The 55,353-nt window shown below is 68.7% G+C and carries 56 protein-coding genes (1 of these 56 only partly in view); 32 read left to right on the forward strand and 24 right to left on the reverse strand.

The window, feature by feature from the left end; all coding sequences use genetic code 11:
• Positions 1-1,515 (forward strand): acyltransferase family protein (locus tag KUG39_RS05905; protein ID WP_216913551.1); only part of this gene is annotated, 1,515 nt, incomplete at its 5' end.
• On the forward strand, positions 1,512-2,375 hold the full coding sequence (locus tag KUG39_RS05910) for an aldose epimerase family protein (RefSeq protein WP_216913553.1): 864 nt from the start codon (positions 1,512-1,514) through the stop codon (positions 2,373-2,375). The genes KUG39_RS05905 and KUG39_RS05910, both read left to right, overlap by 4 nt.
• On the opposite strand, the gene KUG39_RS05915 is transcribed toward KUG39_RS05910, so the two are convergent.
• Positions 2,354-3,574: an FAD-binding oxidoreductase gene (locus KUG39_RS05915; RefSeq protein WP_216913555.1), complete on the reverse strand. Its 1,221-nt coding sequence runs from the start codon at positions 3,572-3,574 to the stop codon at positions 2,354-2,356. The genes KUG39_RS05910 and KUG39_RS05915 overlap by 22 nt on opposite strands.
• A 17-nt stretch (positions 3,575-3,591) precedes the next feature.
• Between KUG39_RS05915 and KUG39_RS05920 the strand changes: the two genes are divergently transcribed.
• Positions 3,592-5,010, forward strand: coding sequence for a four-carbon acid sugar kinase family protein (locus KUG39_RS05920; protein ID WP_094584345.1), 1,419 nt, complete (start codon positions 3,592-3,594; stop codon positions 5,008-5,010).
• On the opposite strand, the gene KUG39_RS05925 is transcribed toward KUG39_RS05920, so the two are convergent.
• Positions 4,992-6,365: a (Fe-S)-binding protein gene (locus KUG39_RS05925; protein ID WP_216913557.1), complete on the reverse strand. Its 1,374-nt coding sequence runs from the start codon at positions 6,363-6,365 to the stop codon at positions 4,992-4,994. The two genes, KUG39_RS05920 and KUG39_RS05925, sit on opposite strands and share 19 nt — an antisense overlap.
• Positions 6,366-6,409: 44 nt before the next feature.
• Positions 6,410-7,840 carry an NADP-dependent isocitrate dehydrogenase gene (locus tag KUG39_RS05930; protein ID WP_216913559.1) on the reverse strand — a complete coding sequence of 477 codons (1,431 nt, stop codon included), beginning with the start codon at positions 7,838-7,840 and terminating at the stop codon, positions 6,410-6,412.
• Between the two features lie 70 nt (positions 7,841-7,910).
• On the opposite strand from KUG39_RS05930, the gene KUG39_RS05935 reads away from it, so the two are divergent.
• From KUG39_RS05935 to KUG39_RS05960, 6 genes are all read left to right on the forward strand, one after another.
• Positions 7,911-8,363, forward strand: a complete 453-nt coding sequence (locus KUG39_RS05935) for a Tery_1686 family protein (protein ID WP_094584348.1) — start codon at positions 7,911-7,913, stop codon at positions 8,361-8,363.
• A gap of 76 nt (positions 8,364-8,439) precedes the next feature.
• Positions 8,440-9,153: a biliverdin-producing heme oxygenase gene (locus tag KUG39_RS05940; RefSeq protein WP_094584349.1), complete on the forward strand. Its 714-nt coding sequence runs from the start codon at positions 8,440-8,442 to the stop codon at positions 9,151-9,153.
• A gap of 40 nt (positions 9,154-9,193) precedes the next feature.
• A complete protein-coding gene (locus KUG39_RS05945; RefSeq protein ID WP_216913561.1) occupies positions 9,194-10,225 on the forward strand; it encodes a glycosyltransferase in 1,032 nt (343 codons plus the stop codon).
• A 156-nt stretch (positions 10,226-10,381) separates the two neighbouring features.
• On the forward strand, positions 10,382-12,124 hold the full coding sequence (locus KUG39_RS05950) for an ABC transporter ATP-binding protein (protein WP_353617338.1): 1,743 nt from the start codon (positions 10,382-10,384) through the stop codon (positions 12,122-12,124).
• A 155-nt stretch (positions 12,125-12,279) separates the two neighbouring features.
• A complete protein-coding gene (locus tag KUG39_RS05955; protein WP_216913655.1) occupies positions 12,280-14,673 on the forward strand; it encodes a UvrD-helicase domain-containing protein in 2,394 nt (797 codons plus the stop codon).
• On the forward strand, positions 14,670-15,533 hold the full coding sequence (locus tag KUG39_RS05960; RefSeq protein WP_216913565.1) for a glycosyltransferase family 2 protein: 864 nt from the start codon (positions 14,670-14,672) through the stop codon (positions 15,531-15,533). The genes KUG39_RS05955 and KUG39_RS05960 overlap by 4 nt, the downstream gene beginning before the upstream one ends.
• Here the strand turns inward: KUG39_RS05960 and KUG39_RS05965 are convergent.
• Positions 15,517-16,467 carry a glycosyltransferase family protein gene (locus KUG39_RS05965; RefSeq protein WP_216913567.1) on the reverse strand — a complete coding sequence of 317 codons (951 nt, stop codon included), beginning with the start codon at positions 16,465-16,467 and terminating at the stop codon, positions 15,517-15,519. The genes KUG39_RS05960 and KUG39_RS05965 overlap by 17 nt on opposite strands.
• Positions 16,464-17,726 (reverse strand): rhamnan synthesis F family protein, encoded by a 1,263-nt coding sequence (locus tag KUG39_RS05970; RefSeq protein WP_216913569.1) that lies wholly within the window; start codon positions 17,724-17,726, stop codon positions 16,464-16,466. The genes KUG39_RS05965 and KUG39_RS05970 overlap by 4 nt, the downstream gene beginning before the upstream one ends.
• Positions 17,727-17,972: 246 nt before the next feature.
• On the opposite strand from KUG39_RS05970, the gene KUG39_RS05975 reads away from it, so the two are divergent.
• Both KUG39_RS05975 and KUG39_RS05980 read left to right on the forward strand, forming a co-directional pair.
• On the forward strand, positions 17,973-19,253 hold the full coding sequence (locus KUG39_RS05975; protein ID WP_216913571.1) for a tRNA nucleotidyltransferase/poly(A) polymerase family protein: 1,281 nt from the start codon (positions 17,973-17,975) through the stop codon (positions 19,251-19,253).
• A gap of 69 nt (positions 19,254-19,322) precedes the next feature.
• Positions 19,323-21,287 (forward strand): hypothetical protein, encoded by a 1,965-nt coding sequence (locus tag KUG39_RS05980; protein WP_216913573.1) that lies wholly within the window; start codon positions 19,323-19,325, stop codon positions 21,285-21,287.
• Here the strand turns inward: KUG39_RS05980 and galE are convergent.
• The gene (gene galE, locus KUG39_RS05985; protein WP_216913575.1) at positions 21,262-22,401 is read right to left on the reverse strand and encodes a UDP-glucose 4-epimerase GalE; all 1,140 of its coding nucleotides are present in this window, start codon (positions 22,399-22,401) and stop codon (positions 21,262-21,264) included. The genes KUG39_RS05980 and galE overlap by 26 nt on opposite strands.
• Positions 22,402-22,542: 141 nt before the next feature.
• Between galE and KUG39_RS05990 the strand changes: the two genes are divergently transcribed.
• From KUG39_RS05990 to hisS, 4 genes are read left to right on the forward strand one after another with little or no spacing between them, the layout of a single operon-like run.
• A complete protein-coding gene (locus KUG39_RS05990) occupies positions 22,543-23,955 on the forward strand; it encodes a nucleotide sugar dehydrogenase (protein WP_094584358.1) in 1,413 nt (470 codons plus the stop codon).
• Positions 23,956-24,897 (forward strand): UDP-glucuronic acid decarboxylase family protein, encoded by a 942-nt coding sequence (locus KUG39_RS05995; RefSeq protein ID WP_094584359.1) that lies wholly within the window; start codon positions 23,956-23,958, stop codon positions 24,895-24,897. It begins immediately after the preceding gene.
• Positions 24,894-25,922 carry an NAD-dependent epimerase gene (locus tag KUG39_RS06000; RefSeq protein WP_216913576.1) on the forward strand — a complete coding sequence of 343 codons (1,029 nt, stop codon included), beginning with the start codon at positions 24,894-24,896 and terminating at the stop codon, positions 25,920-25,922. Before KUG39_RS05995 ends, KUG39_RS06000 begins: the two co-directional genes overlap by 4 nt.
• Before the next feature lie 45 nt (positions 25,923-25,967).
• A complete protein-coding gene (gene hisS / locus KUG39_RS06005; protein WP_216913578.1) occupies positions 25,968-27,269 on the forward strand; it encodes a histidine--tRNA ligase in 1,302 nt (433 codons plus the stop codon).
• Between the two features lie 118 nt (positions 27,270-27,387).
• On the opposite strand, the gene KUG39_RS06010 is transcribed toward hisS, so the two are convergent.
• The 6 genes from KUG39_RS06010 to KUG39_RS06035 all read right to left on the reverse strand — a co-directional run bounded on the left by KUG39_RS06010 (position 27,388) and on the right by KUG39_RS06035 (position 29,672).
• Positions 27,388-27,588, reverse strand: a complete 201-nt coding sequence (locus KUG39_RS06010) for a photosystem II reaction center protein J (protein ID WP_015109703.1) — start codon at positions 27,586-27,588, stop codon at positions 27,388-27,390.
• Between the two features lie 18 nt (positions 27,589-27,606).
• Entirely contained in the window at positions 27,607-27,726 is a 120-nt protein-coding gene (gene psbL / locus KUG39_RS06015; RefSeq protein ID WP_015109702.1) for a photosystem II reaction center protein PsbL, read from the reverse strand.
• A gap of 7 nt (positions 27,727-27,733) precedes the next feature.
• Entirely contained in the window at positions 27,734-27,871 is a 138-nt protein-coding gene (gene psbF / locus KUG39_RS06020; protein WP_015109701.1) for a cytochrome b559 subunit beta, read from the reverse strand.
• Positions 27,868-28,122 carry a cytochrome b559 subunit alpha gene (psbE, locus tag KUG39_RS06025; RefSeq protein ID WP_015109700.1) on the reverse strand — a complete coding sequence of 85 codons (255 nt, stop codon included), beginning with the start codon at positions 28,120-28,122 and terminating at the stop codon, positions 27,868-27,870. Before psbE ends, psbF begins: the two co-directional genes overlap by 4 nt.
• 99 nt (positions 28,123-28,221) lie before the next feature.
• Complete coding sequence (locus tag KUG39_RS06030) at positions 28,222-29,262, reverse strand: photosynthesis system II assembly factor Ycf48 (protein ID WP_190611185.1); 1,041 nt, start codon at positions 29,260-29,262, stop codon at positions 28,222-28,224.
• Complete coding sequence (locus KUG39_RS06035) at positions 29,262-29,672, reverse strand: rubredoxin (RefSeq protein WP_094584363.1); 411 nt, start codon at positions 29,670-29,672, stop codon at positions 29,262-29,264. Before KUG39_RS06035 ends, KUG39_RS06030 begins: the two co-directional genes overlap by 1 nt.
• A gap of 143 nt (positions 29,673-29,815) precedes the next feature.
• On the opposite strand from KUG39_RS06035, the gene ndhC reads away from it, so the two are divergent.
• From ndhC to KUG39_RS06050, 3 genes are read left to right on the forward strand one after another with little or no spacing between them, the layout of a single operon-like run.
• Positions 29,816-30,178, forward strand: coding sequence for a photosynthetic/respiratory NAD(P)H-quinone oxidoreductase subunit C (gene ndhC, locus KUG39_RS06040; RefSeq protein ID WP_015109697.1), 363 nt, complete (start codon positions 29,816-29,818; stop codon positions 30,176-30,178).
• Between the two features lie 13 nt (positions 30,179-30,191).
• Positions 30,192-30,947, forward strand: coding sequence for an NADH-quinone oxidoreductase subunit NuoB (nuoB, locus tag KUG39_RS06045; RefSeq protein ID WP_216913580.1), 756 nt, complete (start codon positions 30,192-30,194; stop codon positions 30,945-30,947).
• Entirely contained in the window at positions 30,940-31,545 is a 606-nt protein-coding gene (locus KUG39_RS06050) for an NAD(P)H-quinone oxidoreductase subunit J (RefSeq protein WP_094584365.1), read from the forward strand. Before nuoB ends, KUG39_RS06050 begins: the two co-directional genes overlap by 8 nt.
• Before the next feature lie 6 nt (positions 31,546-31,551).
• Here the strand turns inward: KUG39_RS06050 and KUG39_RS06055 are convergent, their stop codons facing one another.
• The gene (locus tag KUG39_RS06055; RefSeq protein WP_199297098.1) at positions 31,552-32,652 is read right to left on the reverse strand and encodes a glycosyltransferase WbsX family protein; all 1,101 of its coding nucleotides are present in this window, start codon (positions 32,650-32,652) and stop codon (positions 31,552-31,554) included.
• A 238-nt stretch (positions 32,653-32,890) separates the two neighbouring features.
• Between KUG39_RS06055 and KUG39_RS06060 the strand changes: the two genes are divergently transcribed.
• Positions 32,891-33,712, forward strand: coding sequence for a glycosyltransferase (locus tag KUG39_RS06060; protein WP_216913582.1), 822 nt, complete (start codon positions 32,891-32,893; stop codon positions 33,710-33,712).
• Positions 33,713-33,994: 282 nt separating this feature from the next.
• Here the strand turns inward: KUG39_RS06060 and KUG39_RS06065 are convergent, their stop codons facing one another.
• From KUG39_RS06065 to KUG39_RS06075, 3 genes are all read right to left on the reverse strand, one after another.
• Positions 33,995-34,969 (reverse strand): FkbM family methyltransferase, encoded by a 975-nt coding sequence (locus KUG39_RS06065; protein WP_216913584.1) that lies wholly within the window; start codon positions 34,967-34,969, stop codon positions 33,995-33,997.
• Between the two features lie 383 nt (positions 34,970-35,352).
• Positions 35,353-35,895 (reverse strand): FkbM family methyltransferase, encoded by a 543-nt coding sequence (locus tag KUG39_RS06070; RefSeq protein WP_216913657.1) that lies wholly within the window; start codon positions 35,893-35,895, stop codon positions 35,353-35,355.
• A 555-nt stretch (positions 35,896-36,450) separates the two neighbouring features.
• The gene (locus KUG39_RS06075; protein ID WP_094584469.1) at positions 36,451-37,767 is read right to left on the reverse strand and encodes a gluconeogenesis factor YvcK family protein; all 1,317 of its coding nucleotides are present in this window, start codon (positions 37,765-37,767) and stop codon (positions 36,451-36,453) included.
• Positions 37,768-38,039: 272 nt separating this feature from the next.
• On the opposite strand from KUG39_RS06075, the gene KUG39_RS06080 reads away from it, so the two are divergent.
• Both KUG39_RS06080 and KUG39_RS06085 read left to right on the forward strand, forming a co-directional pair.
• A complete protein-coding gene (locus KUG39_RS06080) occupies positions 38,040-38,798 on the forward strand; it encodes an ABC transporter ATP-binding protein (RefSeq protein WP_190611451.1) in 759 nt (252 codons plus the stop codon).
• Between the two features lie 4 nt (positions 38,799-38,802).
• Positions 38,803-39,825: an MlaD family protein gene (locus tag KUG39_RS06085; protein ID WP_216913587.1), complete on the forward strand. Its 1,023-nt coding sequence runs from the start codon at positions 38,803-38,805 to the stop codon at positions 39,823-39,825.
• On the opposite strand, the gene bchD is transcribed toward KUG39_RS06085, so the two are convergent.
• Complete coding sequence (gene bchD / locus KUG39_RS06090) at positions 39,812-41,917, reverse strand: magnesium chelatase ATPase subunit D (RefSeq protein ID WP_216913589.1); 2,106 nt, start codon at positions 41,915-41,917, stop codon at positions 39,812-39,814. The genes KUG39_RS06085 and bchD overlap by 14 nt on opposite strands.
• A 107-nt stretch (positions 41,918-42,024) precedes the next feature.
• On the opposite strand from bchD, the gene KUG39_RS06095 reads away from it, so the two are divergent.
• Genes KUG39_RS06095 through KUG39_RS06110 form a run of 4 tightly spaced genes read left to right on the forward strand, consistent with a single transcriptional unit; the run spans position 42,025 to position 45,110 of the window.
• Positions 42,025-42,372 carry a DOPA 4,5-dioxygenase family protein gene (locus tag KUG39_RS06095; RefSeq protein ID WP_094584372.1) on the forward strand — a complete coding sequence of 116 codons (348 nt, stop codon included), beginning with the start codon at positions 42,025-42,027 and terminating at the stop codon, positions 42,370-42,372.
• A 4-nt stretch (positions 42,373-42,376) separates the two neighbouring features.
• A complete protein-coding gene (gene folK, locus KUG39_RS06100) occupies positions 42,377-42,994 on the forward strand; it encodes a 2-amino-4-hydroxy-6-hydroxymethyldihydropteridine diphosphokinase (RefSeq protein ID WP_216913591.1) in 618 nt (205 codons plus the stop codon).
• A gap of 53 nt (positions 42,995-43,047) precedes the next feature.
• Positions 43,048-43,608: an NUDIX hydrolase gene (locus tag KUG39_RS06105; protein ID WP_216913593.1), complete on the forward strand. Its 561-nt coding sequence runs from the start codon at positions 43,048-43,050 to the stop codon at positions 43,606-43,608.
• On the forward strand, positions 43,608-45,110 hold the full coding sequence (locus tag KUG39_RS06110) for an FAD-binding domain-containing protein (RefSeq protein WP_216913595.1): 1,503 nt from the start codon (positions 43,608-43,610) through the stop codon (positions 45,108-45,110). Before KUG39_RS06105 ends, KUG39_RS06110 begins: the two co-directional genes overlap by 1 nt.
• Before the next feature lie 12 nt (positions 45,111-45,122).
• On the opposite strand, the gene KUG39_RS06115 is transcribed toward KUG39_RS06110, so the two are convergent.
• Positions 45,123-46,325 (reverse strand): DegT/DnrJ/EryC1/StrS family aminotransferase, encoded by a 1,203-nt coding sequence (locus KUG39_RS06115; protein WP_216913597.1) that lies wholly within the window; start codon positions 46,323-46,325, stop codon positions 45,123-45,125.
• A 54-nt stretch (positions 46,326-46,379) separates the two neighbouring features.
• Positions 46,380-46,964, reverse strand: a complete 585-nt coding sequence (locus tag KUG39_RS06120) for a thioredoxin family protein (protein WP_216913599.1) — start codon at positions 46,962-46,964, stop codon at positions 46,380-46,382.
• Positions 46,965-47,043: 79 nt separating this feature from the next.
• On the opposite strand from KUG39_RS06120, the gene KUG39_RS06125 reads away from it, so the two are divergent.
• A complete protein-coding gene (locus KUG39_RS06125) occupies positions 47,044-47,610 on the forward strand; it encodes a hypothetical protein (protein WP_216913601.1) in 567 nt (188 codons plus the stop codon).
• 19 nt (positions 47,611-47,629) lie between these two features.
• Here the strand turns inward: KUG39_RS06125 and KUG39_RS06130 are convergent, their stop codons facing one another.
• On the reverse strand, positions 47,630-48,355 hold the full coding sequence (locus KUG39_RS06130) for a 4'-phosphopantetheinyl transferase family protein (protein WP_216913603.1): 726 nt from the start codon (positions 48,353-48,355) through the stop codon (positions 47,630-47,632).
• 28 nt (positions 48,356-48,383) lie between these two features.
• Here KUG39_RS06130 and fabI point away from each other — a divergent pair, with 28 nt between their 5' ends.
• The gene (gene fabI, locus KUG39_RS06135) at positions 48,384-49,166 is read left to right on the forward strand and encodes an enoyl-ACP reductase FabI (protein WP_094584379.1); all 783 of its coding nucleotides are present in this window, start codon (positions 48,384-48,386) and stop codon (positions 49,164-49,166) included.
• Between the two features lie 290 nt (positions 49,167-49,456).
• A complete protein-coding gene (locus KUG39_RS06140) occupies positions 49,457-50,017 on the forward strand; it encodes a glycosyltransferase (RefSeq protein ID WP_216913605.1) in 561 nt (186 codons plus the stop codon).
• Here KUG39_RS06140 and KUG39_RS06145 read toward each other — a convergent pair.
• On the reverse strand, positions 50,008-50,610 hold the full coding sequence (locus tag KUG39_RS06145; RefSeq protein WP_216913606.1) for a carbonic anhydrase: 603 nt from the start codon (positions 50,608-50,610) through the stop codon (positions 50,008-50,010). The two genes, KUG39_RS06140 and KUG39_RS06145, sit on opposite strands and share 10 nt — an antisense overlap.
• Before the next feature lie 112 nt (positions 50,611-50,722).
• Between KUG39_RS06145 and hisB the strand changes: the two genes are divergently transcribed.
• The 3 genes from hisB to KUG39_RS06160 all read left to right on the forward strand — a co-directional run bounded on the left by hisB (position 50,723) and on the right by KUG39_RS06160 (position 53,166).
• The gene (gene hisB, locus KUG39_RS06150) at positions 50,723-51,397 is read left to right on the forward strand and encodes an imidazoleglycerol-phosphate dehydratase HisB (RefSeq protein ID WP_286192962.1); all 675 of its coding nucleotides are present in this window, start codon (positions 50,723-50,725) and stop codon (positions 51,395-51,397) included.
• Between the two features lie 42 nt (positions 51,398-51,439).
• Positions 51,440-51,598, forward strand: a complete 159-nt coding sequence (locus KUG39_RS06155; RefSeq protein WP_216913608.1) for a hypothetical protein — start codon at positions 51,440-51,442, stop codon at positions 51,596-51,598.
• An 86-nt stretch (positions 51,599-51,684) separates the two neighbouring features.
• Entirely contained in the window at positions 51,685-53,166 is a 1,482-nt protein-coding gene (locus KUG39_RS06160; RefSeq protein WP_216913610.1) for a carotenoid oxygenase family protein, read from the forward strand.
• Between the two features lie 30 nt (positions 53,167-53,196).
• Here KUG39_RS06160 and KUG39_RS06165 read toward each other — a convergent pair whose 3' ends face one another.
• Both KUG39_RS06165 and KUG39_RS06170 read right to left on the reverse strand, forming a co-directional pair.
• Positions 53,197-54,072 (reverse strand): glycosyltransferase family 32 protein, encoded by an 876-nt coding sequence (locus KUG39_RS06165; protein ID WP_216913612.1) that lies wholly within the window; start codon positions 54,070-54,072, stop codon positions 53,197-53,199.
• A gap of 59 nt (positions 54,073-54,131) precedes the next feature.
• Positions 54,132-54,296, reverse strand: a complete 165-nt coding sequence (locus tag KUG39_RS06170) for a Nif11-like leader peptide family RiPP precursor (protein ID WP_216913614.1) — start codon at positions 54,294-54,296, stop codon at positions 54,132-54,134.
• Between the two features lie 82 nt (positions 54,297-54,378).
• Here KUG39_RS06170 and KUG39_RS06175 point away from each other — a divergent pair, with 82 nt between their 5' ends.
• Entirely contained in the window at positions 54,379-54,675 is a 297-nt protein-coding gene (locus KUG39_RS06175) for a YciI family protein (protein ID WP_216913616.1), read from the forward strand.
• Between the two features lie 8 nt (positions 54,676-54,683).
• Here KUG39_RS06175 and KUG39_RS06180 read toward each other — a convergent pair whose 3' ends face one another.
• A protein-coding gene (locus KUG39_RS06180; RefSeq protein ID WP_216913618.1) for a glycosyltransferase crosses the window boundary here: on the reverse strand, positions 54,684-55,353 show its 3' portion. The gene runs 464 nt beyond the window's last position; the window shows 670 of its 1,134 coding nt (coding positions 465-1,134); its start codon lies beyond the right edge, outside the window — the gene reads right to left on this strand; the stop codon is at positions 54,684-54,686.

Consider the following 55,353-nt stretch of genomic DNA (forward strand, 5'->3'; position numbering starts at 1 on the left):
TGGTGGACGCAGAGCGCGCCGATGGCGGCGTTTTTCCTGATGCCGAGCCGGCTGTGGGAACTGACGGTGGGCTCGCTGCTGCTGGTGGCGCAGCGGCGGGGTCTGCTGGGGGCGGAGTGGATGAAGGGCCGCTGGCCGCGGCTGGCGGGGGCGGCGCTGCTGCTGTGGGCGGTGGTGATGACGTCGGAGCGTGAGGGCTTCCCGGTGCCTGGGGTGCTGCCGGCGGTGGTGGGGACGCTGCTGGTGCTGCAGGCGGGTCCCGGTGAGGGGGGGAGATTTCTGCCGGGCCGCTGGCTGGAGCGGGTGCTGCTGACGTGCGGGCTGCTGTCGTATTCGCTGTACCTGTGGCACTGGCCGGTGATCGTGCTGCTGCGTTGGACGTGGGGGATGGAGACGTGGTGGCAGTACGTGGTGGCGGTGGCGGGGAGCGTGGTGCTGGCGGTGGCGGCGTATGGGCTGGTGGAGCAGCCGGTGCGTCGTTATCCGCTGAAGTGGTGGTGGGAGACGCTGCTGGCTGTGCTGGCGGTGGCGGGCCTGTGGATCGGCATCGATGCCCTGCACCACCAGTTCCGCGGCAAGTTGTTTCTCGGCAAGGACGCCGATCCGGTGCCGATCAGCGAGCGCGTCCATGCCCTCAATCCCCTGATCCCGGGCACCGGCATCACCAGCGATTGCACGGTGGCCAGTGGCAAGCCCTACAACGCCACCACCCGGCCGAATTTCGACAAGTGCAACCGGCCCGGCACCCCCGGCGCCCGGGAGATCTTCCTGCTGGGCGACTCCCATGCCCAGCACCTGCTGCCGATGCTGGATGCGGTGACCGCCCGCACCGGTCAGCGGCTCACCTTCGCCGCCATGGGCGCCTGCCTGATCGATCCGCAGCTCACGGTCACCTGGCAGCAGGGCCGCTACGAATCCTGCCGCCAGTTCTCGGCCGGCGAGATGGAGCGCTCCCTGCAGCGCCTCCAGCCGGGGGACATCGTCCTGGTCTCGGGCTTCCTGCACAACTACCTGGCCAGCAACGACCTGGAGGGCCGGGGCTACGGCGCCCCCACCTACCTGGGCCAGCGCCGCCTGCGCATCGCCGAGGTGCGGCGGGCCTGGGTGGGGGGCATGCGGGCCTACGCCGAGCGGCTGGCGGCCCGGGGCATCCAGCTGGTGCTGGTGGTCGACAACCCGTCCCTGGCCAGGGAGCCGGTGGCCTGTCAGGACCCTGCCGGCAGCAGCTGCGCCGGCGATGCCGCCACCACCGCCCGGATGCGGGCGACCCTGGGCAGGCTGCTCGCCGAAGTGGCCGCCGGCCTTCCCAATGTGCACGTGTTCGACCCCACCCCCTACCTGGTGGGTCCCGATGGGCGGGTGGTGTACCGCCGGCCCGACGGCACGCCGCTCTACGCCGATTCCCACCACCTGAGCGTGTCGGGGAGCCGGTCCCTGGCGGCCCCGTTCGAGCGTTTTCTCCAGCAGCAGGGCCTCACCAGCCCCCGGCCCACCCTTTCCCCGCCGTCGCCATGACCCTGCAACCCCCCACCGGGGACTCCCCCCACTGGCGCTTCACCGATCCGGCCAGCGGCGATGTGCTCACGGTCGCCCCCGAGCGCGGCGGGCTGGTCACCGGCTGGTGCTGCGGCGGCAGCGACGTCCTCTACTTCGATGCGGAGCGCTTCGCCGACCCCGCCAAATCGGTGCGGGGCGGGATTCCCGTGCTCTTCCCCATCTGCGGCAACCTGCCCGGCGACGCGCTCGTGCTGCCCGATGGGACGTTCCCGCTGGCCCAGCATGGCTTCGCCCGGGATCTGCCCTGGTCCATCGCCCCGCTCGCCGACGGCAGCGGCGTGGCCCTGCGCCTCGAGGACGGCCCGGAGAGCCGCCCCCATTTCCCCTTCGCCTTCGCCCTGGAGCTGGAGCTGCGGCTGCAGCCCTCGGCCCTGGCGATCACGGCCCGGATCAGCCACAAGGGCGAGGCCGGCACCGATCCCCTGCCCTTCAGCCTGGGCCTGCACCCCTACATCGCCGTCGCCGACCTGTCCCAGGTGCGGCTCGAAGGTCTGCCGGTGGACTGCTTCGACCACCTCACCATGGCTCCTGCCGCCACCGCCGATCAGCTCTCCCGGCTGGAGCAGGGCGTCGATTTCCTCTGCAGCGGCCGGGGCCCGGTGCGGCTGGTGGATCCGGCGGGCGGCCGGGCGGTGACGCTGCATCCCGCCGCCCCGATGGATCTGGTGGTGGTGTGGAGCGATCCGCCCCGGCCGATGCTCTGTCTGGAGCCCTGGAGCGGCCCGCGGGGGGCCCTGAGCACGGGCGAACGGCGCCTGCTGGTGCCGCCCGGGGACTCCCTGGAGCTGGGCTGCCGCTACACCGTCGAGAGCCTCTGAGCGACGCCGGGGAGCCGGCCCGGGGCCAGCTGGCCGGCTGGATCGAAACGGTGCTTGATCGCCTCGATCAGGGGGCGGGAGGGGGCATCCAGCCAGGCCGGCAGGCCGGAGCTGGGGGGCTGGCGCAGCACGGTGAGATGGCCGCCGAGTTCGTTGCAGAGGCTGCGCAGGGTGCTCACCTGGCTGGAGGTCAGGGCCGGCCGGGGCTCCGTCGGCTCTGACCAGGCCAGGCCGAGGCCACTGCCGGCCGCCATGTCCACGGCCAGTCCCGCCAGGGCCGGGGCCTGCATCAGGCTCCCGAGCCGATCGGGGCTGACGCCGAGGCGCAGCAGCCAGGCGGGCGCGCTGGCACCCGTGGGCGCTGCGGCGGCAGGGCCGGTGCCCCCCCGCGCGCGGGCCAGCCAGGTGCCGGTGGTGGCGGCGTCCAGCACCCGGGCGGGCAGGGTGCTGCGCTCCTGCAGGCAGCGCACCTGCTCCTGGAGGGTGGCGGCATCGACGCTGGCCAGGCCGATCAGCAGCAGGGGCTCCGGGTCCAGCCCGGCGGCGGCGGCGAGGCTGCCGTTCCACCAGTCGATGCGCTCCGGGCTGAGGCTGGAGCCCAGCAGCCAGCGGCTGAGGCCGGCCAGATCCTCCGCCCCTCCCTGGAAGCAGACACTGCGCCGCAGGGGCGGCTGGGGCAGGGTGCGCAGGGTCAGCTCGGTGATCAGGCCCAGGGAGCCCCAGCTGCCGGTGAACAGCCGCATCAGGTCGTAGCCGGCCACGTTCTTGACCACCTTGCCGCCGGCCCTGGCCGTCACCCCGTCGGCGCGCATCAGGGCCAGGCCGATCAGCTGGTCCCGCACACCCAGGTAGCGCTGGCGGTAGCCGCCCGCCAGGCCCCGGGCCACCAGGCCGCCGATGCTGCCGGCGGCGGCGCCCTGCCGGTCCCCCCAGGGGGCATCCACGGACAACCACTGTCCCTGGTGTCCAAGGACCTCCTGGACCTCCACCAGTGGTGTGCCAGCGGCCACGGTGATGGTGAAGTCGCCGGGGTTGAACTCCCGCACGCCCCGCAGGCCGGCGCAGCTGACCACCGTGCAGGGCCCCGCGACGGGCGGGCCCCAGTCGAGCCGGGTGCCCAGGCCCGCCGGCAGCCAGGGCGAACCCTGCCGGTGCAGGTCACGCACCAGCTCCTGCAGCTCGCTGGGCTCAGGTCGCATCACGGCACGATGGTGCCATGGCGCAGGCAGCCCAGGCGATCAAGATCGTGGTGATCGACGACGATCCCACCGGCTCCCAGACCGTGCACGGCTGTCCGTTGCTGCTGCGCTGGGACGCTGAGACGCTCGCCGCCGGCCTGGCCCACCCGTCGCCGCTGCTGTTCCTGCTGGCCAACACCCGCGCCCTGGCGCCGGCCGAGGCGGCCGACCGGGTGCGGCAGATCTGCCGGGCCCTCCGGCCCGCCCTGGAGCGGGCGATGGCCGCCGGCACCATCAGCAGCTGGCTGGTGGTGAGCCGGGGCGATTCCACCCTGCGGGGCCACTTCCCCCTGGAGGTGGAGGTGATCGCCGCGGAGCTCGGCCCCTTCGACGCCACCCTGCTGGTGCCGGCCTTCCTGGAGGGGGGGCGCACCACCGTCGATGGGGTGCATCGGCTCCATGGCCAGCCCGTGCACGAGAGCCCGTTCGCCCGGGACGGACTGTTCGCCTACGGAACCAGCCATCTGCCGGACTGGGTGGAGGAGAAGAGCGGCGGCCGCATCCCCGCCACCGCCGTGGACCGCATCGGCTGGCGGGAGCTGGACGCAGGCGGCCCCGCCCTCATGGGCCACCTGGCCTCCCTGGAGCGCAATGTCTGCGTGGCGGTGGATGGGGGTTCCACCCAGCAGCTGGCGGCCCTGGCCGCCGCGGTGCGCTCCCTGAGTGCGGCCGGGGGGTCAACGCCAGCGGGCGATGGGCCCGGGGAGGGGCGTCCCCGCCGCTTCCTGTTCCAGTGCGCCGCCAGCCTGATCCAGGCCCTGGCTGCGCTGCCGCCCCAGCCGCTGGCGCCGGCGGCCCTGGCGTCCCTGCGCCGCCGCGGCGGCGCCGGCCCCCTGCCGGGGCTGGTGCTGGTGGGCTCCCACGTGCCCCTGGCCGACCGGCAGCTGGAGCGGCTGCTGGCGGAGCCGGACTGCGTCGGGGTGGAGCTGGAGGTGAGCAAGGTCCAGCGGCTGCTGGAGGGCCCGGAACCCGTCTTGCTGCTGGCCTCCCTGGAGCAGGCCTGGGCTCGGCGCCTGGCGGAGGTGCTGGCCGGGGGGCACACGCCGGTGCTCTACACCAGCCGTGGTGAGGCCCGCTGCCGCCATGCCGGCGAGCGCCGGGCGCTGGGCCTGGCCCTGGCGGGGGCGATGGCGCGGCTGGCGGCCGCTCTGGCCCCCGCCCTGGGCTACCTGATCAGCAAGGGGGGCATCACCACCCACACCCTGCTGGCCGACGGGCTGGATCTGGAGCAGGTGGAGCTCCAGGGCCAGTTGCTGCCGGGGCTGTCCCTGGTGCTGGCCGCCCAGGGAGTCCATCAGGGGCCCCTGCCCGTGCTCACCTTTCCCGGCAATCTCGGCGACGAGGGCACCCTGTGGGAGGCCTGGCGGCGGATGGAGGCTCAGGCCGGGCCGGCGTAGCTGCGATCCAGCAGTTCGATCGGATGGACCACCGGCAGCGGCCGCTGCTGCGCCGCCATGGCCTGGCGGATCTGGAGCGTGCAGCCGATGTTGGCGCTCACGGCCAGCTGGGCCCCGGTGCCGCTCAGATCCGCGGCCTTGATCCGGCCCAGTTCGGCGGCCTCCTCCGGCTGGACCAGGTTGTAGATGCCCGCACTGCCGCAGCAGACGCCGGCCTCGGTGGCTTCGCGGATCCGCACATGGGGGATCCGGCCCAGCAGGCGCCGGGGCTGGGCCGCCAGGCCCTGGCCGTGGAGCTGGTGGCAGGCATCGTGGTAGGCCAGCTCCACGGGTCGCTCGGCGCTGGCGGGGGTGCCGTCGTCGTGGAGGAGGGGCCGCAGCCCCGCCTGGAAGTCCTCGCTGAGCCCGACCGTGTCGAGGAATTCCTGCAGGTCGGCCACCGTGCCCAGCACGGGGTGGCGGGTGCCCAGGATCTGCCCGTAGGCCTTCAGGGTGTGGCCGCAGCCCGAGGCCGCCACCAGCAGGGCATCGAGGGGTTCGGGGCCCGCCGCCCGCCCCGGGCCGATCACCGCCTCGAAGCTGGCCATCAGGGCCGCCGCCAGTTCCCGGGTCTGCTCCAGTTCCCCCTGGTGGTGGGTCATGGCGCCGCAGCAGCCCTGGTCGGGGGGGATCACCACCTCGATGCCGTTGGCGGCCAGCACCCGGATGGCGGCGGCGTTGACCCCCGGCTCGAAGACCCGTTGCACGCAGCCGAGCACCAGCCCGACCCGGTGGCGGCGGGGCCCCACGGCCGGCACCAGCACCGGCCAGTCGTCACGGAAGGACTGCGCCGGCAGGGGCGGCAGCAGGGTCTCCATCGCCGCGATCTGCGGCCCGAAGAGCCTGGTCAGGCCGCTGCGGCGTGCCAGGGCCTGCAGGGGCGTGCCGGCGTAGGCCCGCAGGGGGGCCAGCAGGGCCCGCAGCCGCCCGGGGTAGGGGAGCAGGGCGAACAGCAGCCGCCGGAAGGTGCGCTGGCCGGGGCTGCGCAGCTCGGGCGCGTTCAGCCGCGGCCGCATGGTCTCGATCAGCTCGTCGTAGCGCACGCCGGCCGGACAGGCGGTGACGCAGGCGAAGCAGCCCAGGCAGGTGTCGAAGTGCTTCGCCACCGTGGCATCCAGCGTCAGCTCGCCGGCGTCGATGGCCTTGAGGGCATGGATGCGCCCCCGGGGCGAGTCCATCTCGGTCCCCAGCACCCGGTAGCTGGCGCAGGTGGGCAGGCAGAAGCCGCAGTGGACGCAGGGGTCGGCGGCGATGAAGCCGGCCCCGGGCTCCCCGGCAGCCTGGGACCCGCTGGTCGCGATGGACGGAAGGCTCATGCGGCCCATTGTGATCGCTCGTGCGGGCCCCCAGGCCCCCGGCTTCAGCCTCCGAAGTGGCGCACCACGGCCTCGGCGAAGCCGGAGCAGCTGACGGCCTCGGCGCGGGGTTCCATCAGCCGGGCCAGGTCGTAGGTGACCTCCTTGTTGGCGATCGCGGCGCTGATCCCGGCGGTGATCAGGTCAGCCGCTTCCTGCCAGCCCATGTACTCCAGCATCATCACGCCGGAGAGGATCACCGATCCCGGGTTGATGCGGTCGAGCCCGGCGTGCTTGGGGGCGGTGCCGTGGGTGGCCTCGAAGATCGCCGCGTTGTCGCCGATGTTGGCGCCGGGCGCCATGCCCAGGCCGCCCACCACCGCCGCTGCGGCGTCGGAGATGTAGTCGCCGTTGAGGTTGAGGGTGCAGAGCACCGAGTACTCCTGGGGCCGGGTCTGGATCTGCTGGAAGATGCTGTCGGCGATGCGGTCGTCGACCATCACCATCGACTTCCACTTCCCGCCGCCGTGGCTGGTGCCGATGGCGTCGAGCACGTCCTTCACCTCCGCGTCGACGGCTGCCTTCTTCTCGGGGGTGAGGCTGTCGTAGCCGGGTTCGATCAGGCGGGCGTTGTCCTCGATGCTCAGGCCGGGCTTCTCCTCCAGGTTCCCCAGGATCCAGCTCTCCCGCTCGGTGACGCACTGGTCACGGAACTCGGTGGTGGCCAGCTCGTAGCCCCAGTCGCGGAAGGCCCCCTCGGTGAACTTCATGATGTTGCCCTTGTGCACCAGGGTCACGTGGCGCTTGGCGCCCTCCAGCCCCAGGGCGTGGCGGATGGCCTTGCGCACGTGGCGCTGGGTGCCCGCCTTGCTCACCGGCTTGATGCCGATGCCGGCCCCCTCGGGGATGCGGCGCTTGCCGAGCTTGCCGTTGGCGGGGATCACGGTGTCGTTGAGGTGGGCGATCAGCTCCACGCACACCGGATCCGTGGCCTCCCACTCGATCCCCATGTAGATGTCTTCGGTGTTCTCCCGGTAGACCACCACATCCAGGTCCTGGGGCCGCTTGTGGGGGCTGGGGGTGCCGTCGTAGTAGCGGCAGGGCCGCACGCAGCAGTACAGGTCGAAGATCTGGCGCAGGGCCACGTTCAGCGAGCGGATGCCGCCGCCGATCGGGGTGGTCAGGGGCCCCTTGATCGCCACGCCGTACTGCTCGATCGCCGTGAGGGTGTCCTGGGGCAGGTACTGGTAGGTGCCGTAGAGCTCGCAGGCCTCGTCGCCGGCGTACACCTTGAACCACTCGATGCGGCGCTCACCGCCGTAGGCCTTGGCCACGGCCGCGTCCAGCACCCGCTGGGTGGCGGGCCAGATGTCCACGCCGGTGCCGTCGCCGCGGATGAAGGGGATGATCGGGTCGTTGGGAACGATCGGCTGGCCGCCCTCGAATCGGATCGCCGTGCCGCTGGACGGGACGGTGAGCTTCTCGTATGTGGCCATTGAGTCGGCACGGAACGCGTGGGTGAGCCTAGGTTTCGGACACATTGGCTTTCTGCTCAGGGGAAACGGCATGAATGCGGCCGACCAGGCCCGATCGGTGGAACTGGCCGCCGCGATCGCCGCGGTGGTGGGGCACTTCCGCCTGCATTTCCCCGCCGCCCGGGCCAACCTCACCCCCTGGCGCGACGATCCCCTCACCCGGGCCTTCGATGAGCGGGAGACACTGGATCTCTCCTTCCACTTCCCCGGCTGGAGCCCCCGCCTGCAGTGCCGCTCGCTGCTGGTGCAGCTGCGCCTGGAGCGGGCGCCGGTCGGATCGGGCGAACGGCCCCGGCTGCTGGGGGTGCTGATCCGCGGGCTCACCTACGAATCGGAGCGCTGGCGCCTGGCCACGGTGGGGGACTGGCAGCCCTCCGGGTCCCATCTCCCCGCCGAGGAGGTGGTCGGCGTGCTGCAGCAGGTGTGCCGGGAGCTGTTCGATCTCTTTGGCGATGTGTCGGCCGGCGGCACCCGGGCCGCGTAATCCTTCGCAACCTTGCCGCGTCGCCCCGCAGGCCCCACCTACGTTTGTACGTCTGCCCGCGCAGCCTCCCGATCCCATGCCCGTCGCCCTTGCTTCCCAACTCCGTGAGGGAACGAAGAAAGCCCACACCATGGCCGAGAACACCGGCTTCGTGAGCTGTTTCCTCAAGGGGGTCGTCGACAAGGCCAGCTATCGCACCCTGGTCGCCGACCTGTGGTTCGTCTACAGCGCCATGGAGGAGGAGATCGGCAAGCTGGCCGACCATCCGGTGGTCGGTCCGATCGCCTCCCCCGAGCTCAACCGCCGCGAAACCCTCGAGGCCGATCTCACCTTCTATTTCGGCGGCGACTGGCGCCAGCAGATCCGCGCCACCCCCGGCGCCCAGGAGTATGTGGCCCGCCTGCACCAGGTGGCGCGGGAGTGCCCCGAGCTGCTGGTCGGCCATCACTACACCCGCTACATCGGCGACCTTTCCGGCGGCCAGATCCTCAAGAACATCGCCCAGAAGGCGATGAACCTGGGTGAGCACGATGGCCTGCGCTTCTACGAATTCGACGCCATCGACGACGAGAAGGCCTTCAAGGCCAACTACCGCGCCACCCTCGACAGCCTGCCCATCGACCAGGCCATGGCCGACCGGATCGTGGCCGAGGCCAACGAAGCCTTCCACTGCAACATGAAGATGTTCCAGGAGCTGGAAGGCAATCTGGTGGCGGCGATCGGCAAGGTGCTGTTCGGCTTCCTCACCCGCCGCACCCGCGCCGGCAGCACCGAGGCCGTGCCCGCCTAGGTTTCCCAGGCCAGCGGCGGCCGCCGCCCCTCCGAACCGCGTGCGCCCGATCCGCTTCCTGCTCCCCGGCACCACCGGCCGCCTCCGCGGCGGCGGCCTGCTGGTCGAACTGCAGACCGCCAGGCTGACGTCCCAGCTGACCCCTACCGAGGTGGTCACCTACCGGAAGCGGGAGGCCGATCACCCGTACCTGGAGGATCTGCTGGCCCGGGAGCAGGCCCCCGGGGACGCCCTCTGGATCGTCAGCTGGGGGTTTGATGTGCCCCGCCTGCTGCGGCGACTGCGGGGCCGGCCCGTGGCTTACCACGCCCACAGCAGCGGCTACGGGTTTTCGCTGCCGCCCGGGGTGCCGCTGCTGGCGGTCAGCCGCAACACCCTCGGCTACTGGGGCGACCGGGCCCCCCGCAATCCCCTGTTCCTGGTGCCGAACGCGCTGCAGCCCCAGTGGCTGGAGCGGGGCAACCGGGCGGCCCCCGTGGGCTGCGGCCGGCCCATCGATGTTCTGGTGCAGCAGCGCAAGAGCAGCCACTACCTCCTGGAGCAGCTGGTGCCGGCCCTGCGCCGGCGCGGGTTGCGGGTGGAGGTGCAGAGCGGCTGGGTGGACGATCTGGTGGATCTGTTCAACAGTGCGGCCGTCGTCCTCTACGACTCCGCCGACTACTGGCGCGGCCGGGGGGTGAGCGAGGGTTTCGGCCTGCCGCCCCTGGAGGCGATGGCCTGTGGCTGTGTGGTGTTCAGCAGCCTCAACCATGCCCTGGCCGACAGCCTCGATCCGGGGGTGGTGGGTCACCAGATCGGCTGCGGCAGCCTGGAGCACGATCTGGAGAGGATCCAGGCGGCGGTGGCCGACCCTCTGGCGTGGCTGCCGCCGCCGGCCCGCCTCGCCAGCCTGCTGGAGGCCTGCAGCGAGCCGATGCTGCAGGAACGCTGGCATTCGGCCCTGGAGGCCATCGACGCCCACTGGACCCACCTGCTGGAGGGGGCGTCGCCGTTGCGCTCGCCCCCCGTGCTGGCCGTGCGGATCGACCAGTGGCGGCGCCGATTTTCGGCCATGTGGCGATCACTGAACTGACTGGCTGGCGCAGCGGCGGCCCCTCGGGCCGCACGGGTACGATTCCGGCAAAAGTCTGACCAGATGTTTCGCAAAAGCCAAACCTTCAAGAGTTTGGTGCGACTTCTGGCCCAATTGCCGCGTCGTCGCAAGCGGGCGCTGATGCGCCTGATCCCGTTGGCGATTCTCGCCGGCGTCGCCGATCTGGTGGTGGTGGCCCTGGTGGCCCGCCTGTTCACCGTCGTCGTCGGCGGTGAGAACCGCCCCTCCATCCCCTGGGAAGGCCTGGTTCCGGACGATCCGCGCGTCAAGGTGGTGGTGCTGGTGGTGGCCTTCGTGACGGCCGCCTGGTTCTCCTCGATCTCCAAGCTGATGTTGCGGGCTTTCCAGCTGCGGCTGAAGGCTTCGATCTGGCGTGATCTTTCCGATATGGCGCAGCGCAAGCTGATCGCCCAGCCCTATGTCTATTTTCTGGGTGAATCGAAGTCAGATATCTCCTCCATGGTGCTGATCAACGTGTCGCGCGTCGCCGACATCGTTGTGCTGCCCCTCCTCCAGCTGGCCAGTGGCGTGTTCGTGATCGCCCTGCTCTCCGCCGGCATGCTGATCGTCGGCAAAATGCTGGCCGTTGTTCTGATCCTCGGACTCCTGCTTGGGTATCTGCTGATCTCCACCGCCATCACACCCTTCCTGCGCTTTGCTGCCCGGCAGCGGATCCTGCTTGAGGTGCGCACCAATACGATTCTTTCCGAATCCATGCGCACGATTCTCGATGTGCAGCTCACAGGATCGGAGCCCTACTTTGAGCGTCATTATCAACAGGCCGGTCGCGAGACCATTCCCTTCATCTGGAAGGCCGATGTCCTGCCGGAAACACCACGGGCGCTGATTGAACCGCTCGGGATCACGATGATCTTCGCGGCCGGGATGCTGCCCCTTCTTTCGAACCCAGATCCTGGGGCGCTGCTGAAGATCATTCCGTTCCTGGCCACGGTGGCCGTCACCTCCCTCAAGCTCACCCCTCCCCTGCAGGACAGTTTCCGGGCCATCACGTCTCTGAGGGCCGGTCTGCCCGACCTCGAGGAGACACTCAAGCTGATCGAACTGCCCGAGGCCCGGCTCACGATCCGCTCCGAGGGTGTGCCCTCCCCCGACGGTGTGATGCCCAAGCGGGTGATCCGTCTCAACAGCATTTCCTATCGCTATCCAGGAACGGATGCCGATGTTCTCCGCGACGTCTCCATGTCGATCCCGGTGGGCTCCCGTGTGGCCTTTGTCGGTGCCACCGGCAGCGGCAAGACCACAACGGCCAACCAGCTGCTCTGTCTGCTGCGTCCCACCAGCGGCACCCTGCAGCTCGATGGCATCGATGTGGATGACGCGGACGTGCCGGCCTGGCAGGCCAACTGCGCCTATGTCCCCCAGGCGATCAACCTGCTCAACAGCAACATTATCGAGAACATCGCCTTCGCCGAGGAGGTCGACGAGGTCGACCAGATGCGGGTCTGGGAGGCCCTCCAGGCGGCCCAGCTGGCCGACATCGTCGCCGAGCTCCCCCTTGGTCTGTTCACGCCGATCGGCGACAACGGCATCCGGCTGTCCGGTGGCCAGCGGCAACGGCTCGCCCTGGCACGCGCCTTCTACCGCAACGCCAAGTTCCTGGTGCTGGATGAGGCCACCAGCGCCCTCGACAACCGCACCGAATCCGAAGTGATGGATGCCATTGAAGTGATCGGACGTCGCTGCACCCTGGTGGTGATCGCCCATCGCCTCTCCACGGTCATGCGTTCCGATTGCATTTTCGAATTCGAAGCGGGACGCATCAAGGCCTCTGGAACCTTTGACCAACTCAGGCAGCGCTCCGAAACCTTCAACGATCTGGCCTCCTTCGAGCGTCGCCTTTCCAGCCCTCTTGGTTGATGGCGCTGACCGGGTTTTTCCAGGTTGATGGTGATGGCTTCGATCGGCAGACTTGCACCGTTTCCTTCCCCTGAGCGACCCGTATCTGTTCCGATCGCCGCGCCTGTCGGGAAGGGGCTGCTAGGGTCAAATTTCAACGTTCCATGCCGGAGCCTGTGAGTTTTCTGGCCGGTCTGAACGAGGCCCAGCGGCGGGCGGTCGATCACCACACCGGCCCGTTGCTGGTGGTGGCCGGGGCTGGCAGCGGCAAGACCCGGGCCCTGACCCATCGCATCGCCCACCTGATCGGGCACCACGGCGTCGATCCGGCCCAGGTGCTGGCGGTCACCTTCACCAACAAGGCCGCCCGGGAGATGAAGGAGCGCCTGGAGGTGCTGCTGGCCCAGCGGCTGGCCCAGAGCCAGTTCGGCCAGCCCTGGAGCACCCTGCCGGCCCGGGAGCAGAAGCAGCTGCGCAGCCGCATCTACCGGGAAGTGATCAAGGACCTATGGATCGGCACCTTCCACGCCCTGTTCGCCCGGCTGCTCCGCTTCGACATCGACAAGTTCCGGGACCCCGAAGGACTCACCTGGACGCGCCAGTTCTCCATCTACGACGAGAGCGATGCCCAGAGCCTGGTCAAGGAGATCGTCACCCAGGAGATGCAGCTCGATCCCAAGCGCTTTGAACCGAAGAAGGTGCGCTGGGCGATCAGCAGCGCCAAGAACCAGGGCTGGCTGCCCGAGCGGCTCGAGGAGGAGCACCCCGGCCCCCGCGGCAAGCACGAGGCCGAGGCCTATCGCCGCTACCGGCGCGCCCTGGCCGCCAACAACGCCCTCGATTTCGACGACCTGCTGCTGATGCCGGTGCAGCTGCTGCAGCAGAACGAGCAGATCCGCCACTACTGGCACCGCCGCTTCCGCCACGTGCTGGTGGACGAATACCAGGACACCAACCGCACCCAGTACGACCTGATCAAGCTGCTGGTGGCCAACGGCCATCCCCCCGAGCACTTCGACGACTGGGAGGGCCGCTCCGTGTTCGTGGTGGGCGACGCCGACCAGAGCATCTACAGCTTCAGGGCCGCCGACTTCACGATCCTGATGGGCTTCCAGAAGGAGTTCGGCGACGGCTCCCTCGACGGGGACACCGGCACGATGGTGAAGCTGGAGGAGAACTACCGCTCCACCGCCACGATCCTGGAGGCGGCCAACGCCCTGATCGCCAACAACAGCGAACGGATCGACAAGGTGCTGCGGCCCACCCGCGGCGAGGGGGAGCCCATCAGCCTCACCCGTTGCGACGACGAGATCGCCGAGGCCGAGGCGGTGGTGCACCGGATGCGGATGCTGGAGGCGGCCCACCCCGACCTGCGCTGGGGCGACATGGCCGTGCTGTACCGCACCAACGCCCAGTCCCGCGCCATGGAGGAGTCGCTGGTGCGCTGGGGCCTTCCCTACATCGTGGTGGGGGGCCTGCGCTTCTACGACCGGCGCGAGATCAAGGATGTGCTCGCCTACCTGCGCCTGCTGGTCAACCCGGCCGACACCGTCAGTCTGCTGCGGGTGCTGAACGTGCCCAGGCGCGGCATCGGCAAGACCACCATCGAGCGGCTCACCGATGCGGCCAACCAGCTGGGGCTTCCCCTGTGGGAGGTGGTCAGCGACCCAGAGGCGGTGCGCTCCCTCGCCGGCCGCTCCGCCCGGGGGGTGCTGCAGTTCCAGGAGCTGATCTCCGACCTGAGCCGCCGGCTGCAGGATGCCCCCCCCTCCGAGCTGGTGCAGCGGGTGATGGAGCAGAGCGGCTACCTGGCCGAGCTGCTGGCCGAAGCCACCGACGAATCGGAGGAGCGGCGCCGCAACCTGCAGGAGCTGGTGAATGCGGCCCTCCAGTACCAGGAGGAGAACGAGGAGGGCTCCCTGGAGGGCTTCCTGGCCTCCGCCGCCCTGGCCAGCGACGCCGACAGCAAGGACACCGAAGCCGACCGGGTCACCCTGATGACCCTGCATGCCAGCAAGGGGCTGGAGTTTCCGGTGGTCTTCCTGGTGGGGCTCGAGCAGGGGCTGTTCCCCAGCTACCGCTCCCTGGAGGACCCCGCCGCCCTCGAGGAGGAGCGCCGCCTCTGCTACGTGGGCATCACCCGCGCCAAGGAGCGGCTGTTCCTCTCCCATGCCAGCGAGCGGCGGCTCTGGGGCGGGATGCGGGAGCCGGCGGTGCCGTCGGTGTTCCTCTCCGAGCTGCCTGAGGCCCTGCTCCAGGGCGACATCCCCCGCAGCGGCGGTGCGGCCCTGCGGCGGGAGCAGCGGCTGGAGCGGCTCACCCGGGTGGACCGCGACGACAGCCAGCGGGTCGCGGCCGGCGGCGCGGCTGCTGATCCCGCCAATGCGGTGCGCCGCCGCAGCCCGGCCCGCGCCTGGGCCGTGGGGGATCGGGTGCGCCACAGCAGCTTCGGCGAGGGCCATGTCACGCACCTGTTCGGCAGCGGCGAGAAGACCTCCATCGCCGTGAAGTTCGAAGGCATGGGGCCGAAGATCCTCGATCCGCGCCTGGCTCCGATCGAGCCGGCATGACCATGCCGCTGGTCACCGCCGTGGTGCCCACCCGCAACCGCCGCGAGACCACCCTGCGCTTCCTGGCCGCCATGGCCGGCCAGACCCACGGAGCCCTGCGGGTGGTGGTGGTGGATGCCAACTCCAGCGACGGCACCGTGGCGGCGGTCCGCCGGCAGCATCCCAAGGTGACGGTGGTGACGGCCGGTGACCGGGATTTCTGGGCCGGCGCCACCAACCGGGGCGTCAGGCGAGCCCTGGCGGCCGGCACCGACTACGTGCTCACCATCAACGACGATGCCGTCGTCCCCGCCGATTACGTGGAGCGGATGGTGGCCCTGGCCCAGCGCCATGGCTGCGGCATCCTGGGCAGCCGCATCGACCTGCTGGCCGAGCCCGGGCGGATCTGGGCCCTGGGCACCCGCACCGACTGGGGCACGGACCGCTTCCTGCGCCTGTCCCACCACGACGAGCTGGCCAGCCAGCTGGATCCGGCGCTGGCCGCCGCCGAGGTGCTCGAGGCCGAGGCGATGCCGGGCAACGGGGTGCTGATCCGCCAGGAGGTCTTCCGCCGTGTCGGCCTCTATGACGCCCGCTGGCTGCCCCACTACCACGCCGATTCCGAGTGGGTGATGCGGGCGGTCCGCTGCGGCATCGACGCTCGCGTGACCCCGGGGGTCGTGCTGCTCAACGACTTCGGCGATGAGCAGAAGCGTCTGCCCCTGGGCAGCCTGCGGGGACTGCTGTTCGTCTTCTTCCACCCCAAGTCCCACCTCTACCTGCCGGCGGTGGCCGCCATCCTCTGGCGCCACTGTCCGCCGGCCCAGCGCTGGCGCACCCTGCGGGCCCTGGCGGGCCGCTTCCTCAGGATGAAACGGTGAAGGATGTGCGCGGGTGGGGCGGCTCCGGCCGGCGCAGGAGCCGCCACCAGCACCAGCGCAGGTAATCCCCCAGCCCCCACCAGCGGCCCCGGGCCCGCTCCGGATCGGCCAGGCAGAAGCTGAGGGGGCGGACGGCGTAATAGAGCAGGTTCAGCAGCAGGGCCAGGGGCGTGGCGTGGCGATGCAGGAAGTAGAGCTTGCTGAAGGTGGCGTGCTGGTACTTGGCCCGGGGGGCCCGCCGGGTGATGGCCGACACCTGATGCTCCACCAGCACTGCCTGGGTGACCCGCAGCCGGTAGCCCAGCCGATGGTGGCGCTCGGAGATGTCGGCGTCCTCGTAGTCGAGGAAGTAGCGGGGGTCGAACTGGGGGCACTCCCGCAGCACCCCCAGCTGGAAGATCATGCTGCAGCCGGAGATCCAGCGGGTGGGCCAGGTGCGGACCGGGAGGGGGCGGCAGTCGTCGCCGGGGAAGCGATGGCCGACCTGGCCGGTCCAGCGGTTGAAGCTGCCGTGGCTGAACCAGACATCCCCCTGGGGGTCCCGGATCCGGGTGCCGAGCATGGCGATCTGATCGTCGCCGGACAGGCACTGCCTGACGTAGGCGATCGCCCCTGCTTCGAGGCGGGCATCGGGGTTGATCAGCCAGGCCACCGACCGCCTGTCGGTCTGCCACACGTGGCTGAGCCCCAGATTGCAGCCGCTGCCGAAGCCGAGATTGCCACCGGCTTCGATCAGGGTCACCCGCTGGCGATGGGGTGTGGAGGACAGCCAGTCCTGGACACCGATGTCCTGGGGTGAGTTGTTGACGACGATGAAGCGCAGATCAGGTTCTCCCGAGGCGATGGTGTCCTCGATCAGACCGATGATGAATTCACTGCAGTGATAGTTAATCGTGATGAAATGGATCGGCTGCAGCGCCCGCCCGTCGGTCATTGATAGGTGGAGGGGTAGACGAAGGCACCTGTGATGCCTTTCAGGGCCGCTTCGCGCAGCCTGTTGTTGTAGCTCAGGGGCACTCCGCGTGCGTAGATGAGATCGCGGAAATCATCCGCGAGAGCCTTGACCTCCTGCTGGCGTTCCTCTCCCATGGAATCCAATAGGGCTTCCTTGAACAGGCTGATGGCCTGAGCCATCGTGTAGCTGCCTGCGGTTCCAAGGTCGTGCTTGACAAATGGACAGTGGAGATAGAAAGGGTACAGAAAAGCCGCGATATGACTGGGATTGCCATTTTCAATCAGGTCGGGAACGCTGTAGAGCTCAACCCGTGAGAGGGCCTCTTGTTTGTCGCTTTTGGCCATCAGCTGATTCAGGGAGTAGCCGATCTTCTTCATCTGCGCAGTCCTCGCAGGAGAGGGCATCAGTCGAAGGACTTCCTCGGCGAGAACTCCCGTCTTGTCCGGGCTGGACTGCTCAATGGCCTCCAGGAGCTTGTCGCTGGTGTAAAGGGTCTCGACGGGGTTGAAGCGTCGGTACACCTGCTGTGAAAGTTCAATCTCTCCGTTGTAAATGCAGTGCCCCCGATGGGACAAGGGTAGGTATTTCTTCCAGAAACGGATGAAGGGCCTGGAGAGAAAGACGTCGGGTTTGAGGATCTGAAAATAGGATTGATAGTGGGTCTGAATCTGATGGCTGATGTGGCTGAAGAGGGCTTTCCGGTCGGAGGCGGCGAACTCCTCCACCGACCTGACGAGGGCATCAGCATTCCTTCCCGGGATGAACTGCATCGAGTCGTTCACGACGCAGAGCAGTTGGCAGCGTTGCAGATGCCCCTCCTCCAGAAGCAGCAGGATGCCATCCTTGAAGCCGCCAAAGTCCCGGCCGATGTTGCGCCTGTCGAAGGCGCGCCAGCTGAGGTCGCTGATGCCGTTCTGAGCCTCCTCCTCCGTGGTCTCGTTGTTGATGTAGAGCACCGCAAAGCCGGCCTTGTTCAGTGCTTCGAGATAGGCCCTGTTGGATCGAGTCAACCGCTTCGAATAGGCAACAAAGACGGCGATCCGGGATGGCGTCGTGCCATCGGCAGACGGCTTCCCAATGGGAATCAGTCGCTTCGACGGGCTGCTGCGTGAACCGTTGGGGCCGAGCCAGTACTCGCCCAGGGACGCAAAGTAATCGGTCAGAATGAAGGCCTTGATCTTGATCCTTTTGTAGATTCCAAGCGGCGCTTTGATGAATTTCTTGGCGCTGTCAGTCATGCCGTTAGGGTGTGGCTTGTGGGATTTCGTCGCTTGTGTTCGCTGGCGCTGGATCGCCTCATCGGTTCATCGCCTGGCGATGAGCGGGCGGCTGGCGGAGGCGACGGCCAAGGGCGACGGTTAAAGACGACGGCCAAGGGCGTTTGCCGGCGGACACCTTCCCGAAGTTTCTGTATCGGGACGTCGCACGATGTCGATCGCCCGAGTGTACCGTGCGCCTTCTGGACAGCGCTCCATGGGCCTGCCTTGACGACGGTCTCCGCGATCGATCCCGGGGATCTCTCCTTGCCTCCCCGTCTGCTGGCCGCCTTCCATCGCTCGGCGGACTGCGGCGTGCTGGCCGTCGTGGGCGGCGCCGTGCGGGATCTGCTGCTGCATCGGGTGCATCGCGATCCCCTCCGGGGCCTGCTGGACCTCGACCTGGTGGTGGAGCTGGCCCCGGGGGCCGATCCGGCCGATCCCCGTCCGGCGGCCCATCGTCTCGCCGAGACCCTGCTGGAGGACACCCCGGCCGCGGCGGTGGGCTTCTGCCAGTTCCACCCGGCCTTCGGCACCGTCGAACTGGAGCTCGACGGGATCCTGCTCGACCTCGCCAGCGCCCGCCGCGAGACCTACCCGGCCCCCGGGGAGAACCCCGTGGTGACCGACGGCTCCCTGGAGGAGGACCTGGCCCGCCGCGACTTCAGCATCAATGCGATGGCCCTGGTGTTCGCCAGCTCCGGCCCGGGCCTGCGCCTGCTCGATCCCCATGGAGGCTGGGCCGACCTGGCCCACCGGCAGCTGCGCCTGCTGCACCCCAGAAGTCTGGAAGACGACCCCACCCGGATCGTGCGCGCCGCCCGCTACGCCGCCCGGCTGGGGTTCAGCCTGGCCCCCGCCAGCCTGGAGCAGTTGCGCACCACCCTGGCCCGCTGGCCCTGGGGGGAGGAGAGCCGCTGTGGCGGCACCGGTGACGGACGGGTGCCGCCGGCCCTGGGCACGCGGCTGCGGATGGAGCTGGAACTGCTGCTCGAGCGGGAACCCTGGGAGGCGGCCCTGGGCTGCCTGCAGGCGTGGGGCGCCCTGGTGCTGGTGGACCCGGCGCTGCAGAACGACTCCGGCTGGCGTCGCCGCCTTCGCTGGGCCCGGCGCTGCGGCTTGCCGTCCCTGGCCGCCCTGCTGGCCCCCAGCGACGCGGCGTCCGCCGTGGCGACGCGGCTGCAGCTCCCCCACGGCCAGCAGCGGCTGCTGGCCCAGCTGGCCCTGCTGCGGCAGAGCTGGCAGGCCCTGGAGGCGGCGCCGGCCACGGCCCTGGCCTGGACCGGCTTCCTGGAGCGGCAGGGCTGGTCCGCCGAAGCCGTCGCCCTGGCGCTGGTGAGCGGGGCCCTGCCGCGGCGCCCCCTGCTGCGCTGGTGGTGCCGCTGGCGTCACCTCCCCTCGCCGGTGTCGGCGGCCGATCTGATCGCCGCCGGCCTGCGGCCGGGACCGGCCCTGGGGGAGCGGCTGCGGGAGCTGCGGGGCGAGCGGCTGCGGGACGAGCGGCTCTGAGCCGTTGCCGCAACGGTCAGTCCCGGCAGGTCCCCTAGGGTTTCGGGGCAGCGGCTTCCCCTGCGCCGAATGGCAGCGCTGACCCAACCCTTCCTCCCGCTGCTGCTGGCCGTCGCGGCTCCGCTGCTGTGGGGATGGCGCTGGCGCCGGCCCAGCTGGCAGATGCTGCTGCTGGGCGTGGGCCCCTGGGCCGCCATCGGCTGGCTGTCGCTGCTGCCGGCGGGGCCCACGCTGCGCCAGTCCTATGGCGTGCTGGTCGTGCTTGACCTGCTCGTGGTGGCGGCGGCCCTGGGCATCCGTCCGCTCCGCTGGCGCCAGCGGCTGGCGGACCCGGCCCTGGTGCGGCCGTTGCTGGCGGTGCTGGCTCCTGCCCTGGTGTGTGCGCTCGCCCTGGCGCGGCGCGGGGTGGTCTTTGAGTTTCCCTCCGATGGCTTCGTCTACTACACGACCTACTTCGGCAGCGACCTGCTCGACACGGTGCGCCTCGACCCGTTGCACTACCGCTCGCCGGCCAACTGGTTCTTCACCGCGGCCAGCTTCCTGTTCGGCTTCCCCGACGCCCTCGCCCCCTGGCGGGCCAGCCTGCTGGCGGGGCTGAACACCTTCCTGGTGCTCGTCGCCAGCTGCCAGCTCAGCCTGCGACTCGGCGGCCGGGTGGCCCTCTGCTGGCTCACGGCCCTGCTGTTCCTGCTGGGCATGGGGCACCAGAACTTCAGCTTCTTCCACCAGATCGCCCTGAACGGCACCCTGCCCGGGCTGGCCCTGGTGCTGGCTGCCGCCACGCCGCTGCTGGGGCTGCTGCAGCGGCCACGCTGGCCCGGTGCCCGCCCCCTGGCCGCGGCGACGGCGCTGCTGCTGGGGTCCGCCTATCTCGCCTATCACGCCCATGGGGTGACCGCCTTCCTCACGGTCAACCTGCTGGTCGTCACCACGGCCGCCTGCCTGGTGGTCTGGCCCTCACGGCGGCGCCTGCTGGCCGGCGTCGCCGGCGCCGGACTGCTGCTCATGGCCCTCCACCGCCTGCCCTGGCACCCCAGGCTCGAATCCTTCTACGACTGGCCGGAGACCATGCGCTTCGTCCACGACTACCGGGTTCTGGGCCACCGCTTCTTCTATTTCTGGCCCAGCCTGCCGGTGGCGACCTGGGAGCCGGCCTTTCTGGCGGCGCTCGGGCTGTCCCTGGCCTGTGCCGTGGCCTGGAGGGGCCGGTGCCGCCCCCCCTGCGGGGTGCTGGCCCTGGCGCTGCTGGCACCGCTGGTGCTGCTGGAGTGGTGGGCCCCCTTCGTCAGCGATCTGGTCTTCAAGCTGATCGAACCGGACAGCGCCTACCGGCTGGTGTGGACGAGCCTGTTCTGGATCAGCATCCCGGCGATGGCCCGGGCGCTCGATCCCGGCGAGCGGCGGGACGGCTCCAGGGGATGGTCCCTGCAGCGAGGGATCCTGATGGTGATGCTGGCCGCCCTGATCGCCGTGCTGACGGTTCCGATCGGGCTGCCGGGGCGACCCAATGTGTTCGCCTCCAAGGTGCCCCACCTGCTCACCCCCCTGGAGGAGGTGCGGCCAGCGGATGGCGCCACCATCGAACCGATCCTCGGGCCCCTGCGGGAGTTGTGCGGGCGGGAGCCGCGGCTGCAGGGCCGGACCCTGCTCAGCGATCCCTACGTCGGCGCGGTGCTGGGCACCCGCCAGTGCCTGGCTCCGCTGGCCGCCAGGGACATCACTAAGCTGGCGGCGCCCACGGTGGAAACGGGCCAGTACCCGGGGCTCCAGAGCGCCTTGGGCTCACCCGTCACCCTGCGGGCCTGGCTCGATGAGCGCCGGGTGGATGTGGTGGTGCTCCGCGATGCCTACGTGCCCTACGAGAGCCGGATCGCCCGGGCCAGCACCCACTGGCAGCCGGATCTGCTGAGTCGCTATGGCGATCTCTCCCTCAACCGTCTGTCCACGGCCCAGCTCGCCCGGGTGGGATTCCAGCTGGTGCGGCACGAGCACGGGATCAGGGTGTACCTCAGGACACAGGCTGCGCCTGGATGAGGGACCGCCCGGGCTGCCGGTCGCTCCCGCGATAACCCTCGGGATTGGCGCTCTGCCAGGCCCAGCCATCGCGGCAGATGTCCGCCAGGGAGCGCTTGGTCCGCCAGCCCATGCGCCGCTCCGCCTCGCGGTGATCGGCAACGCTGATGGCGGAATCCCCCGGTCGGCGATCCACCACCGCGTAGGGCAGGGTGAGGCCGTTGGTGGCCTCGAAGCTGCGCACCAGATCGAGCACCGAATGGCCGCAACCGCTGCCGAGATTGAGGGTGAGCAGCTGGGGTGGCTCCGCCTGGAGCACCTCGAGGGCCCGGCCGTGGCCCTCCGCCAGATCCATCACGTGCAGGTAGTCGCGGACGCCCGTGCCGTCGGGGGTGGGCCAGTCGCCGCCGAACACCTCCAGCTGCTGGCGGCGCCCTGCCGCCACCTGGCAGAGGAACGGAAACAGATTGTTGGGGCGGCCGTTGGGGTCCTCGCCGATGAGTCCGCTGGGGTGGGCGCCCACCGGATTGAAGTAACGCAGCAGGGCGATGCGCCAGCCGGGGGTGCTGGCGGCCACATCGGCCAGCATCCTTTCGACCGCCCCCTTGGTGTAGCCGTAGGGATTGATCGGCTGCAGCGGCGCCGTCTCGGGGATCGGCACCCGGTCGGTGATCCCATAGAGGGTGGCGCTGCTGCTGAAGACGAGCGTCTGGCAGCCGTGGCGGCCCATGGCCTCCAGCAACCGGACCGCACCGACGACGTTCACGTCCCAGTAGCGCAGGGGCTGCCCCATCGACTCCCCCACCGCCTTGAGGCCGGCGAAGTGGAGCACGGCGTCGATGCCGCTGTCGCCCCCTCCCCCGTCTTCAAAGGCCCGGTCGAGATCCTGGGGGGAGCGCACATCTCCTTTCAGCAGGGTGAGCCGGGCCGGCTGCCCCTCTCCCGCGGCCCACTGCTCCGGCGCCAGCTGCCGCCAGCTCCCCAGCCTGGCCAGCTCGCTGACGCGGCGCAGGGCTTCGGGACTGCCGTTGCTGAAGTCGTCGATCACCACCACCCGGTGGCCGGCCTCCAGCAGCACCAGACAGGTGTGACTGCCGATGAATCCGGCCCCTCCCGTGAGCAGCACCGTGGTCAAGGACCGACCCCCGTCAGGCTCTCGATCTCAACTTACCTGTGCTTAACCTTCGTCACCGTTCCGGAGACGCCCCCCGCCATCGCCCGGCCACGGCCAAAGCCGGGCAATGGCGGTAATGTCCCCGCAGCACTGCCATCCCCCATGGACCCGGCCCATCCGCCGATTCGCACCATCTGTTGCATCGGAGCGGGTTATGTGGGGGGACCGACGATGGCGGTGATCGCCGATCGTTGCCCCGGGATTCAGGTCACGGTGGTCGACCTCAATGCCGAGCGGATCGCCGCCTGGAATGATCCGGATCTGGGCCGGCTGCCGGTGTACGAACCCGGGCTCGATGCGGTGGTGGGCCGGGCCAGGGGGCGCAACCTCCACTTCACCACCGAGGTCGATGCGGCCATCGCCGCCGCCGACATGGTGTTTCTCTCGGTGAACACCCCCACCAAGACCAAGGGCGTGGGGGCCGGCCAGGCCAGCGACCTGCGCTGGATCGAGGCCTCGGCCCGCCAGGTGGCCGCCTCCGCCCGGGGCCACACGATCGTGGTGGAGAAGAGCACCCTGCCGGTGCGCACCGCCGAGACCGTGAAGGCGATCCTGGGGGCCGCCCAGCAGAACCGCCCGGAGGGCGATCGCAGGCAAGCCAAGACCTTTGCGGTGCTCTCCAATCCTGAATTCCTGGCCGAGGGCACGGCGGTCGCCGACCTCGAGGCCCCCGACCGGGTGCTGATCGGCGGCGAAGACCCCGCAGCGATTGAATCCCTGGCCGGGATCTACGGCACCTGGGTGCCCCAGGAGCGGATCCTGCGCACCAATCTCTGGAGCAGCGAGCTGTCCAAGCTCACCGCCAACGCCTATCTGGCCCAGAGGATCTCCTCGATCAACAGCATTGCCGCCCTGTGCGAAGCCACCGGGGCCGACGTGCGCGAGGTGGGCCGCGCCATCGGCACCGATTCCAGGATCGGTGCCAGGTTCCTTCAGGCCGGACCCGGCTTCGGCGGCAGCTGCTTCCAGAAGGACATCCTCAACCTGGTGTACCTCTGCCGCCACTACGGGCTGGAGGAGGTGGCGGGCTACTGGGAGCAGGTGGTGACCCTCAACACCTGGCAGCAGGACCGCATCGCCCGGCTGGTGGTCCAGCGCCTGTTCGGCACCGTCACCGGCAAGCGGCTGGCGGTGCTGGGCTTCGCCTTCAAGGCGGACACCAACGACACCCGGGAGGCGCCGGCCATCCGCATCTGCCAGGACCTGATCGAGGAGGGGGCTCGCCTGGTGATCGTGGATCCCAAGGTGTCAGCCGCCCAGATCGCCGAGGACCTCGGCCAGCCCCCCTCGCCGGCCGACGGCGGCTGGCAGACGGCGGGATCGCCCCTGGAGGCCGCCGCCGGCGCCGATGCCGTGGTGATCCTCACCGAGTGGCGCGACTACGCTCGGCTCGACTGGGGGGCGATCGCGGCCCAGATGCGTCGCCCGGCCTGGCTGTTCGACGCCAGGGCCATCGCCGATGCCGCTGCCGCCCGGGCGGCGGGTCTTAACGTCTGGCGGGTGGGTGAGGGCTGAGTGACGCGGCGCAATCTGATCACGGGCGGGGCCGGCTTCCTCGGTTCCCATCTGGTCGACCGGCTGATGGAGGCTGGCGAGGAGGTGATCTGCCTCGACAACTTCTACACCGGTCGCAAGGACAACATCCGCCACTGGCTGGGTCACCCCCAGTTCGAGCTGATCCGCCACGACGTCACCGAGCCGATCCGCCTGGAGATCGACCGCATCTGGCATCTCGCCTGCCCGGCGTCGCCCGTGCATTACCAGTCGAACCCGATCAAGACGGCCAAGACCAGCTTCCTCGGCACCTACAACATGCTCGGCCTGGCGCGTCGCGTCGGCGCCCGGCTGCTGCTGGCCAGCACCAGCGAGGTCTACGGCGATCCGGAGGTCCATCCCCAGCCCGAGAGCTACCGGGGCTGCGTCAACACCATCGGCATCCGCTCCTGCTACGACGAAGGCAAGCGGATCGCCGAGACGCTCTGCTTCGATTACCAGCGCATGCACGGCACCGAGATCCGTGTGATGCGGATCTTCAACACCTACGGGCCCCGGATGCTCCCCGACGACGGTCGGGTGGTGAGCAACTTCATTGTCCAGGCCCTGCAGGGTCTGCCCCTCACCCTCTATGGCGACGGCAGCCAGACCCGCTCCTTCTGCTACGTGGATGACCTGATCGAGGGCATGATCCGGCTGATGAACGGCGAGCACACCGGCCCGATCAACATCGGCAACCCCGGTGAGTTCACCATCCGCCAGCTGGCCGAGAAGGTCCGCGAGCGGATCCAGCCCTCCCTGGAGCTCACCACCCAGCCCCTGCCCCAGGACGATCCCCTGCAGCGCCAGCCCGTGATCGACCTGGCCCGTGAGCTGCTCGGCTGGGAGCCGAAGGTGAGCCTGGACGAGGGACTGGAGCCCACCATCGCCTACTTCCGGGAACGGGTGCGGGCGGGCCGTTGACCGCGAAAGGGCCGATCCTCGTCACCGGGGTCGCCGGCTTCATCGGCGCGGCGGCGGCCGAGCGGTTGCTGGCCCGGGGCGAGCGGGTGGTGGGGCTCGACAATCTCAACGCCTACTACGACCCGGCCCTGAAGCGGGCCCGTCTGGAGCGGCTGGAGGCCCTGGCTCCGGCGGGCGCCTTCGCCTTCCATCCCCTCGATCTGGTGGACGCCGAAGCGGTGGCGGCCCTGTTCGCCGCCGAGCGGCCCGCCCGGGTGCTGCATCTGGCCGCCCAGGCCGGGGTGCGGCACTCGATCGACAACCCGGCGCTCTACATCCAGAGCAACCTGGTGGGGTTCGGCACGGTGCTCGAAGGCTGTCGCCACGCGGGTGTGGAGCATCTGGTGTATGCCTCCAGCAGCTCGATCTACGGCGGCAATCGCCACATGCCCTTCCGCGAGCAGGACCCGGTGAACCACCCGGTGAGCCTGTATGCGGCCACCAAGAAGGCCAATGAACTGATGGCCCACACCTACAGCCACCTCTACGGTCTGCCGGCCACCGGCCTGCGCTTCTTCACCGTCTATGGCCCCTGGGGCCGGCCCGACATGGCGCCGATGCTGTTCGCCCGCGCGATCCTGGCCGGCGATCCGATCCGGGTGTTCAACCACGGCCGCATGGAGCGGGATTTCACCTACATCGACGACATCGTCGAAGGGGTGATCCGCTGCCTCGACAAGCCCGCCACGGCGGATCCGGCCTTCGATCCCCTGCATCCCGACCCCGCCACGGCCGCCGCCCCCCACCGGGTCTTCAACATCGGCAATGCCCGGCCCGTGCCCCTGCTGCGGTTCATCGACCTGCTCGAGCAGGCCCTCGGCCGTCCGGCGATCCGGGATCTGCAGCCCATGCAGCCCGGGGACGTGCCGGCCACCGCCGCCGACACCACCGCCCTGGAGTCCTGGGTGGGGTTCCGTCCCTCCACGGCGATCGAAACCGGGATCGGGCAGTTCGCCGCCTGGTACCGCTCCTTCCACGGCGTCTGAGCCGACCCCTTCGGGCACAATGGGTCGCTGTCGATCCGCACCGTCTTGAAACCGCTCCAGAGTCTGCGGGGCATGGTCGACCTGCTGCCCGGTCAGACCCCCTTCTGGCAGCGGATCGAAGCCACCGCCCGGGAGCACTTCCGTCGGGCCGCCGTCGAGGAGATCCGCACGCCCCTGCTCGAGGTGACCGAGCTGTTCGCCCGGGGCATCGGCGAGGCCACCGACGTGGTGGGCAAGGAGATGTACAGCTTCGAGGACCGCGGCGCCCGCAGCTGCACCCTGCGGCCCGAGGGCACCGCCTCGGTGGTGCGGGCCGCGATCCAGCATGGCCTGGTGGCCCAGGGACCCCAGCGGCTCTGGTACGGCGGGCCGATGTTCCGCTACGAGAGGCCCCAGGCCGGCCGGCAGCGGCAGTTCCACCAGATCGGCCTGGAGTTCCTCGGCCACGGCGATCCCCGCAGCGACGTCGAGGCCATCGCCATCGCCTGGGATCTGCTGATGGATCTGGGGGTGGGGGGCCTGTCCCTGGAGCTCAACTCCCTCGGCAGTCCCGAGGACCGGCAGCGCTATCGGGCCGAACTGGTGGCCTGGCTGGAGGCCCACCGGGAGCGCCTGGATCCCGATTCGCAGCAGCGGATCGCCACCAACCCCCTGCGGGTGCTCGATTCCAAGAACCCCGACACCCAGGCCCTGCTGGCCGGCGCCCCCACCCTGGCCGATGCCCTCAGCGGCGAGAGCCATGAACGCTTTCTAAGGGTGCGCCAGGGCCTGGAGGCGCTCGCCATCCCGTTCGAGCTGAATCCGCGGTTGGTGCGGGGGCTTGATTATTACGGCCACACCGCCTTCGAGATCACCAGCAGCCAGCTCGGGGCGCAGGCGACGGTGTGCGGCGGCGGTCGCTACGACGGCCTGGTGGAGCAGCTGGGCGGGCCCCCCACGCCGGCCATCGGCTGGGCCCTGGGCATGGAGAGGCTGGTGCTGCTGCTCAGCCAGGCGATGGAAGCGGGCACCCAGGCTCCAGTGACGGCCGCCCAACCCGACCTCTATGTGGTGAACCGGGGGGCCCTGGGAGAGGCCTGCGCCCTGGAGCTCGCCAGGTGCTGTCGCCAGCGCCCTGGGGCTCCGCTGGCGGTGCAGCTGGATCTCAGCGGCGCTGGGTTCGACAAACAGCTCAAGCGGGCCCGCAGGAGCGGCGCCCGCTGGGCCCTGCTGCTGGGCGATGAGGAAGCCGGGGCCGGCCAGGTGCGGCTGATGCCCCTGGCCAGCGAGGCTGGAACAGGGGATCGGGTCCTGAGCCGGGAGGCGTTTCTGGCCCTGCCGCCGGAGGAGCTGCGTCGCCAGGGATGAACCGCCCCGCTGGAGCCCACGGCCTCAACCATGGCAACAGGATCATGGCCAACAAAAAGCGGATCCCTGGGGATCCGCTGGATGGGTCACTGGGGGCAGCGCGCTGGCCACCGTCCCATCAGGCCGAACCGACACCCACATAGGAGCCGTAGAAGAACAGACCGACCACAAAGATCACGGCCATGCCACCGGCGGTGGCGACCATCCAGAGCGGCAGGACCCCTTCGGTCCACCGGCTCTTCCAGGCCACGGCCGGGCGGCCGTCGGGAAGGCGGTCGGGGATCCGGCCGTCAGGAAGTGAGGATTTCTTGCCGCTCATGGATGGGGTGCCTCCCGATCAGTTGAAGAAGTAGCTGGAGAAGAGGATGCCGATGACGAACACGAACAGCAGGCCCAGATAGAGGCTGGTGCGGTTCAGCTCGACCGGCAGGTTGTTGGGGTTGGGATTGCGCTGCATGGATGTCTCAGCGACGGACGAACTGCATGGCCGCCAGGGCACCCAGGAAGAAGACCGTGGGAATGCCGAGGGCGTGGACGGAAAGCCAGCGCACCGTGAAGATCGGATAGTTGCGCGGCGTGGTGGGGGCGGTGGACTGGGTCATGGTTCCTGGAGGCGCAGATCAAGGCTGCTCTTGCCCTCGTAACGCTGACTCACAACGGGAGCCTTGGTTTCCTGGGCCTGGAAGTAGGCATCGGGACGGGGCGTGCCGAAGGCGTCGTAGGCCAGGCCGGTCGACACGAACAGAAAGCCCGCCAGGAAGATGGCCGGCAGGGTCACCGCATGGATGACCCAGTAGCGGATGCTTGTGATGATCTCGAAGAACGGGCGTTCCCCTGTGGAGCCGGCAGCCATAGCAACAAGCGTTCAGCCAGGAGATCCTAGGGGTCGATCGGGGGGCTCCGCCAGCCGGGCGGTGGGTTGGTTACAGAGGGATGCAGTTGCCCCCCGCCCTCAGCCCACCCAGCGCAGCAGCACGCCCCGCTCCCCCAGGACGAAGCCCTTGCCATCGGGGGAGAAGACGATCCGGGAGAAGTTGGTGGGCTGCTCAGTGCCCACCGGATCCCGCTGCCAGCTGGCGCCGGCATCGTTGCTCACCAGCAGGGTGCCGTTGCCGCCGCCGGTCCACACGGCGCCCCGGGGGTCCCAGGCCATGTCGAGGTAGCCATAGCCGTTGGTGATCGGGATCACGGGCTTGCTCCAGTCGCCGCTCTCGGTGCTCTCGGCGGTGCTCGGGTCGCCGTCGAAACGCAGCTGGGCGCCCCGGGCCACCATCCAGAGGTGGCCGTCGGGCTGGAAGCCCATCGACTGCAGCCGCTGGCTGCTGACCCGCTGGTGCACCTGCCAGGCGGGCAGGCCCGGTTCCCAGGTGGCGAAGAAGTTCCCCAGGCTGCTGACGCTGACGTAGTCGCCCTCGGCGCTGCGGCGCAGGTCGCGGATGGCGCCGGCGGCATCCCCCACCAGGGCCTGCCAGCTGGAACCGGCATCGGTGGTGCGGTAGACGGCACCGACGTTGGTGGCCAGCTCGGCGGTCTTCGGCCCCAGGGCCGTCACCAGGTAGGGCTCGCCGGGCAGCTTGGTGTCGAGCAGCAGCCGGCTCCAGCTGCTGCCGGCATCGTCGCTGTGCAGCAGCAGGCCGGGCTGGCCCACGATCCAGCCCTCAGGGCCGTTGAAGTCGATGCTGATCAGCCGGAAGTTCTCCTCCTCCGGCAGGTCGAGGGCCCGTTCCTGCCAGCTGGCGCCAGCGTCGTCGGTTTCCATGATCAGCCGGTTGCTGCCCACCAGGAACCCGTGGTCGGCGCTGCTGAAGGCCACGTCGAGGGGGTTGGAGCGGGTGTCCAGGGGGACCGCCTGCCAGGGGCTGGCGGCGGCGGTGGGCAATCCGGTGGTGACGCAGCCCGTGAGGCCGAGGGCGAGCACGAGCGAGATCGCCAGGCTGAGCAGGGGCCGCAGCGGGCGGAGCAAGGCCGGCAGGGCGGGAAGGGGCGCAGGCATCAACGCAGGGAATAGAGAGAGAGGAAGAAAGCGAAGGCGAGGGCGAACCCCCCGAAGATCAGGACGTTCTTCTGACCGGGGGTGAGGCGGTTCACCCCCAGGCCGAAGTTGAGGTTCTCCTCGAAGCCACTGGGCTTGTTGCGTGGGCCGATGTCCTTGAAGGCCCCCACCCGGCTGCGGCAGACCGGGCAGCGGAAACCGACCGGGTCGAGGTCGAGAAAGGAGGTGCCGGAGGGGATCCCCAGCTTCTTCACCCCCTCGGCCGGGTCATAGACGAAGCCGCAGCTGCGGCACTCGAAGCGGTGGCTGGATGGATCCTCGGCGACGGTTTCGGCCGCCTCGCTGACGGCCCCGGCGGGCCCGGTGGGGACCTCTTCGGTGGGTGTCTCCGTCGGCGGTTCCGTGCTCATCCCGTGCATGGCCATACGTGGGAACTCTATCGACGGCGACCCCGGGGCCCGCGGCTGCTCCGGCCATCCGGCCGCGCCGGTCGTCGCGGCGACCCCCGCCCCCGGAAGCAGGTGGCAGAATGCGCGCCAGGTTGGGTCCGCCGATGTTTGTGCTCTCCGGCTACGACGCCTTTCTGGGCTTCCTGCTGATCTCGGCGGCGGTTCCGGTGCTGGCGCTGGTGGCCAACAAGCTGCTGGCGCCCAAGAGCCGCCAGGGGGAGCGTCAGCTCACCTACGAATCGGGCATGGAACCGATCGGCGGGGCCTGGATCCAGTTCAATATCCGCTACTACATGTTCGCCCTGGTCTTCGTCATCTTCGATGTCGAGACCGTGTTCCTCTATCCCTGGGCGGTGGCCTTCCACCGGCTCGGGCTGCTGGCCTTCATCGAGGCTCTGATCTTCATCTCCATCTTGGTGCTGGCCTTGGCGTACGCCTGGCGCAAGGGCGCCCTCGAGTGGAGCTGAGCACCTCCCCACCATGACCCTCACACCCCCTGCCGGCTCCCTCTCCGTCGATGCCCTGCGCGATATGCGCGAGGCCAGCTGCGGCCCCGTGGGCGCCCCCGGCGTCACCGCCGACCTGTCCGAGAACATCATTCTCACCAGCCTCGACGACCTCCACAACTGGGCCCGGCTCAGCAGCCTCTGGCCGCTGCTCTACGGCACGGCCTGCTGCTTCATCGAGTTTGCGGCCCTGATCGGCTCCCGCTTCGACTTCGACCGCTTCGGCCTGGTGCCCCGCTCCAGCCCCCGTCAGGCCGACCTGCTGATCGTGGCCGGCACCGTGACGATGAAGATGGGGCCGGCGCTGGTGCGGCTCTATGAGCAGATGCCGGAGCCCAAGTACGTGATCGCCATGGGGGCCTGCACCATCACCGGCGGCATGTTCTCCGCCGACTCCACCACGGCGGTGCGCGGGGTCGACAAGCTGATCCCCGTCGATCTCTACCTGCCCGGCTGCCCGCCCCGCCCCGAAGCGATCTTCGATGCGGTGATCAAGCTGCGCAAGAAGGTCGGCAACGAAGCCCTGGCCGAGCGTGGCAACCTGCGACCCACCCACCGCTACTGCACGATCCCCCACCAGATGAAGCGGATCGACCCGATCGTCACCGGGGCCTACCTGCGGGCCGAAACCCAGCAGGCCGCCCTGGCCGCCGCCGCCGGTCTGCCGATGGGCGCCGCCGCTGACACTGCCACCGTCCCTGCCACCCCCGCCTCCACCACCGATGCCTGAGGAGTCCCCCGTCACCCCCGGCGCCTCGGACGCCAAGGAATCCGCCGATGCCGGTGCCCTCCAGGCCGCCGCCCCTGGCCCTGTGGCCACCTGGCTGAGCGGCCAGGGTTTCGATGCCGTCGCCCTGGGCCCGGACCACTCGGGTGTCGAACTGCTCGGGGTGGAGCCTGCGGCCCTGCCGCTGGTGGCCACGGCCCTGAAGGCGGCCGGCTTTGATTATCTCCAGTGCCAGGGGGGCTACGACGAGGGACCGGGGGGCCGGCTGGTGAGCTTCTACCACCTGGTCAAGTTGGCCTCCATGGTCGATCAGTTTTCGGCCATGGCCGAAGCCACCGGCCCCCTGCCGGCCGATGCGCGTCCGGAGGAAGTGCGTCTCAAGGTGTTCCTGCCCCGGGACGGTGCCCTCTCGATCCCCAGCCTCTATGGCCTGTTCCGCGGTGCGGACTGGCAGGAGCGCGAAACCTTCGACATGTACGGCATCTCCTACGAGGGCCATCCCCATCCCAAGCGGCTGCTGATGCCCGAGGACTGGAAGGGCTACCCGCTGCGCAAGGACTATGTGCAGCCTGATTTCTATGAGATGCAGGATGCCTATTGAACCCCTCTATGGAGCGTCTGTGCCGCTGAGCGCAGCGAGCGTTTCTTTGAGGTAGCGGGTTCCCCAGCGCTGATCGGGTTCCAGGTGGTTGCCTTCGGCCCACTCGTTCCAGGCGTTGATGAAGACGACCGGTTCAGGAAGAGCGTAGTCAGGGAGGCGTTCCACTGTCTGCCTGAGCCAGTGGCCGTAGCGCTCCGGTGTCCCATCCTGGAGGATGATGCCCCCCCAGCGGCGGCGAGCCGTGTTGTCCCAGGAGGGGGTGACACAGGGAAAGCGGGGATAGGGGGGAGCTGGCCTGGCAAGGGCGGCTTGGCAGACCTTCTCGTAGTCGATGACCCGGTGGATCTTCTTGCCTGGAGACTCATTCTTGATGATCCCCTTGATCGTTTCACGAAGGCTGGGAGTCTGCGAGGGCAGCGTACCCAGCATCGGCCAGCAGGGCTGAAATTCCACGGCGGCATCAAAGCCGAAGCTTTGGGGGTTGTTGATCTCCTCCTCTTTCGATTCAACGGAAACGAGATAGAGATCTCCAAGGCCATGGTCATGGGCGATCGAACGCCAGATTTCGGCCGTTCGGGCCGGCTGGGGCAGGGCGCTGGTGCGGTAGACCAGAAACAGCGGTTTGCCTTCGATCCTGATGTAGCGGGGATCCCTGAAGGCTGCCAACAAGGACATCAGGTGATCGCGATCGTCCTGCTCGCTGTAGATCTGCTCAAGAAGAATCTCATCATCGGACCCGTCCCAGCGCCGGGTCCAGTTTTCATTGGCCCAGCAGAGGCAGAAGGGAAAGTCAGGCTCCCCTGAAGCCAGCACGTCTTCGAAGGGCCGTTGCAGGACCCTGCGGCCATTGAACCAGTAGTGGTAGTAGCAGAAGCCGTGGATTCCGAACGCCTGGGCCAGTTCCGCCTGGGCCTGGCGCGCTTCCGGCAGGCGAAGGTCGTAGAAGCCAAGATCCGCCGGCAGATGGGGTTGGTAATGATGGCGGAACAGGGAACGTGCCTTGGCTACGTTGCGCCATTCTGTGAAGCCTTTTCCCCACCAGGCATCGTTTTCAGGAATCGGGTGGTACTGGGGAAGATAGAAGGCGATGGCCTTGGGTAAGGGCACTGCTGCACGCGAGTCCGATGGACGGATCCTAGTCTTGGAAACTCCCATGGGCCATCAGATGGTTGATCCCATGGAGTTCTGAGGCCTGCAGGCTTGTGAATGGACTCTTGCCTGAGAAAATGATAGAGCCGACGGAAAAGATCTGTCTCCGTGGGCAAGGCCATGCCGATAGCAAGGCATTCACTGGCACAGACTATTCTTCGCCGTGTACGATTGAGTTCCCCGGCTGAGGCTGTCTGTGGCGCTGGTTCCCTCGTCCATGGGCATGACGCATGCACCTTTCTTCAGCATTGTTATCCCTACATACAATCCCCAGCTTGATCGCTTCGCGAGGTGCTTGGAGAGTGTCTATAAGCAGAACTTCTCAGACTGGGAAATCATTGTCATTGACTCACTCTCGGCCCGCAGCGACGATGTCAAACGGCTGGTCGGAGAGTCTGCCCATGTTCGTTACATGCAGGATCTCGAGGCCGGTGGCATCTATCCAGCCATGAATATGGCTTTGGCTCAATCTACGGGGGCTTGGGTCTTGTTCCTTGGTCATGATGATCGGCTGGCCGACCCATCTGTGCTGAGGATCGTCAGGCAGCATATCCATGCATCCAGGCTTTGCTTTTGGAGGCAGGCATACTATGGGAATGTCTTGATTGACGGTGATGCAGGTTGGGCAAAAGGTGGGGCCATCTACGATGGTGAATTCAATCTGGCGAAGCTGCTGAGGCGCAATATCTGTCATCAAGCCATCTTCTACCGAGGCTGCCATGCACGCGGTGGTCGACCGCTCTATAACCCGGACTTCCAGGTGACTGCCGATTGGGACTACAACATACGAGCCTGGACGCGTGGGGGGTACGGATACATCCCATTGACGATCTCTGTCTTTTTGGGAGGGGGGACTTCATCCTCCATGAAAGCAGATGGGTTTTATGGCGCCTTGGCCTTGACGTGGGGCTATTGGAAGCGGAAGCGCCCAATGATCCTTGCCTTGATTACGCTTGTATACTGCAAAGTTGCTGCCTTATTTCCGGAATCCACGCGTGAATCTGCTTCCAGAAGCTAACGCGAGCGGGACCGTCAGCGCAACGAATGACCCCTAGGGATCCTGCTGTGGCGTTACGAAGTGGATGGGTTGAAGCGTGGCTTGCCGCTTGAGTTGAATCTGTCCATTCCTGTCCATGTGCACCGCTCAGCTTGGCAGAAGCCATGGGCTCGGACAAGTGCTTCGAAGAGAGGCGATTGGACACAGCCACCCCAAGGTGATCGGTTGTTGATCCGGCAGGCCCGAAGGGCCGGCCTGCAGTGCGCCTAACCTGCAGAAGCTGACTGGGCCGATCCAGTTCCCTTATTCACGACTCTTTCCAGGCTTGAGTATTCTTTTGATGCCAAGATAGATCTTGATGGGACGCTCAAGTTCGCCGAGGCGCTTCTCCAGGTATTCAATCCTGCGCTTTGCGGACTCTTGCTTGTATTCGAATAGCTTGTTGGCCTCATTGAGCTGTCGAAGGGCGTGATCCAGCTTTTGTGATAGCAAAGCGACTTTCTTCCAGGTGCTGATTCCAGCGGGAGTTTCAGCTTCAAAGCTCTTTTCGTCGACCCAATCTCCCTCTAACAGCAGAGGCGGCAACTCTTTCACGTTTCTGTCGAGGTCCAAGGGCTGCGGCAGCAGTGGCTGGTAGGAGGCGCCTGGCTGACCCTGGTTCAAGCGATCGCGCCTGAGAAAGGTGAGTTCGATGACTCGCGGTATGACAAGACCTGAGCCTTCAATAGTTACTTCACCGCAGCAGTTGTTGGGATGGGCATGGACGCAGATGTGACTGTTGTCGAGCCTTCTGAGCAATGGGCCAAGCTCGTTTTCAAACTCTTCTGGATCATTGGCTGAATCAAGTCTATGCAGCTCAATCGCAATGATCCTGAAGCGGTTCAGTGTGCTTTGCTTGCAGGCAAGAAGATTCCTGTACTCGGCGCCTTCAATGTCCATTTGAAGGAGAAGATCGCCTTCCGGGTCTGGACATTCTTCTTCAACCCATTCGTCAAGGTTGATGCTGTCTTTGCCATGGTCTATGTCCAGCCATTTCTTTTTGAATGTCTGCATGAACTCAACGAGTGGCGTCTCCAGGGCTTCCAAGTCGCTGGTGTAATCACAAAGGTGGCAGACGATCCCGTATGTTATTGCCAATTCATCTTCGAAACTCTTTGTATTGTTCACTCCTGGAGAGAAGCAGGCTTTGATTCCTTGAAGATCGTCAGGAATCAGATACGCTCCATCTTCATCGCCTCCGATTCTGATCAGGGGGTATGGGCATCGCTTGGGCTTCATGATCAGGATGTCTCTGATCCTCTTCGCGAGCTCTTGCTCTTCTTTAGTCCGCGATGAAGGCATTGTTTAGGACATGCCCCATGACATAAGCTTGGCGACTGGCACCTCAAGACCTCAGTCAAATTGAGATTATCCTAACAGGTAAATCCCTGAACTTCTCGCTCCCGCTGTCCATAAGTGTTGCCCATGGAAACCCGGGTGGACAATGTCCTTGAGCATCGGCAGTGTCAGCTTGTACCTTCTGGCTTGGCCGATGCAGGATCTGGTTGGCTGGCGAGCCCTCATCCTGCATGGCCAATCTCGCCATAGGCGTCTTTCGGCCTGCAGTGAAGTTGACCCGATCGTACTTGTTTGCCCCTGGACATTTATCTGCTGCCATCGTGTCAGCGGGTAAACCTGCGGGCCTTGTAAACGATGTTGTAGTAGCTTCCTCGTTGTGCGCGTCGAGCGAATCTCGATCGACGGTATTCTTTGTATCCAAGCTGCGACATGAAGGCGTTCATGTCCTTTAGTTGGCAGCAGCCAGTGTAGGCCTCAAAATCTGGGACTTCTGTCTTGATGAATAGAAAATCTTTCAGTACTGGAATGGCTCGCTTGAGGACAAGCAACTCTGATCCCTGGGTGTCCATGATCAGTGCTTGGTAATCTCTTTCATCCAGTTGATGCACTTTGAGCAGGGATGGAAGGGTTGTGCTCTTCAGGCGAATCGTGGTTGAGTAGTCGACTTCAGGCCCAATGTCCCTATGAAGATGTAGGTCGAGAATGGAGGAGGACTCCCCACTGTTGTTAGAAATGTGAAACACATACTCCTTGCCATCGACGTCTGTGATCAAGGCGTTGATGGCTTTCTGCTTCGTAGGCTCTTCAGTATTCTTCTGAAGTTGTCTGAAGATTTCGGGGATCGGCTCAACCCAGGCGACTTTCAGGTCTTACTTGGCGTAGAGATTGCGCTCTTGCCCGGTATTTGCGCCGGTGAATGATGCCCGAAACCTTCTTTGGGAAGTCGTCCAGGCCTGATGGCATTTTTCGAAGTGGGCTCAGGATTGATCGAAGTGCTGTGATGATCATTGTCTTTCCTCAGTAACTTCACCAGCGCTGCTCTTGACTTTATCGGCTTGAGGCCCTGTAAGGGCGTTGAAGGGGCCGTTCCCTTGTCGCGACAGGACCCCGTAGCATTGCTGTGGCACCTATCGCCCGCAATGCCTGATGTCTGAGGCGAGTGCGTTCGATCTGGCCTTCAGGGGTGGAATCGCTGCTAAAGCTCGATTTATCTTTTGCTGGCAGGCGCGCCATGGGTTGGCCGAAATGTGAACTCCCCACAGAATTCTCGTTTTTGTGTGGCTGCCCTGCAGGTCATGGGCCTGCGATTCTCCTGCGTCCCAATCCTCAGGTCGTTTTCGGCCACCACGCTGCTGTTGGACAACCCTTTGGGGCCATGGACCTAGGGATCAGCGGCTGCAGCGCTCATCGACGTTCAACTTTCAATCCCTTTTGTGCTTGCGGTAGAACCGGATCACCTCCTTGGCCACGCTGCGTGGTTCATGGCGCAGGGTGGCGCTGGGACGGGCCCCCTGCAGGGGCGCCAGGATCACCTCATAGCCCTGATCCCTGAGGACGGAGGCCTCGCACGTCACCGGTTCGGCGCCCCGCAACCGGTAGACGTCCAGCAGGCTGGAGTCGTCCAGTTCCTCCTGGGCCAGCACGGCCGTGAACAGGCGCTGCTCCACCCCCAGGCTCGCCAGCTGGGCTTCGATCGCCCGCAGGTGGCCGCCGACGTCCAGGCCGTCGGTCTCGCCGGGCTGGGTCATCAGGTTGCAGATGTAGAGCCGCGGCGCCTTGCTGGCGCTGATGGCGCTCACCAGCTCCGGCACCAGCAGGTTGGGCAGCAGGGAGGTGTAGAGACTCCCCGGCCCCAGCACGATCAGTTCCGCGTTGGCGATCGCTTCCAGGGCCCGCGGCAGGGCCGGCGGCCGCTCCGGCGTGCAGCCCAGGCGCACGATCGGACAGGGGGCGTGGCCGATCTGGGATTCCCCCTCGATCCGCTCGCCGTTCTCCAGCTCCGCCCACAAGCGCACGTCGGCGTTGGTGGCAGGCACCACCTGCCCCTGCACCGCCAGCACCCGGCTGCTGGCGATGATCGCCGATTCCAGACTGCCCGTGATCGCCGTCAGGGCACTCAGGAACAGGTTGCCGAAGCTGTGGCCCTCCAGGCCGCTGCCGGCCTTGAAGCGGTATTGGAACAGGCGGGTGAGCAGGGGCTCCTCCCGTGCCAGGGCCGCCAGGCAGTTGCGGATGTCGCCGGGGGGCTGCACCCCCAGCTCCCGCCGCAGCACGCCGCTGCTGCCGCCGTCATCGGCCACCGTGACGATCGCGGTGAGGTTGCTGCTGTAGCGCTTCAGGCCGCTCAGCAGGGTGGCCAGCCCCGTGCCGCCGCCGATGGCCACGATGGTGGGGCCGCGGTTCAGGCGCCGCTGGGCCAGCAGGGCATCCACCAGCAGGGTGTCCTTCTCCGGAGCCAGGGCCTGCTGGATGGCGCCGAAGCTGCGGCTCTGGCCGAGCCAGACCATGGCGGCGCCGATCAGCAGCACCAGTGGGCCGGTGATCCCCCTGGGCATCACCTGGGTGAGGCGATTGAGCCCCCAGCGGATCGTCTCGAGGGTCCAGTAGATCGGCTGCAGGTCGGCCCATACCGCCGCCCCCAGCAGGGCGATCACCAGGCCCAGGCCCGAGGTGATCATCCAGCGCTTCACCACCAGGCCCGGCTGCAGCCAGCGGGCCGCCCGCCGCGAGCGGCTCATCAGGTCCTGCTGACGCAGGTCGCCGCGGCCCACCCAGCGGGGGCGCCCCGGGCGGGAACCGCCCCGGCGCCGGCGGGCGTTCGCAGCGGAGCCTCGAACCGTCAAGGGCAGGGCGTGGCGACGCGGCACAGACCACCCGAACTGTACGGATGAAAAGCCCGTCCTGAACCGGCAGGATGGGAGCCGGGCCTCCGGGGCCCCCTCGCCGTGGTTCCTTGGCCCTCAGTCAACTCGCGCTGAAAGTTCCCCCGGCCATCCCGCCGGTGGCCCAGATGGAGAACCTCAGCATGCGCTGGGGATCCAACATGGTCCTCGACCGCGTCGACCTCAGCCTCACCCCGGGCGAGCGGCTGGTGGTGGTGGGCCCCTCGGGCTCGGGCAAATCCACCCTGCTGCGGCTGCTGGCCGGGCTGCAACTGCCCACCGATGGGCTGCTGCGCATCCACGGAGAACCCCAGACCTACCTGCGCCTGGACCAGCGCCACCCTCCGGACGTGCGCCTGGTGTTCCAGAACCCGGCCCTGCTGGCCTCGCTGTCGGTACGCGAGAACGTCGGCTTCCTGCTTTACCGCTTCAGCGGCCTGGGGGAGCGGGAGATCGCCGAACGGGTGGACCAGGCCCTGCAGGCCGTGGGGCTGGCGGGCATCGCCGATCGCATGCCGGGCGAGCTCAGCGGCGGCATGCAGAAGCGGGTGAGCTTCGCCCGCGCCCTGATCGACGACCCCACCCTGGCCTCGGCCCGCACCCCCCTGCTGCTCTTCGACGAACCGACGGCCGGTCTGGACCCGGTGGCCTGCACCCGCATCGAGGACCTGATCGTGCGCACCTCCCGCATCGTCCACGCCTCCACCCTGGTGGTCAGCCACGTGATGAGCACGATCGACCGCTGCGCCGAGCGAGTGGCCCTCCTCTACGACGGCCGCTTCCGCTGGATCGGCTCGGTCGAGGACTTCCGCGTGAGCACCAATCCCTATGTGGTGCAGTTTCGGAGCGGTAGTCTGCACGGACCGATGCAGCCGGCCGAGAACTGAGCCCATGCGCCGGAGTGTCCGTGAAGCCCTGGTTGGATTTTCTCTGCTGGCGGCGATCGCCAGCGGGCTGGGTCTGTGGTTCTGGCTGCGGGGGATCTCCCTGAGAGGGAACACCTGGACGATCCGCGCCAGCTTCGCCGACGCCGCCGGTCTGGCCGACCGTTCTCCGGTCACCTTCCGCGGGGTGCTGGTCGGCAGCGTGCGCCGGGTCACCGTCACCGACGCGGCCGTGGTGGCCGAGCTGGAGATCACCGACCCACGCCTGCGTCTGGCCCGGCCCCTGGTGGCCCGGGTCGGCAATGCCTCCCTGCTGGGAGGAGATGCCCAGGTGTCCCTGCTGGCCGGCGGTCCCCCCCTGCCGGCCAGCCTGCCCGGCCCTCGGGAGCGGGGCTGCGACAACACGCGCATGGTCTGCAACGGCGGCAAGGTGACCGGTGTCGCCGCGGCCAGCCTCGACACCGTCACCGAGACCGTCCAGGGTCTGCTCGACCAGGCGGAAAAGGAACAGCTCGTTCAGCAGATGGTGGCGGCCACGGCCGCCTTCTCCAAGACCGCCAGGGAGACCGAGCTGCTCACCAAGAGCGGCCAGGTGTTCCTACGCGATGCCCAGGTGCTGGTCACCCAGCTGAACCGTTCGGCGGGCAAGGTGGACCCGATCCTGAGCAACCTCAACCTCGCCAGTGCCGATGCCGCCCGGGCCTCCAAGCACGTTGGCAACCTGGCGGCGGCACTGGACAACCCCAAGACCGTGGCTGACCTGCAGGCCACCCTCACCAACGCCAAGCAGCTGACCGACCGCTGGTCGGCCGTCGGCGGCGACGTGAGCAAGCTCACGGGTGATCCCAAGTTCCTCGACGGCATTCGCAGCGTCTCGATCGGCCTGGGCCGTTTCTTCGAGGAGCTCTACCCCGCAGAGGTGGATGCGGCGCGTGACCGCAAGGCCCGCCAGGATGCACGCCAGCAGGAGGCCAGGGCCGCCCGCGAGGCCGCCCAGGACCGGCTCGCCCCCACCGTCAGAAACCGTTGATCGCCTCCAGGGCGATGGCGGCGATGGCCTGGTCGCTCGCCTTGGGCAGCTGCACGTAGCGGCCGCCGGCCGCCTCGGCCAGCTCCTTGCCCATGCCGCTGCCGATGAACTTCCGCTCGGTGTCGATCACCAGCAGCCGCAGGCCGAGGCTCTGGTAGCGGCTCGCCACCTGCCGCAGCTCCTCCTTGAGGTCCACCGGTTCCTCCCCCTCCAGCACCGGCTGGCCCAGGGAACGGCTCAGGGGCACATTGCCGCGGCCGTCGGTGATGGCCACCACCACCACCTGGCCCAGATCGCCGGTGGCCAGGGCGTTCGCCCCCACCCGGGCCGCCTGGGCGAGGCCGTGGGCCAGGGGTGAGCCGCCGCCGCAGGGCATCGACTCCAGTCGGCGGCGGGCGGCGGTGATCGAGCGGGTGGGCGGCAGCAGCACCTCGGCCTGCTCGCCGCGGAAGGTGATCAGGGCCACCTCATCCCGGTTTTCGTAGGCCTCGGTGAGCAGGCGGATCACGGCCCCCTTGGCGCTCTGCATCCGGTTCAGGGCCATCGAGCCGCTGGCATCCACCAGGAAGATCACCAGGGCTCCCGCCTTGCGCTGCAGCTGCTTGGCCCGCAGGTCCCCCTCCTCCACGATCACCTTGCGGTGCGGCTCCCTGGCGCGGCGGGCCTTCTGGTAAGGCGCGGCAGCCCGCAGGGTGGCGTCGATGGCGATGCGGCGCACGGGGCCCCGGGGCAGCATCGGTTTCACGTAGCGGCCGCGGCTGTCGCTGAACACCACCGCCCGGCTGCCGCTGCCGCCGCTCTTGGCTTTCGCCGAGGCGAACACCAGCAGGTCGGGGTCGATGGCGGTGGCCTCCGGATCCAGCAGGAATTCCTCCGGGATCTGGGGCGGGGCCTGGTCTTCGGGGCTGTCGTCCTGGTCGTCGTCGTCCTGATCCTCAGGCTCCTCACTCTCAGGCTCCTGCTCCGGCGGCTCCGGTTCCTCGGGGGGCTGCTCCCCCTGGGGCGGTGGCGGCGGCTCCATGGGCTGGTCGGGATCCGGGGGCGGCAGCTGCAGGGCCCGCGGGGCGATCACCAGGCGCACCGCCACCTGCAGATCGTCTGCGTCCACCCGGTCCCGGCCGGAGAGCGCCGCATGGGCCCGGGCCACCCGCACGGCGTAGAGCTCGGCCCGGTGCCCCTCGACGCCGCCGCGGATCGCTTCGGTGACCAGGTAGCGGATCTGCTCGCGGTCGATGGCCACATCCGGCAGCCACTGGCGGGCCAGCAGCAGCTGGGTGGCCAGGGCTTCGGTCTCCTCCTGAAAGCGGGCGCCGAAGGCGCTGCTGGAGGCGCCGTGGTCGAGGGCCGAACGGGTGATCGCCACCCGCTGGTCGGTGTCGAGCAGCTGGTTGGCCGACAGGGCGATGGCGAAGCGGTCGAGCAGGTGGTCGCGCACCGCCCCCTCTTCCGGGTTGTAGGTGGCGATCAGCAGGCAGCGGCAGGGGTGCGACAGGCTCAGCCCCTCCCGTTCGATGCGGTTTTCGCCGGAGCCCACCGCCGCCAGCAGCAGGTTGGTGATGCCGTCATCCAGCAGGTTGAGCTCGTCGACGTACAGCACGCCCCGGTGGGCCTCCGCCAGCAGCCCGGGCTGGAACACCGGCGCCCCGGCCGTCAGGGAGGCGGCCACGTCCACCGAACCGATCAACCGGTCTTCGGTGACGCCCAGGGGCACCTGGATGAAGGGGGCTGGAATCACCCGGGTGGGCAGCAGGGCGCCTGGATCGGTGCCGCTGGCATCACCGCCCAGTTCGGTGATGCGGCGCCGGGTGGCCCCATCCCACTCGTCGGGCCTGGAGGGATCGGCCTGCCGCAGCCCCGGACCATCGGCCAGATCGATGACGTCGATCGGCGGCAGCAGGGCATGGAGCCCCCGGGCCAGCACCGACTTGCCGGTGCCGCGGCCGCCGGCGATCACCACGCCGCCCAGGCCGGGGTCCACGGCCGCCAGCAGCAGGGCCAGCTTCAGGGTGCCGTGGCCGGTGATGGCGGCCAGCGGAAAGCTGCCGGTGGGCGCGGCACCGGCGGGCGCGGCAGGGGACCCGCTGACGACCATGGGGCAGTGGCTGGGTGGGTTGGCCAGTCTCGCCGACCGGGTGGCGGCGGGTGGCGGCCCTCTGACCCCGATACCCTGCCTGGGTGTCAGGCCCCGGTCGGCCGCCGATGACCCGCCGTCCCACCAACGTTCACGAGCGCTACCACGCCCACGTCTATTTCGGCGCCGCTGAAGCGGCGCAGGCCGGCGCCCTCTGTGGGGCCGCCGGAGCCCGTTTCGGCCTGCCGGTGGGCCGTCTCCACCTCGAGCCGGTGGGACCCCATCCGGTCGGCAGCTGCCAGATCAGCTTCAGCCAGGCGGACTTCGAGGCCCTGATCCCCTGGCTCGAGACCCACCGCGGCGGCCTCACGGTGCTGGTGCATGGCATCACCGGCCATGATCTGGCCGATCACACCGACCATGCCGCCTGGCTGGGGGAGCCCGTCCTCCTCAACCTGGCGGTCTTCGGCGGCTGAGCCGATGCCTCCCACCCCGGCTCCACCACCGTCTGGCCCCTCTGCGTCCAGCCTGGCCATCGCCATCGGGGCCAACCTCGGTGATCCCGTCGCCACCTTCACGGCCGTGCGGCCGCGGCTGGAGGCCGAGCTGCGGGCCTGGGCGGCGGCCCCCCTGCAGCTGAGCTGGTCGCCCCGGTTCCGCACCCCGCCGGTGGGGGGGCCGCCGGGACAGCCGCCGTACCTCAACGCGGTCCTGCTGGCTCGGCAGGGCCCCGGCCAGGGGGCCAACGGGACCTGGCCCGATCCGCTGGCGCTGCTGGCGCGGCTTCTGCAGCTGGAGGCGGCGTTCGGCCGGGAGCGCCGCGAGCGCTGGGGACCCCGCCGTCTCGACCTCGACCTGCTCTGGTGCGGGGCCATGGCCTGCCCAGGCCCGGAGCTGGTGCTGCCCCACCCGCGCCTGGGGGAGCGAGCCTTCGTGCTGGCCCCGCTGGCGGCGATCGATCCGGACCTTCCCCTTCCCCTGGCGACCGCCGGTACCCCCCGCACGGCCTCCGCAGGCCTGGCGGCCCTGCCGCGGGCCGCCCTGGAGCCGCCCCCCCAGGTGCTGCCTGGAACGACGGGCTGGCCGGAAGGTCCCTGAACCGCGCCCACCGGCCCCCGCCCGTCACACTGGGGGCCCCAATGGCCCGCCCCATGGCTCCCCTGCCGCCCCCCGAGCCCAGCACCCATCTGGAGACCACCGCCGCCCTGCAGGCCCGCAAGGTGCGTTTCGAGCTCAACCGGGTGGTGCTGCCGATCGGCATCGAGGGCACCTACGGCGTGATCCGCCATCCGGGCGCCTCCCTGGCGGTGCCGGTGCTCGAGGACGGCCGGGTGGTGATCCTGCGCCAGTACCGCTTCGCCGTGGCCGGGCGGCTGCTGGAGTTCCCGGCCGGAACCCTGGAGGAGGGGGAGGAGCCCCTGGGCTCGATGCGGCGGGAGCTGGAGGAGGAGACCGGCTACAGCGCCAGCCGCTGGGACCCCCTGGGCGCCATGTACCCCTGCCCCGGCTACTCCGACGAGGTGATCCACCTCTTCCTGGCCCGCGATCTCACCCTGCTGCAGGACCGCCCCCCCGGCGATGACGACGAGGACATGGAGGTGCTGCTGCTCGAGCCGGCGCAGCTGGATGCGCTCCTGGCCAGCGGCAACGAGGCCCTGGACGGCAAGACCGTGACCGCCTGGTACCGCGCCCGGCAGCTGCTCGGACTCTGATGGCCCCGGAGCGCTGGCTGTTCTGGCATCGCCGCGACCTGCGCCTGGCCGACAACCTGGGCCTGGCGGCGGCGGCCGCCGCCACCCCGGCGGTCACCGGCCTCTACGTGCTGGATCCGGCGATCCTCTCGGACCCGCTGATGGCGCCGGCCCGGGCCTGGTTCCTCTGCGAGAGCCTGCGGGAGCTGGCGGCCCGCTGGCGGGCGGCCGGCAGCCGGCTGCTGATCCTTCAGGGCGAGCCGACCGCCCTGGTGCCCCTGGCGGCCCGGGCGGCAGGCGCCGCGGTGGTGGCCTGGAACCGGGAGGTGGAGCCCTACGGCCGCGAGCGCGACCGGAAGGTGGCGGCGGCGCTGCAGGGCCAGGGCACCCGGGTGCTGGTGGACTGGGACCAGCTGCTGGTGGCACCGGAGGCGATCCGCACCGGCGCCGGCGAGCCCTACCGGGTCTATGGCCCCTTCCTGCGCAACTGGCGCGGCCAGGTGGAGGGGCGCGCCGGGCTCGGTGCCGGATCGGTCGGCGGCCTGGAGCCGGTGGCGGCGCCAAGCGGTCTGCGGGATCTCGATCCCGGCGCCCTGCCGGCGGAGCGCGCTTCCTTGTGGGAGGCCCTGCCCAGGCTGGAAACCGTGCCCAGCGCCGAGGAGCTGGGCTTTCTTTTCAGCGGCGCCGATCTCTGCCCCTGCCGCCCCGGGGAGGCGGCGGCCCTGGCCCAGCTGCAGGCCTTCGCCGACGGTGGCGTCAACGGCGGTCCCCTGGCGGCCTACGAGCCGGGTCGCAACCTGCCGGGGGAGGCCGGCACCTCCGGGCTGTCCGCCGCCTTGAGCGTCGGCACCCTCAGCCCCCGCCAGGCCTGGGCCGCCGCCCAGGAGGCCCGCGCCCTCGCCCGCAGCACCGAGGCCCTCACTTCCATTGGCGTCTGGGAGCAGGAGCTGGCCTGGCGCGAGTTCTACCAGCAGGCCCTGTTCCATTTCCCCGAGCTGGCCGACGGCCCCTACCGCCCCCAGTGGCGCCACTTCCCCTGGGAGAACGACCCCGAGAGGCTGCGGGCCTGGGAGGAGGGGCTCACCGGCCTGCCGATCATCGATGCCGCCATGCGCCAGCTGAACGAGAGCGGCTGGATGCACAACCGCTGCCGCATGGTCGTGGCGTCCTACCTCGTCAAGGACCTGATCATCGACTGGCGCCATGGCGAAAAGGCCTTCATGGTCCGCCTGGTGGACGGCGATCTGGCCGCCAACAACGGCGGCTGGCAGTGGAGCGCCAGCAGTGGCATGGATCCACGCCCCCTGCGCATCTTCAATCCCTCCACCCAGGCGGCGAAGTTCGATCCGGAGGCCACCTACATCCGCCGCTGGCTGCCGGAGCTGGCCCATGTGGCCACCGCCGACCTGATCAGCGGCGAGATTGCGCCGCTGGAACGGCGCGGCTACCCGGCGCCGATCGTCAGCCACAAGGTCCAGCAGGCCCGCTTCAAGGCCCTCTACGCCGCCCTGCCCCGGGGCTAGGCGGGGGCTGTCTCAGGCGACGACCGCTTCGGCCCCCACCAGGCTGCGCACGGCGGCGATGACGCTGTCCTGCTGCTCGGCAGTGAGTTCGGGGAAGATGGGCAGGCTGAGCACTTCGGCGCAGAGCCGTTCGGTGATCGGCAGGCTGCCGGGTCCGTAGCCGAGGGAGGCGTAGGCCGGTTGCCGGTGGATGGGGATCGGGTAGTAGATGATCGTCGTGACGCCCGCCTCCTGGAGCTGCTGCTTGAGCCAGTCGCGGCAGCAGGCCTCGGGCAGTCCGTAGCTGGCGCTGTCGGCCGCTGGGGTGCAGCGTCCCCCACAGGCGCTGGTGGCAGCGGGGCAGCGGGGCACCCGCACCACGAACTGGTTCCAGCTGTGGCCCTCCGGTCCTGGCGCAGCCGGCACCAGGCCCGGCAGACCCGCCAGTTCCCGCTGGTAGCGCTCGGCGATGGCCCGACGCCGCTCCACCCAGCCGGCCAGGTGGGGCAGCTTCACCATCAGGACGGCGGCCTGCATGGCATCGAGGCGGCTGTTGTAGCCGAGATCGGTGTGCAGGTAGCGGCGGGGCATGCCGTGCACGGCCAGCTCCCGGATCCGCTGGGCCAGCTCGGCGTCACCGCAGACCACCATGCCGCCGTCGCCCGCGGCGCCCAGGTTCTTGGTGGGGAAGAAGCTGAAGCAGCCGGCGTCGCCCCAGCCGCCCACCGGCCGTCCGGCCCAGCTGGCGCCGCTGGCCTGGGCACAGTCCTCGATCACCCGCAGGCCGTGGGCAGAGGCGATGGATGTGATCCGCTCCATGTCCACCGGCCGGCCGAACAGGTGCACGGGCATCAGGGCCCGGGTGGCGGGGGTGATGGCGGCCTCGATCGCCTCCGGATCGATCAGGTAGGTGTCCGGGTCCACGTCCACGAACACCGGCGTGGCCCCCACGGCGCTGATTGCTTCGGCGGTGGCGAAGAAGCTGAAGGAGCTGGTGATCACCTCGTCGCTGGCGCCGATCCCCAGGGCGCGCAGCGCCAGGACCAGGGCATCGGTGCCGCTGTTGCAGCCGATGGCATGGGGCACGCCGCAGGCCTCGGCAAAGGCGGCCTCAAAGCCGTTGATCGTGCTCCCCCCGATGTACTGGCCACTTCGCAGGACGTCCAGGACGGCCTGGTCGAGGGCGTCTCCGAGCTGGTGCAGTTGCTCGCTGAGACTGAAGGGGGGCACATGCATGGCGGCAACATTAAGCCTGCGGATCCGACCGCCGCCGCCGCCACCCTGGAAGAGTCAGCCGCTGAACCAGGGGGGCTCGGCACCGGCCCGCCACTTGATGTTGCAGCCGATCGCCGGCCGCTGCGGTTCCGGCACCGGCCGCCCCTCCAGCAGGGCCGCCAGGGCCGCCCGCAGATCCCGCCCATCGCAGGGCTCACCGCCGGGACGGCTGCCATCCAGCTGGCCCCGGTAGGCGAGGCGGTGGGCCCGATCGAAGAGAAAGACGTCCGGGGTGCAGGCGGCCCGGAAGGCCTGGGCCACGCTCTGGTCGGGGTCCTGCAGGTAGGGGAAGGTCCAGCCGCAGGCCGCGGCCTGGGCCGCCATCCCCGCCGGCCCGTCCTGGGGATGGCTGGCGGTGCTGTTGCTGCAGAGGCCGATCAGGCCCGCCCGCCCCTCCAGGTCGCCCTGCAGCCGGGTGAGTTCCGCCTCCACATGCTTCACGAACGGGCAGTGGGGGCACAGGAACAGCACCAGCACGGGGCTGCCGAACGGCGCGGCGGCTTCGAGCGGGCCACCCGTGACGGGCCGCAGCGCGGCCCGCATGGCGTCCAGCGGCAGCGGCGTGCCGAGGGGCAGCATGGTGGAGCTCGTGAGAACCATGGCTGTGCTGCCGCCCTTGCTGCAGAGCGGATGGGGGAGAGCGGGCAAGGATCATCGCCGCCACCGAGCCATCCCCGCCGTGTCGCCACCGTGCCGTCTGCTGGTGCTGCCGCTTCTGGCGGCCGCACTCGCCGGCTGTGTGCCCGCTGATCAGCGTCCCAGCGGCCGGGTGTATCCCCTGCCGAGACAGCAGCCCAATGACGGCCTCGCCGTGGTGAGCCGGCCCGGCGGCGAAGGCCTGCACATCTGGATCGAGACCGACACCGCGCGCCCCGGTGTCTGCCGGCCGCGCTGGCTTCCGGACGCCGCCCGGCTGCGGGGCGGCAACGGCCCCCAGCCCACCAGCTTCGGGCTGGCCCCGCGGGAGGAGTTCTTCCAGGCCCTGGACCGGGGCACGGTGCGTCTGGCCCTGCGCCGCCAGATGGAGGCGCTCTGCCGCCAGCGGGCCCCCGGCAGCACCTTCCTGTGGGAGCCGCCCCCGCGGACCGCGGCCGAGCACCGGCCGCCGGTCTTGCCCCTGCTGGAGGAACCCGATCTGCTCAGCGACCCGCGGGCGATCCGGCGGGCTGAAAAGCAGCTGCTGGGTCTGCCCCTCACCCCCGAGGACCTCGAGGAGCCCGGGGCGATGGACCACGGGGGCTGGTGACGGCCGTCGCCTCAGCGGCTCAGGCCAGGGCCGCGGCGCCCACGTACCCCTCCGGCAGCACGAGGGGCCAGACCTCCGGCTCCGGATCCCCCGGGGCCGGCGGCGGGCCGAACAGACCCATTCCCCTGGCCTTGAGGCCCGCCTCCAGCCGGCACCAGGCGACCAGGAAAGCCTGCTCGCGCTGCTGCTGCGGCAGGGTGCCGATGGCGCTCCATTCCCCCGGCGGCAGACAGCGGCGGGCGATGCCCTGCCACTCCGGCACCGGCCGACCCTGCTCCACATCCACCCCCACCGGCCGACGGGGGTGAAAGCCCAGCAGGATCAGGTCCCCCGAATGGGAGACGTTGAAGCGGGGAGGCGGCTCCCCCCCGTCCGACGGCGGCAGCAGTTCCGGCTTGCCATGGGGACCGGCACCCAGCACGAGGCCGGCGGGGTCGCACTCCAGCCAGCTCCCCAGAATCAACCGCAGGGCGCCGCGACCGAGCAGGAAGCGTTCGCCATCCCCCTCGCCCCGGAGCCGGTGCAGGCGTTGCCGTTCGCCTGCCTGCAGCAGATCCCCCAGGGGGGTGAGCAGGGCCCGGACGTCCGGATCGCGGCGATCGATCAGCAGCAGCAGGGGAGGCCCGTCGGACCCGGCGGGGGGCCAGGGCGGCGGAGCCAGGGCAGGGGCCGTCCGGGGCGGCCAGCGCTGAGGCCGGAGCAGCCAGGGCCCCCCCGCGGGTGGGGGAGAATCGCCGGACTGCATTCCTTCGCCCTCCGGCGCCCTGTTCCCCATGCTCCTTGATTTGCGCGGCAAGAAGGCTCTCGTCACCGGCATCGCCAACAACCGCTCGATCGCCTGGGGCATCGCCCAGCAGCTGGCGGCGGCGGGTTGCGAACTGGGCATCACCTACCTGCCGGACGACCGGGGTCGCTTCGAGGGCAAGGTGCGCGAACTCACCGCCCCCCTGAACCCCACCCTGTTCGAGCCCCTCGACGTGCAGAACCCTGCCCAGATCGAGGCCCTGTTCCAGCGCATCGCCGAGCAGTGGGGAACGCTGGATGTGCTGATCCACTGCCTGGCCTTCGCCGGCAAGGACGAGCTGGTGGGAGATTTCAGCGCCATCAGTCCAGAGGGCTTCGCCCGGGCGCTGGAGGTGAGCGCCTATTCCCTGGCGCCCCTCTGCCGCCACGCCAAGCCCCTGTTCAGCCCGGGGGCCAGCGTGATCACCCTGAGCTACCTGGGGGCCGAGCGGGCGATCCCCAACTACAACGTCATGGGGGTGGCCAAGGCGGCCCTGGAGGCCTCGGTCCGCTACCTGGCGGCGGAGCTGGGCCCCGAGCAGCAGGTGCGGGTGAACGCCATCAGCGCCGGCCCGATCCGCACCCTGGCCAGCTCGGCCATCGGCGGCATCCTTGACATGATCCACAACGTCGAGGAGAAGGCCCCCCTGCGCCGCACCGTCACCCAGGACGAGGTGGGCGCCACCGCCGCTTTCCTGGCCAGCCCCCTGGCCAGCGGTATCACCGGCCAGGTGATCTACGTGGATGCCGGGTATTGCATCACGGGGATGTGAGCCAGCCCTGTCTTCTGTCGGCCAGAGGGTGCTCGGCACTGGAGAGTCCTTGAGCGACCCCACGCAGCGAACGATTGTCGACAAGGGAGTTGCGGGGCTTGGCAATCGCCTTCAGGCCCTGGGCCATTGCTGTGATCTCTCCAGACGATTCAACGCTTTTCTGTGTGTTGACTGGACCCATAACTCATGATCCGCGAATCGGAGCCATGGCCGACCTCATCGCCGTCACCTCAAAGGCGAACGAAGAGAAGTTTTCGCCCCAGGCTCCCTGTGTCCGGATCGATCAGGCCGTGAGTTCGGCTTTTCTGGCGCAGGCCTCTGAGTTCAGGCCCGCCGGCCCCCAGCCGGTTCTGGGCTATGTCGGCACGTTCTGGGATCGCCAGGACATCGATCTGCTGCGCAGGATCGCCCTGGAGCGGCCTCACTGCCGGCTTCTGCTGGTGGGTCCCGAACTCAACCGGCGCCTGTCGGACTCCGGCCTGCTCGGCCTCGGCAATGTGGAGTGGCTGGGGAGCCTTCCCAATGATCAGGTGCCGATGCAGTTGAAGCGGATGAATCTCTGCCTGATTCCCCATCTCGATACGCCCTTCTCGCGGTTGATGGGTCCGCTGAAACTCTTTCAATACATCGCCAGCGGCAAGCCGGTGGTCTCCTCCGCCGTGGAAGGGCTGGAGCTGGCCGGTGCCCTGATCCGGATCGAAAAGGATCCCGACCGCTTCCTGCAGGCCATCGATGAGGAACTGGTCTCCGACAGTCCGGAGAAGTTCCTTGCGCGGGTGGCCTTCGCCCGGGCCCAGACATGGGAAAGCCGGGTGGAACGGATCCTGGCGGCCCTGCCGGCTCAGCCCTGAGGCATCGGCATCAGGGCCCCCATCCACTCGATGCTGGTGGTGTGCAGGTTGTAGTAAGCCGCCTCCACCTGCAGCCGGCCCGATCGGAGCCTGTCGGTGAGCATCACGCTGGAATCGACGAGGTTGCGGGCGGCGTTGAGGGTGTGACGGCGGCAGGCCTCCTCCAGGTTGTGTTCTCCGCCGAGGCTGAACAGCTCCATGCGCAGCTGGCCCACCACCTGGGACAGGCTCGGCGTCAGGTTGAGCTCCCGGTCGAAGGCGGCCGCCACCGCCCCGCAGGCGGCGTGGCCAAGCACCACGATCACCGGCACCTCCAGGTGGCTCACGGCGTACTCAAGCGAGGCGATCGCGGCCACGGTGCTCATGGTGCCGGCATTGCGCACCACGAACAGATCGCCGAAGCCCGTGTCGAACAGCAGCTCCACCGGCACCCGCGAGTCGGCGCAGCCCAGGACCGCCGCCACGGGAGTCTGGCCCGCCTCCACCTCCAGCATCCTCAGGCGATCGCTGTGGGGGTGGAGGGCATGGCCGTCGAGAAAGCGCTGGTGCCCGGCGCGCAGCTGATCGAGGACGGCACCCGGACGTTCTTGCATGGCACTCACCCCACCACCCCTGGCGGCCCGGCGCCGTAGCGCTTCACACCATGGGCCCCCCGATCGCCATGGGCGCACCGGACCGGCGGAGCGCGGTCCCGGGGGCTTTGGCATGATTCAGGTCCGGCCCGTTGCCTTCGCTCGCGTGTCCATCAGCCCTCCACGCACCGGCCCCCAGCGCACCGGCGAGGTCCATCGCGTCACCGGTGAAACCGACGTGCATGTGGCCCTTGATCTCGACGGCACCGGCCGCTGCCAGGTGGCGACCGGCGTGCCGTTCCTCGACCACATGCTCCACCAGATCGCCAGCCACGGCCTGCTGGATCTGGAGATCACCGCCCGGGGCGACACCCACATCGACGACCACCACACCAATGAGGACGTGGGCATCGCTCTGGGCCAGGCCCTCGCCCAGGCCCTGGCCGACCGCCGGGGCATCCGCCGCTTCGGCCACTTCCTGGCCCCCCTCGATGAGGCCCTGGTGCAGGTGGCCCTCGACTGCTCCGGCCGGCCCCACCTCAGCTACGACCTGGCCATCCCCGCCCAGCGCATCGGCACCTACGACACCGAACTGGTGCGGGAATTCTTCGTGGCGGTGGCCAACAACGCCGGCCTCACCCTCCACATCCGCCAGCTGGCGGGGGTGAATTCCCATCACATCGTCGAGGCCGGATTCAAGGCGTTCGCCCGCGCCCTGGACCAGGCGGTGGAGATCGATCCCCGCCGCGGTGGGGCCGTGCCCAGCAGCAAGGGGGTGCTGGAGCGCGCCGGCCATGTCGCTGCCTGACCGCTGCGCCGCCAGTAGCATCAAGTGATCTGCGTACGCGCCATGCGTCCTCTCCTTCTGCTGGTGGCCGGTTTCACGGCCGCCCTTGCCGTGGCTGCCCCGGCCCATGCCGCCGACTGCCTGCCGAGCCAGGTCGAGGCGGCCCCCTGTGCCGTGTCCCAGCCCCCCTGCCCGGTGGTGGAGCTGCCCTGCGAGGCCTGAGGGCGGGACGGCCGCCCACGCCTTCACACTCCGTTACGTGATAATCGGGACAGCGCACTGCGCTGTTCTTCCCGTGGGCTGATCCGATGACCGTTGCCTCCCCCGCCGCTGCGGCCTCGCCTGCCTACGACCGCGCCGACTGGGCCAGCTCCTTCTGCAACGTCAGCGTCGAGCTCAGCGACGAGCCCCTCGTCGCCGCCCGTGGCGCCATCCCGGCCGAGCTGAGGGGCACCCTCTACCGCAACGGCCCCGGCCGGCTTGAGCGCGGTGGCCACTGGGTCCATCACCCCTTCGATGGCGACGGGATGATCACGGCCCTGCGCTTCTCCGAGGGTGGCGCCCGGCTCAGCAACCGCTTCGTGCGCACCGAGGGCTGGCTCGCCGAGGAAAAGGCCGGCACGGTGCTCTACCGGGGCGTGTTCGGCACCCCCAAGCCCGGCGGCCCGCTGGCCAACGCCTTTGATCTGCGGCTCAAGAACATCGCCAACACCCATGTGGTGCGACTCGGCGACCAGCTGCTCGCCCTCTGGGAGGCCAGCTCCCCCCATGCCCTCGATCCCCTCAGCCTCGAGACCCGCGGCCTGACCCTGCTGGACGGGGTGCTCAAGCCAGGTGAGGCCTTCAGTGCCCACCCCCGCTTCGATCCCGGCCACCACGGCGCTCCCCGGATGGTCACCTTCGGTGTGAAGGCCGGCCCCCGCAGCACGGTGCGCCTGATGGAGTTCGCCGCCGACGGCCCCGGGGCCGGCACCCTGCTGGCCGACTCCAGCCACAGCTTCGGTGGCTTCGCCTTCCTGCACGACTTCGCCATCACCCCCAACTGGGCGGTGTTTCTGCAGAACGCCATCGACTTCAACCCCCTCCCCTACGTGCTCGGCCGCAAAGGGGCCGCCCAGTGCCTGAAGTCCCGGGCCGGGGCCCGGGGCCAGTTCTGGCTGATTCCGCGCCAGGACGGCGCCTTCGCCGGCCAGGAGCCGCGGGTGCTGGAGGCGCCGGAAGGCTTCGTGTTCCACCACCTCAACGCCTGGGAGGACGGCGATGCGGTGGTGGTGGACAGCATCTTCTACGCCGACTTCCCCTCCATCGGCCCTGACCAGGACTACAAGGAGGTCGATTTCGACCGCATCCCCGAGGGCCTGCTGGAGCGCTGCCGTCTCGACCTGGCCAGCGGCACGGTCACGGCAACGCGGCTGAGTGAGCGCACCTGTGAATTCGCCATGGTGGCGCCGGCCCGGGTGGGGCTCGAGAGCCGCTACGGCTGGATGGCGGTGGCCGAACGGGAGCGCGGCAACGACCCCCTGCAGGCCCTGATGAAGCTCGATCTCGCCAGCGGCGAGTCCCGGGTCTGGAGTGCGGCGCCCCGCGGTTTCGTCAGTGAACCGATCATGGTGCCCCGTCCCGGCGCCACGGCCGAGGACGACGGCTGGGTGCTCGGCCTGGTCTGGAACGGTGCCCGCAGCGCCAGCGATCTGGTCGTCCTCGATGCCGCCTCGATGGGCGAGGTGGCCGTGCTGGAGCTTCCCCTGGCCATCCCCCATGGCCTGCATGGCAGCTGGGTGGCTGCCTGAGGTTGCGCCAATCTGCCGGCGGCTGAAGGATCAGCGCCGCAGCAGCCCTCGGACCCGGCGCGCCACCTTGCGGGTCAGGTTGAGCAGGGGCCAGAGCAGGGAGAGGGGAAAGGGCTGGCGAACCAGCGGGGTTTCGGCCTTCCGGTAATCCTTGTAGAGCCGACGATGGGCGTTCGGGTCTGCCGAGCCATCGAAGACGCTGTAGTGCAGGCCGATCTCCTCGCTGCCGACCAGGCGCCGGTGGGGATGGGCCGCCAGGATCCGGTGGATGCTCTGGGTGTAGACGACCGGGCCGGTGGTGCAGATCACCGCCTCCCAGGGATTGGTGAAGGCGAAGGGATTGAAGCGATCGATGTTGCTGAGTACCGCAGCGATCACGGCGGCCAGATACGGATGGCCCGGAGAGGCGATGACGTGCCACTGCTGGAATTCGCCGCCCGGGATTCCGGCCAGTCGCCGGTGGGTGCCCCAGCCGGCATGGGGACTGCCGGGGGAATGGTCCCACTGGCTCAGCAGGAAGGCATCATCGTCGCGCAGCCCCTCGGAGAGCGGCCGGGTGACGCCGACCTTGACGTCCAGGTAGACACCGCCGAAGTGGTAGATGCACAGATAGCGGAACAGATCGGCCCGGGCGGCACCGTAGGCAGGATCGATTCGCCGATAGCGGGCCAGGATCGCCTCGCCGTAGGTGTCGCCGATGAAGCGCTCACGATCGTGATCGTCGTAGAAGCGATAGCTGAAGTCCGGGTTGAGGGCTTCGATCGCGCGGCAGTTCTGCTCCAGCACGGCCGGCATCCGGCTCCTGGTGCTGAAGGTCTGGTGGATGATCCTGGGGATGCCGCGGCTGGCCGGAGGATGGGAGGCCAGGGACGCCCCTGAAAGAAGCCACGCGCTGGCTCGGTTCACCCCGCTCCGCCCCTGCATCGTCTCCCCCATCGTCCAGCCGTGACAGGACCGCGCCGGCCTCAGCCGCGCGAGAAACGGGTGAAGGTGGCGGGGGAGAAGAGATGACCTTCGGAAAGGGCGATGGCGACCACGGCATCGGCGTCGGCGGCTGCATCCACACGGGCCTTGAGGGTCGGATCGGCGGCCACCTTGGCGAGGAAAGCGTTGAGCTGGGATTTGGACATGGGACCATCGACTACGGACTCTCTCCGTCCTACTCCATTCCGGAGCGCGGCCCGGAGCCTGATCTCTCGTTCCGTTCCTGCCATGGCCTGGTTCATCAAGACCGAGACCTTCCGGCTCCCCCATGATGCGGTGATTGCCCACCTGCAGGAGCACCGCCTCTGGGTAGAGCGGCTGCGCTTGGAGGGCCGCAGGATCAGCAGCGGGTATCTGGTGGACGACCAGGGGCGGCCCGGCGGCGGCGGCCTGCTGCTGCTCGAGGCCCCCGACCATGCCGCCGCCCTCGCCCTGGTGCTGCAGGATCCGATGGTGATCGCCGGTTGCGTCCACTGGCAGCTGCAGGGATGGCGGCCGGCGGTGGGGGACTTGGAGGTGCGCTGACAAGCGCACTAGCGATCCATGCTGGAACGGTCCAGCCCAAGAGCCTGAGCAAGTGCTTCTCTTGATTGCATGTTGATTGACTCCGCTGTTTTTATCGCCAGCGAACCATCCTTCATGGCTGCGATTGGATCCGCAAGTCTGGAGATCACGCCCTCGGCAAACTCTTCCTTTGAATTGGCGATCAGAATACCTTGGCCATGATAAGCATCAAGACCGCTGGAGCCGCATGTTGTTGAAACGACGGAGCGTCCGAATGACAAAGCTTCAACCGTCTTGATCTTCAAGCCAGTTCCCAGGCGTATGGGATTGATAGCGAAGAGGATCTGTGAATAGAATTGGGACAGTGATGGAACATTCCCAACGGGCTTCACGCTTGCACTTTCAGGGATTTCATTGCCGGCAGAACCTGCAATCAAGAAAACAGCATTGGGTTGCTTGGCTCTGATGAGCGGCCAGACGTCGCGCAAAAACCAATGCAGACTTTCCAGATTGGCCGAGCTGTCGGAGGCAATGTAGCCAAAGGTGCTGATGGCGTCTGGAAGAAAAGCCAATGGGCGGATGTCTGTGAAATGTCCCACGGTGAAGACGGACCGCTTGCCATGGGTAAGCCTGGCAAAGAATTCGGATTCTTCGTGTTGAATTCCCAGAATATGGTTGGCTCTGAGGAGGCCTCTGCGT

The organism is Synechococcus sp. CCAP 1479/10 (genome assembly GCF_019038515.1).
Taxonomy (GTDB): domain Bacteria; phylum Cyanobacteriota; class Cyanobacteriia; order PCC-6307; family Cyanobiaceae; genus Cyanobium.

Coding starts and splice junctions, on each gene's coding strand:
- KUG39_RS05910 (WP_216913553.1), top strand. CDS start 1,512: ATGACCCTGCAACCCCCCACCGGGGACTCCCCCCACTGGCGCTTCACC.
- KUG39_RS05915 (WP_216913555.1), bottom strand. CDS start 3,574: ATGCGACCTGAGCCCAGCGAGCTGCAGGAGCTGGTGCGTGACCTGCAC.
- KUG39_RS05920 (WP_094584345.1), top strand. CDS start 3,592: ATGGCGCAGGCAGCCCAGGCGATCAAGATCGTGGTGATCGACGACGAT.
- KUG39_RS05925 (WP_216913557.1), bottom strand. CDS start 6,365: ATGAGCCTTCCGTCCATCGCGACCAGCGGGTCCCAGGCTGCCGGGGAG.
- KUG39_RS05930 (WP_216913559.1), bottom strand. CDS start 7,840: ATGGCCACATACGAGAAGCTCACCGTCCCGTCCAGCGGCACGGCGATC.
- KUG39_RS05935 (WP_094584348.1), top strand. CDS start 7,911: ATGAATGCGGCCGACCAGGCCCGATCGGTGGAACTGGCCGCCGCGATC.
- KUG39_RS05940 (WP_094584349.1), top strand. CDS start 8,440: ATGCCCGTCGCCCTTGCTTCCCAACTCCGTGAGGGAACGAAGAAAGCC.
- KUG39_RS05960 (WP_216913565.1), top strand. CDS start 14,670: ATGACCATGCCGCTGGTCACCGCCGTGGTGCCCACCCGCAACCGCCGC.
- KUG39_RS05965 (WP_216913567.1), bottom strand. CDS start 16,467: ATGACCGACGGGCGGGCGCTGCAGCCGATCCATTTCATCACGATTAAC.
- KUG39_RS05970 (WP_216913569.1), bottom strand. CDS start 17,726: ATGACTGACAGCGCCAAGAAATTCATCAAAGCGCCGCTTGGAATCTAC.
- KUG39_RS05980 (WP_216913573.1), top strand. CDS start 19,323: ATGGCAGCGCTGACCCAACCCTTCCTCCCGCTGCTGCTGGCCGTCGCG.
- KUG39_RS05990 (WP_094584358.1), top strand. CDS start 22,543: ATGGACCCGGCCCATCCGCCGATTCGCACCATCTGTTGCATCGGAGCG.
- KUG39_RS06010 (WP_015109703.1), bottom strand. CDS start 27,588: ATGAGCGGCAAGAAATCCTCACTTCCTGACGGCCGGATCCCCGACCGC.
- psbL (WP_015109702.1), bottom strand. CDS start 27,726: ATGCAGCGCAATCCCAACCCCAACAACCTGCCGGTCGAGCTGAACCGC.
- psbF (WP_015109701.1), bottom strand. CDS start 27,871: ATGACCCAGTCCACCGCCCCCACCACGCCGCGCAACTATCCGATCTTC.
- psbE (WP_015109700.1), bottom strand. CDS start 28,122: ATGGCTGCCGGCTCCACAGGGGAACGCCCGTTCTTCGAGATCATCACA.
- KUG39_RS06030 (WP_190611185.1), bottom strand. CDS start 29,262: ATGCCTGCGCCCCTTCCCGCCCTGCCGGCCTTGCTCCGCCCGCTGCGG.
- KUG39_RS06035 (WP_094584363.1), bottom strand. CDS start 29,672: ATGAGCACGGAACCGCCGACGGAGACACCCACCGAAGAGGTCCCCACC.
- ndhC (WP_015109697.1), top strand. CDS start 29,816: ATGTTTGTGCTCTCCGGCTACGACGCCTTTCTGGGCTTCCTGCTGATC.
- nuoB (WP_216913580.1), top strand. CDS start 30,192: ATGACCCTCACACCCCCTGCCGGCTCCCTCTCCGTCGATGCCCTGCGC.
- KUG39_RS06050 (WP_094584365.1), top strand. CDS start 30,940: ATGCCTGAGGAGTCCCCCGTCACCCCCGGCGCCTCGGACGCCAAGGAA.
- KUG39_RS06065 (WP_216913584.1), bottom strand. CDS start 34,969: ATGAAGCCCAAGCGATGCCCATACCCCCTGATCAGAATCGGAGGCGAT.
- KUG39_RS06075 (WP_094584469.1), bottom strand. CDS start 37,767: ATGAGCCGCTCGCGGCGGGCGGCCCGCTGGCTGCAGCCGGGCCTGGTG.
- KUG39_RS06080 (WP_190611451.1), top strand. CDS start 38,040: ATGGAGAACCTCAGCATGCGCTGGGGATCCAACATGGTCCTCGACCGC.
- KUG39_RS06085 (WP_216913587.1), top strand. CDS start 38,803: ATGCGCCGGAGTGTCCGTGAAGCCCTGGTTGGATTTTCTCTGCTGGCG.
- bchD (WP_216913589.1), bottom strand. CDS start 41,917: ATGGTCGTCAGCGGGTCCCCTGCCGCGCCCGCCGGTGCCGCGCCCACC.
- KUG39_RS06095 (WP_094584372.1), top strand. CDS start 42,025: ATGACCCGCCGTCCCACCAACGTTCACGAGCGCTACCACGCCCACGTC.
- folK (WP_216913591.1), top strand. CDS start 42,377: ATGCCTCCCACCCCGGCTCCACCACCGTCTGGCCCCTCTGCGTCCAGC.
- KUG39_RS06105 (WP_216913593.1), top strand. CDS start 43,048: ATGGCTCCCCTGCCGCCCCCCGAGCCCAGCACCCATCTGGAGACCACC.
- KUG39_RS06110 (WP_216913595.1), top strand. CDS start 43,608: ATGGCCCCGGAGCGCTGGCTGTTCTGGCATCGCCGCGACCTGCGCCTG.
- KUG39_RS06115 (WP_216913597.1), bottom strand. CDS start 46,325: ATGCATGTGCCCCCCTTCAGTCTCAGCGAGCAACTGCACCAGCTCGGA.
- KUG39_RS06120 (WP_216913599.1), bottom strand. CDS start 46,964: ATGGTTCTCACGAGCTCCACCATGCTGCCCCTCGGCACGCCGCTGCCG.
- KUG39_RS06130 (WP_216913603.1), bottom strand. CDS start 48,355: ATGCAGTCCGGCGATTCTCCCCCACCCGCGGGGGGGCCCTGGCTGCTC.
- fabI (WP_094584379.1), top strand. CDS start 48,384: ATGCTCCTTGATTTGCGCGGCAAGAAGGCTCTCGTCACCGGCATCGCC.
- KUG39_RS06145 (WP_216913606.1), bottom strand. CDS start 50,610: ATGCAAGAACGTCCGGGTGCCGTCCTCGATCAGCTGCGCGCCGGGCAC.
- hisB (WP_286192962.1), top strand. CDS start 50,723: ATGATTCAGGTCCGGCCCGTTGCCTTCGCTCGCGTGTCCATCAGCCCT.
- KUG39_RS06155 (WP_216913608.1), top strand. CDS start 51,440: ATGCGTCCTCTCCTTCTGCTGGTGGCCGGTTTCACGGCCGCCCTTGCC.
- KUG39_RS06160 (WP_216913610.1), top strand. CDS start 51,685: ATGACCGTTGCCTCCCCCGCCGCTGCGGCCTCGCCTGCCTACGACCGC.
- KUG39_RS06170 (WP_216913614.1), bottom strand. CDS start 54,296: ATGTCCAAATCCCAGCTCAACGCTTTCCTCGCCAAGGTGGCCGCCGAT.
- KUG39_RS06175 (WP_216913616.1), top strand. CDS start 54,379: ATGGCCTGGTTCATCAAGACCGAGACCTTCCGGCTCCCCCATGATGCG.